Origin of the sequence: Cesiribacter sp. SM1 (genome assembly GCF_020178975.1) — a bacterium.
GTDB lineage: Bacteria > Bacteroidota > Bacteroidia > Cytophagales > Cyclobacteriaceae > Cesiribacter.
In genome coordinates, this window is the sequence record NZ_JAHXBU010000005.1 from 1 (window position 1) to 57,671 (window position 57,671).

Annotated in this window: 44 protein-coding genes (1 of these 44 running past the window's edge); 23 read left to right on the forward strand and 21 right to left on the reverse strand. The window is 48.3% G+C overall.

Annotated features, from left to right (window positions below; translation table 11 throughout):
* Positions 1-1,546 (reverse strand): tetratricopeptide repeat-containing sensor histidine kinase (locus tag KWJ01_RS01050; protein WP_224994415.1); only part of this gene is annotated, 1,546 nt, incomplete at its 3' end.
* 497 nt (positions 1,547-2,043) lie between these two features.
* Here KWJ01_RS01050 and KWJ01_RS01055 point away from each other — a divergent pair.
* The 8 genes from KWJ01_RS01055 (at position 2,044) to KWJ01_RS01090 (ending at position 10,984) form a co-directional block, all read left to right on the forward strand.
* Positions 2,044-2,622, forward strand: a complete 579-nt coding sequence (locus tag KWJ01_RS01055) for a hypothetical protein (RefSeq protein ID WP_224994416.1) — start codon at positions 2,044-2,046, stop codon at positions 2,620-2,622.
* 142 nt (positions 2,623-2,764) lie between these two features.
* Complete coding sequence (locus KWJ01_RS01060) at positions 2,765-5,722, forward strand: cadherin domain-containing protein (RefSeq protein ID WP_224994417.1); 2,958 nt, start codon at positions 2,765-2,767, stop codon at positions 5,720-5,722.
* An 11-nt stretch (positions 5,723-5,733) separates the two neighbouring features.
* Entirely contained in the window at positions 5,734-6,717 is a 984-nt protein-coding gene (locus tag KWJ01_RS01065; RefSeq protein WP_224994418.1) for a PorP/SprF family type IX secretion system membrane protein, read from the forward strand.
* A 34-nt stretch (positions 6,718-6,751) separates the two neighbouring features.
* Positions 6,752-7,201: a hypothetical protein gene (locus KWJ01_RS01070; RefSeq protein WP_224994419.1), complete on the forward strand. Its 450-nt coding sequence runs from the start codon at positions 6,752-6,754 to the stop codon at positions 7,199-7,201.
* A 356-nt stretch (positions 7,202-7,557) separates the two neighbouring features.
* Entirely contained in the window at positions 7,558-8,382 is an 825-nt protein-coding gene (locus tag KWJ01_RS01075) for an OmpA family protein (protein ID WP_224994420.1), read from the forward strand.
* Positions 8,383-8,436: 54 nt separating this feature from the next.
* A complete protein-coding gene (locus KWJ01_RS01080) occupies positions 8,437-9,090 on the forward strand; it encodes a hypothetical protein (RefSeq protein ID WP_224994421.1) in 654 nt (217 codons plus the stop codon).
* 112 nt (positions 9,091-9,202) lie between these two features.
* Positions 9,203-9,781: a hypothetical protein gene (locus tag KWJ01_RS01085; protein ID WP_224994422.1), complete on the forward strand. Its 579-nt coding sequence runs from the start codon at positions 9,203-9,205 to the stop codon at positions 9,779-9,781.
* A gap of 294 nt (positions 9,782-10,075) precedes the next feature.
* The gene (locus tag KWJ01_RS01090; RefSeq protein ID WP_224994423.1) at positions 10,076-10,984 is read left to right on the forward strand and encodes a bestrophin family protein; all 909 of its coding nucleotides are present in this window, start codon (positions 10,076-10,078) and stop codon (positions 10,982-10,984) included.
* A gap of 174 nt (positions 10,985-11,158) precedes the next feature.
* Here KWJ01_RS01090 and KWJ01_RS01095 read toward each other — a convergent pair whose 3' ends face one another.
* Together KWJ01_RS01095 and KWJ01_RS01100 are read right to left on the reverse strand one after the other, a co-directional pair.
* A complete protein-coding gene (locus tag KWJ01_RS01095) occupies positions 11,159-16,444 on the reverse strand; it encodes an Ig-like domain-containing protein (RefSeq protein ID WP_224994424.1) in 5,286 nt (1,761 codons plus the stop codon).
* Between the two features lie 353 nt (positions 16,445-16,797).
* Positions 16,798-17,136, reverse strand: a complete 339-nt coding sequence (locus KWJ01_RS01100) for a hypothetical protein (RefSeq protein ID WP_224994425.1) — start codon at positions 17,134-17,136, stop codon at positions 16,798-16,800.
* 260 nt (positions 17,137-17,396) lie between these two features.
* Between KWJ01_RS01100 and KWJ01_RS01105 the strand changes: the two genes are divergently transcribed.
* From KWJ01_RS01105 to KWJ01_RS01115, 3 genes are all read left to right on the forward strand, one after another.
* A complete protein-coding gene (locus KWJ01_RS01105) occupies positions 17,397-18,662 on the forward strand; it encodes a metallophosphoesterase (protein WP_224994426.1) in 1,266 nt (421 codons plus the stop codon).
* A 324-nt stretch (positions 18,663-18,986) separates the two neighbouring features.
* Positions 18,987-19,865 carry a proline iminopeptidase-family hydrolase gene (locus KWJ01_RS01110; RefSeq protein WP_224994427.1) on the forward strand — a complete coding sequence of 293 codons (879 nt, stop codon included), beginning with the start codon at positions 18,987-18,989 and terminating at the stop codon, positions 19,863-19,865.
* A gap of 227 nt (positions 19,866-20,092) precedes the next feature.
* Positions 20,093-20,494 (forward strand): hypothetical protein, encoded by a 402-nt coding sequence (locus tag KWJ01_RS01115; RefSeq protein WP_224994428.1) that lies wholly within the window; start codon positions 20,093-20,095, stop codon positions 20,492-20,494.
* Positions 20,495-20,863: 369 nt separating this feature from the next.
* Here the strand turns inward: KWJ01_RS01115 and KWJ01_RS01120 are convergent, their stop codons facing one another.
* A complete protein-coding gene (locus KWJ01_RS01120; protein WP_224994429.1) occupies positions 20,864-21,580 on the reverse strand; it encodes a helix-turn-helix transcriptional regulator in 717 nt (238 codons plus the stop codon).
* Positions 21,581-21,966: 386 nt separating this feature from the next.
* On the opposite strand from KWJ01_RS01120, the gene KWJ01_RS01125 reads away from it, so the two are divergent.
* Both KWJ01_RS01125 and KWJ01_RS01130 read left to right on the forward strand, forming a co-directional pair.
* Positions 21,967-23,283 (forward strand): metallophosphoesterase family protein, encoded by a 1,317-nt coding sequence (locus tag KWJ01_RS01125; protein WP_224994430.1) that lies wholly within the window; start codon positions 21,967-21,969, stop codon positions 23,281-23,283.
* Between the two features lie 225 nt (positions 23,284-23,508).
* Complete coding sequence (locus KWJ01_RS01130; protein WP_224994431.1) at positions 23,509-24,804, forward strand: metallophosphoesterase family protein; 1,296 nt, start codon at positions 23,509-23,511, stop codon at positions 24,802-24,804.
* 25 nt (positions 24,805-24,829) lie between these two features.
* On the opposite strand, the gene KWJ01_RS01135 is transcribed toward KWJ01_RS01130, so the two are convergent.
* The 10 genes from KWJ01_RS01135 to KWJ01_RS01180 form a co-directional block, all read right to left on the reverse strand.
* A complete protein-coding gene (locus tag KWJ01_RS01135) occupies positions 24,830-25,585 on the reverse strand; it encodes a LytTR family DNA-binding domain-containing protein (protein WP_224994432.1) in 756 nt (251 codons plus the stop codon).
* Positions 25,582-26,508 carry a sensor histidine kinase gene (locus KWJ01_RS01140; RefSeq protein ID WP_224994433.1) on the reverse strand — a complete coding sequence of 309 codons (927 nt, stop codon included), beginning with the start codon at positions 26,506-26,508 and terminating at the stop codon, positions 25,582-25,584. The genes KWJ01_RS01135 and KWJ01_RS01140 overlap by 4 nt, the downstream gene beginning before the upstream one ends.
* Before the next feature lie 290 nt (positions 26,509-26,798).
* Positions 26,799-27,272, reverse strand: coding sequence for a small multi-drug export protein (locus tag KWJ01_RS01145; protein WP_224994434.1), 474 nt, complete (start codon positions 27,270-27,272; stop codon positions 26,799-26,801).
* A gap of 314 nt (positions 27,273-27,586) precedes the next feature.
* Entirely contained in the window at positions 27,587-28,066 is a 480-nt protein-coding gene (locus tag KWJ01_RS01150; RefSeq protein ID WP_224994435.1) for a GbsR/MarR family transcriptional regulator, read from the reverse strand.
* A gap of 110 nt (positions 28,067-28,176) precedes the next feature.
* Complete coding sequence (locus tag KWJ01_RS01155; protein WP_224994436.1) at positions 28,177-28,419, reverse strand: phosphopantetheine-binding protein; 243 nt, start codon at positions 28,417-28,419, stop codon at positions 28,177-28,179.
* 116 nt (positions 28,420-28,535) lie between these two features.
* Positions 28,536-31,730: an efflux RND transporter permease subunit gene (locus KWJ01_RS01160; protein WP_224994437.1), complete on the reverse strand. Its 3,195-nt coding sequence runs from the start codon at positions 31,728-31,730 to the stop codon at positions 28,536-28,538.
* Positions 31,731-31,757: 27 nt separating this feature from the next.
* Positions 31,758-32,813 carry an efflux RND transporter periplasmic adaptor subunit gene (locus tag KWJ01_RS01165; RefSeq protein WP_224994438.1) on the reverse strand — a complete coding sequence of 352 codons (1,056 nt, stop codon included), beginning with the start codon at positions 32,811-32,813 and terminating at the stop codon, positions 31,758-31,760.
* 13 nt (positions 32,814-32,826) lie between these two features.
* A complete protein-coding gene (locus KWJ01_RS01170; protein ID WP_224994439.1) occupies positions 32,827-34,254 on the reverse strand; it encodes a TolC family protein in 1,428 nt (475 codons plus the stop codon).
* A gap of 41 nt (positions 34,255-34,295) precedes the next feature.
* A complete protein-coding gene (locus tag KWJ01_RS01175; protein WP_224994440.1) occupies positions 34,296-34,784 on the reverse strand; it encodes a GbsR/MarR family transcriptional regulator in 489 nt (162 codons plus the stop codon).
* 200 nt (positions 34,785-34,984) lie between these two features.
* A complete protein-coding gene (locus tag KWJ01_RS01180; RefSeq protein ID WP_224994441.1) occupies positions 34,985-35,548 on the reverse strand; it encodes a TetR/AcrR family transcriptional regulator in 564 nt (187 codons plus the stop codon).
* Positions 35,549-36,075: 527 nt separating this feature from the next.
* Here KWJ01_RS01180 and KWJ01_RS01185 point away from each other — a divergent pair.
* A complete protein-coding gene (locus KWJ01_RS01185) occupies positions 36,076-36,330 on the forward strand; it encodes a hypothetical protein (RefSeq protein WP_224994442.1) in 255 nt (84 codons plus the stop codon).
* A gap of 140 nt (positions 36,331-36,470) precedes the next feature.
* On the opposite strand, the gene KWJ01_RS01190 is transcribed toward KWJ01_RS01185, so the two are convergent.
* Both KWJ01_RS01190 and KWJ01_RS01195 read right to left on the reverse strand, forming a co-directional pair.
* Positions 36,471-37,208 (reverse strand): FKBP-type peptidyl-prolyl cis-trans isomerase, encoded by a 738-nt coding sequence (locus KWJ01_RS01190; protein ID WP_304502754.1) that lies wholly within the window; start codon positions 37,206-37,208, stop codon positions 36,471-36,473.
* A 261-nt stretch (positions 37,209-37,469) separates the two neighbouring features.
* Positions 37,470-39,671 (reverse strand): M3 family metallopeptidase, encoded by a 2,202-nt coding sequence (locus KWJ01_RS01195; RefSeq protein ID WP_224994443.1) that lies wholly within the window; start codon positions 39,669-39,671, stop codon positions 37,470-37,472.
* Between the two features lie 51 nt (positions 39,672-39,722).
* On the opposite strand from KWJ01_RS01195, the gene KWJ01_RS27875 reads away from it, so the two are divergent.
* The 4 genes from KWJ01_RS27875 (at position 39,723) to KWJ01_RS01210 (ending at position 42,349) form a co-directional block, all read left to right on the forward strand.
* Positions 39,723-39,857 (forward strand): hypothetical protein, encoded by a 135-nt coding sequence (locus tag KWJ01_RS27875; protein ID WP_255650987.1) that lies wholly within the window; start codon positions 39,723-39,725, stop codon positions 39,855-39,857.
* A 198-nt stretch (positions 39,858-40,055) separates the two neighbouring features.
* Positions 40,056-40,523 carry a peptide-methionine (R)-S-oxide reductase MsrB gene (msrB, locus tag KWJ01_RS01200; protein ID WP_224994444.1) on the forward strand — a complete coding sequence of 156 codons (468 nt, stop codon included), beginning with the start codon at positions 40,056-40,058 and terminating at the stop codon, positions 40,521-40,523.
* 79 nt (positions 40,524-40,602) lie between these two features.
* Positions 40,603-42,048 (forward strand): NAD(P)/FAD-dependent oxidoreductase, encoded by a 1,446-nt coding sequence (locus KWJ01_RS01205; RefSeq protein ID WP_224994445.1) that lies wholly within the window; start codon positions 40,603-40,605, stop codon positions 42,046-42,048.
* A 79-nt stretch (positions 42,049-42,127) separates the two neighbouring features.
* Positions 42,128-42,349, forward strand: a complete 222-nt coding sequence (locus KWJ01_RS01210; protein WP_224994446.1) for a hypothetical protein — start codon at positions 42,128-42,130, stop codon at positions 42,347-42,349.
* A gap of 478 nt (positions 42,350-42,827) precedes the next feature.
* Here KWJ01_RS01210 and KWJ01_RS01215 read toward each other — a convergent pair whose 3' ends face one another.
* Positions 42,828-43,235, reverse strand: a complete 408-nt coding sequence (locus tag KWJ01_RS01215) for a hypothetical protein (RefSeq protein ID WP_224994447.1) — start codon at positions 43,233-43,235, stop codon at positions 42,828-42,830.
* A 584-nt stretch (positions 43,236-43,819) separates the two neighbouring features.
* On the opposite strand from KWJ01_RS01215, the gene KWJ01_RS01220 reads away from it, so the two are divergent.
* The 3 genes from KWJ01_RS01220 to KWJ01_RS01230 all read left to right on the forward strand — a co-directional run bounded on the left by KWJ01_RS01220 (position 43,820) and on the right by KWJ01_RS01230 (position 51,435).
* Positions 43,820-45,346, forward strand: coding sequence for a Do family serine endopeptidase (locus KWJ01_RS01220; protein WP_224994448.1), 1,527 nt, complete (start codon positions 43,820-43,822; stop codon positions 45,344-45,346).
* A 676-nt stretch (positions 45,347-46,022) separates the two neighbouring features.
* The gene (locus tag KWJ01_RS01225) at positions 46,023-49,013 is read left to right on the forward strand and encodes a proprotein convertase P-domain-containing protein (protein ID WP_224994449.1); all 2,991 of its coding nucleotides are present in this window, start codon (positions 46,023-46,025) and stop codon (positions 49,011-49,013) included.
* 259 nt (positions 49,014-49,272) lie between these two features.
* The gene (locus KWJ01_RS01230; protein ID WP_370634624.1) at positions 49,273-51,435 is read left to right on the forward strand and encodes a DNA topoisomerase 3; all 2,163 of its coding nucleotides are present in this window, start codon (positions 49,273-49,275) and stop codon (positions 51,433-51,435) included.
* Positions 51,436-51,532: 97 nt separating this feature from the next.
* On the opposite strand, the gene KWJ01_RS01235 is transcribed toward KWJ01_RS01230, so the two are convergent.
* Entirely contained in the window at positions 51,533-52,630 is a 1,098-nt protein-coding gene (locus KWJ01_RS01235; RefSeq protein WP_224994451.1) for an acyl-CoA desaturase, read from the reverse strand.
* Positions 52,631-53,149: 519 nt separating this feature from the next.
* Between KWJ01_RS01235 and KWJ01_RS01240 the strand changes: the two genes are divergently transcribed.
* A complete protein-coding gene (locus tag KWJ01_RS01240; RefSeq protein WP_224994452.1) occupies positions 53,150-53,917 on the forward strand; it encodes an FkbM family methyltransferase in 768 nt (255 codons plus the stop codon).
* A 214-nt stretch (positions 53,918-54,131) separates the two neighbouring features.
* On the opposite strand, the gene KWJ01_RS01245 is transcribed toward KWJ01_RS01240, so the two are convergent.
* The 3 genes from KWJ01_RS01245 to KWJ01_RS01255 all read right to left on the reverse strand — a co-directional run bounded on the left by KWJ01_RS01245 (position 54,132) and on the right by KWJ01_RS01255 (position 56,397).
* Positions 54,132-54,731 carry a short chain dehydrogenase gene (locus tag KWJ01_RS01245; protein WP_224994453.1) on the reverse strand — a complete coding sequence of 200 codons (600 nt, stop codon included), beginning with the start codon at positions 54,729-54,731 and terminating at the stop codon, positions 54,132-54,134.
* Between the two features lie 92 nt (positions 54,732-54,823).
* Positions 54,824-56,137 carry a multicopper oxidase family protein gene (locus KWJ01_RS01250; protein ID WP_224994454.1) on the reverse strand — a complete coding sequence of 438 codons (1,314 nt, stop codon included), beginning with the start codon at positions 56,135-56,137 and terminating at the stop codon, positions 54,824-54,826.
* 47 nt (positions 56,138-56,184) lie between these two features.
* On the reverse strand, positions 56,185-56,397 hold the full coding sequence (locus KWJ01_RS01255; protein ID WP_224994455.1) for a heavy-metal-associated domain-containing protein: 213 nt from the start codon (positions 56,395-56,397) through the stop codon (positions 56,185-56,187).
* A gap of 361 nt (positions 56,398-56,758) precedes the next feature.
* Here KWJ01_RS01255 and KWJ01_RS01260 point away from each other — a divergent pair, with 361 nt between their 5' ends.
* Positions 56,759-57,671: the 5' portion of a hypothetical protein gene (locus KWJ01_RS01260; protein ID WP_224994456.1), read on the forward strand. The gene runs 383 nt beyond the window's last position; only the first 913 of its 1,296 coding nucleotides appear in the window; the start codon lies at positions 56,759-56,761; the stop codon falls past the right edge of the window.

Genomic DNA, 57,671 nt, shown 5'->3' on the forward strand with positions numbered 1-57,671 from the left:
GGTTATGGGCAATGGTTCTGATCTCATGGGTGGCACTATCCAGCATGGAAACCGTATGGTCGAATTTCTGGAAGCGTTCAGGTACAGCTTCTTCGCTTTTTAAGATACTAAGGTGCATTTTAGTGGCCGAAAGAATACCACCCACGCCATCGTGCAGCTCACGGGCCAGCCTGCTACGTTCTTTTTCTTCGCCCTCCATGAGCGCCATCAGCACTTTCATCTCACCTTCCCTTTTAAGGGCGGCCAGCTTTTCGGCATTGGCCTTTTGCTTGTTTCTGAAAAGAATATAAATGATCAGGAGTGCAGAGAACAGGGTAACTACTGCAGCAAGTGTGAGGTATATAACATTATTCTTTTTCTGAATCTCCAGGCTGTTGTTGGCAATAATGAGGTTCTGCTGTGCTATCTCCTTTTCCTTTTGAGTAGTTTTATACTCAACTTCCAGCCTCTGAATGTTTTGCTGGGTTTCGGCATTCAGAATTGAATCGTTTAGTGCCTCGTACTGTTTTCTGTAATCCAGTGCTACCTGAGGCTTATCTATTTTTTCATGGAGTTCGGAGCCCAGCAGGTAGAGTTGCCGAAGCTCGTTCAGGGCCTCTATAGATTTACCGATTGCAATTCCTTTCTGGAGGTACTGGTAAGAATCTGTATAGTTTTCCAGGTAGTACAGGTTTTGTGCCAGGCCCCAGTAAATGTACAGTTCATAGTCGGGTGCTTGGTAGGATTTTAGAGCATCTAGCGCTTTATAGTAGTAGGGCAACGCTTCTTTAAAATTAGCCTGCTGCACTTGTATATCGGCAAGATTAATATAAGCATCCAATGCGTAGCTGGGGTCTTTTAATACCTTGCCCAATTTTAATACCTCTGCAAAATGGGTTGATGCAAGATCGTAATTTTTATGAAGTGTTTGACTGTTGGCAAGGTTTACCAGACTACTGGCCATTCTGGAGGTGTCCTGTAATTCCTGAGCAAGCTTATAGCTCTTGGTAGCGTATTCCATGCCTTTTTCCTTGTTGCGCATATTCAGGTAAAGGGAGGCCAGGTTATTGCTCTGCTTACACTGAAATGATTTGTTCCCGAGGGCTTCTGATATTTCAAGTGCCTTCAGGTAGTTAGCTGCGGCAGCCTCATAGTTGGCTAAAAAATTATATTCAAGACCTATATTATTATAGGCTACAGATACATCTGCCTGCCCCAGTTGCCTGCTTAGCTCAAGAGCTTCTTCTGCTAAGGTAAGAGCTTCTTTGTACTGCCCTTTTCTGTTCAGTACCAGAATATAGTCACGCATGTACTGAACAATGCCCCTGGTATACCCAATCTTTCTGGCAAGCTTTTCTGCCTGTTTATAATAAAGGGTGGCAGAATCTAACTGGTCTTTGTCAAAATGCGCATCTCCCAGGGCTGCCAGTTCAAGCACGCGGCTGCTATCCTGCAGCTGCGTTTGGGCAGACACGGCAGGGCTATACGCCATAACAAAGAAAATAGATAGTAAGCTTAGCCTTAGACCGAAGTTCTTAATGCCAGAACGGTAAATTAAGTAATTCATATAATTACAGCTGAGGTTAGTAGCTGAAGGGCCCACACGTTTCCAGGCTTTCCTCTGTCCTGAAGTTCGCTTGGATTTAAAAACGATCGGCCTGTTTCTATAAATTCGAGCTGTAAAATTATAATAGTTAATTGTAAAATTCTAATAGTGTAATGATTTAGTTATATCGATTCAGATGAATTTTATTCATCTGATCCTGTTAATCGCTGTAGTACTAATTCGCTAATATTCAGTGTTGGATAAGGAATGAATCCATTTTTTCGATAGAAGCATTTTAGGAGCAATGCCAGTTCTGGAGAAAGTTTTTCTGCTGCAGTAAGCCCATCACAGAGCGCTTCTGAACAGCTAAGCTGCCCCGGGGTCTACGGACTAACCATCCTCTACGTACTAGTACGTATTTCTACAGTTCATATTTTCTGCGCATAAGGCACTGCCAGGGGCCCTGTAATTTTGTGCTCATCATCAGACAAATTATTAACCTCTCAAAAATCAGAAAAATGAAAAAGCACATGTTCACCCTGGCTGTTTTACTTTTTTGCGCTGTTTCCGGCGCTTTTGCTCAGCAGTACACAAAAGGCGATATCACCGCCAATGCCGGTATATCCATCGGTACTATTGGTTACAACTGGGGCTGGTATGGAAACTCCAGCGGCTTTCTGCCCCTTACCCTCAATGCAGAGTACAGCCTTAACGACAAGTTTGCGGTTGGCCCTTACCTGGGCTACTACGGAAGGTCTTTCAAATATGGCGATGGCTACAAGGATAAGTTCACTGCTCTTTCTTTTGGCGCCCGGGGCACCTTTCATGCTAGTGCGTTCCTGAATGAGGCTTTGAACTGGAACATCAATGAAGAAAAGCTGGACCTGTATGGTTCAGTGATGATTGGCCTGGAGACCAACACCTGGAAATTTGATGACAGGTACAATGGCATCAATACCTATTCCAATGGAACCAGTGTGTTGTTTGGTCCGGTGCTGGGTGCCCGTTATAACTTCAATCCTGCTTTTGGTGCATTTGCCGAACTTGGCAGGGGAGCATTCGGGTACATTACCCTGGGTGCTTCAGCAAGGTTCTGATGAGAGGTGAGAAGTATGGCACTGTCGGAACTGGTACAGTGCCATACATACCTCTTCTGCTGTATCTGCTTCTTACTTAATAGGCAGCCCACTCACAACACTAATCAGTAAAACGCTCTCTTCTACATCTCTCTCTTGATCAATGTATATTTTACCCTTTTCTACCAGAAGGCTGGGGCAGTTTTTGGCTGCTCTATGTTTATGTTATCTGGGCTTATGTGGCAGGGTGGAGGCCCAGGCCAACAAAGCTCCTGTTTTTAAAGGCTTCACTGCAGGGGCAGGAGCTAAGCTTACCGTAACAGACTATATTTCAACAATAGCGGGCACAGGAGGCTCTGCCGGCTTCGGTGGTGACGGAGGTCCGGCTGCCGCCGCTAAATTATACCAGCCTTTTTCTGTTGTATCCGATGTATCCGGTAATCTGTATATAGCAGATGAATACAACCACCGCATCCGGAAAGTTGATGCAGCAACAGGCCGCATCAGTACCATAGCAGGTACAGGTACTCCACAATACGGAGGCGATGGTGGTCCCGCAACGGCAGCCTCGTTTTATATGCCAAACGGACTTGCCATAGACAAAAGCGGCAACCTCTACGTTTGCGACCGCTATAACAACCGCGTTAGAAGGATAGATGCTGTTACCGGCATTATCACTACTTATGCCGGCGTAGGACCAACGGGTGTATCTAATGCCGGCTACGGCGGCGATGGTGGTCCGGCTGCCAGTGCCAGGCTATTTTCCCCGGTAGCCCTGGCTTTCGATCAGGACGATAACCTCTACATAGCCGACCAGTACAATAACCGGGTAAGAAAGGTGAGCAAAGCTACCGGTACCATAACAACCGTAGCGGGTATTGGAACAGGTGGCTTTTCCGGTGATGGAGGCCAGGCTACAGCTGCTAAGCTTCGCACACCCTCTGGCATTGCACTCGACCAGGCAGGAAACCTTTACATTGCCGACAGAACAAACCATGTGATCCGCAGAGTAGACATTGCCATCGGCATAATTACCACCATAGCAGGGGTGGGAGAGGTGTCTGGTGCAGATGCTGACGGTAAACCTGCCACGGAAACCAAAATTTATGCACCCCAGGGTGTTGGGGTTGATGCAAACGGCACTGTGCTTTTTACAGACATCAATCATAAGCTAAGGTATATCGATAAGGGAGGCATAATGCAAAGCCTCGCAGGCAGCAGCGGTGGCTTTTCCGGCGACGGAGGCAGGCCACTTGACGCTAAAATGAACAGGCCACACAGCATAATTACGCTCCCTACAGGAGAGCTGCTGCTGGCCGATTATAACAACCACGCCATCAGGAAAATCAGCAGTAACTATACAGTTGCCATCAACGAAAAACTGGCTGCTGGCACCAGGGTGGTGAGCATGAGCGCCTACGAGCCAGATGCGCAAAACATCAGCTATAGCATTACTGCAGGTAATACCCACGGTGCTTTTGCAATAAATGCCAGTACGGGAGTACTAACGGTAGCCAATAGCAGCGCACTTGATTTTGAAACCACTCCTGTTTTTAACCTTTCGCTGGGTATCAGCGATGGTGCACTAACCACTACTGTTCCCTTAACCATTACGCTGAATGACCTGGCAAAACCTGTGGTAAGCACCACAGCGGCTACAGCCATAAAGGGCAGCAGCGCAAGCATGGGCGGAAACATTAGCAATGAAGGTGGCGGAGCAGTTACAGCCCGTGGCATTGAATGGGGAACTGCTGCAGGAACATACCCCCACAAGGTTAACATGGGCAGTGGCAAAGGCAGTTTTGCACAGGCAGTTACAGGCTTACAGGCAGGCACTACCTATTATTACAGGGCTTATGCAACTAATGATGAGGGTACTGCTTATGGTGCTGAAATGAATTTTACCACACCAAATGGCGCACCCCGCATCACCGCACAAAGCTTCAGTTTGGATGAGCATGCACCAAACGGCACATTGGTAGGAAAGATGCTTGCATCAGATCCTGATGGACAGGCGCTTACCTACAGGATTGACGCTGGCAATGATGAAAGTGCCTTTGCAATAGATCCCTTAACGGGTGCCATTACAGTTGCCAATTCCAGTGCACTTGACTTTGAAATATGGCAGGACTTCCTGCTGCTGATTAAGGTAAGTGATGGCAAGGCAGAAGCAGGTGCCCATGCCCACATCAGCCTCAATAATTTGAATGATGTGGCGCCGGTAGCAGCTGTGGCTATCGGTAACCAGGTAGTAGCGGAAGATTTACCTTTCAGCTTTAGCTTCGGAACAGATGCTTTTACCGACCCGGAGGGGGAGGAGCTTCGCTACACTGCCAGCCTGGCAAACGGAGAAGCGCTGCCTGAATGGCTAAGTTTTTCTGGCACCAGCAGAGGTTTTTCAGGAACAGCCCTGCAGCTACATGTAGGGGTGTACAACATCAAAGTCACGGCTGCTGATCCTGATAATAATACTGCCTCCCAGCTTTTTACCCTAAGCGTTCAGGATGTAAACGATGCCCCGCTATCGCTAAGCCTGAGTAATAATAAAATAAATGCCGGAGCTGCCAGCGGAACCCAAATCGGAACCTTTGCTACCGAAGATGAGGATATGGCAGACATCCATACCTACAGCCTGGTACCTGGAGAAGGAGCCACTGATAATGCGCTCTTCAGCATAGAAACAAACCGCCTGCTGACTAACACAGTACTGCCGGTGAATGGAAAAACCAGCTACCGCGTGCGGGTGAAAGTGAGCGATGGGCAGGGGGCTAGCCTTGAAAAAGACTTTACCATTCAGCTGGAGCAGTCAGAGAACGAACCTCGTGCCTCTGCCTTTCTACCGAACCTGTTTTCTCCAAATGGCGATGGTAACAACGACCGGTTTATTCTGCGTGCAGCCAATGTAGAAAATGCACGGCTGCGCATTTTTAACCGAATGGGACAGCTGGTGTATGAAAACAGCAATGTGCAGCAGCTCCTTAGCCAGGGCTGGGATGGCACACAGGGAGGGGAGCCACAACCCGAAGGGGCCTACATCTGGCAGCTGGAAGGCACTCTCACCGATAACACGCCACTGCGCATCGAGGGTAAAAGCCTCGGAACAATTGTCCTGATCCGCTAAGCAATACCACCATGACGAGTATACGCACATTAATTATTCTTTTTGCACTCCTGCTTTCAGGAGAGCTTATAGCCCAGGTGCCGGCCTTCTCCCAATATTGGCTAAGCCAGCAACAGACTACGGCCACAGCCATGGCCCATACAACCTATACACAGGTAACAGCGCATTACCGCAAGCAATTGCTGGCACCAGCGCTGGGGTACAAAACTTTTGGTTTAAGTGGTAGTATGCCACTATACTACAAAAGCAGCCACAAACTTTTTGGAACAGCGGGCATTAGCCTGCTGCACGACGAAAGCGGAGCCCCTGGCCTGCTGCGCACACAGGGTGTTGTTGGGGGCTATACCAGCCACATCCATATAAGCAGCAGACATCAGTTGCTGGGTGGTGTACAGCTGGGCTACTGGCACCGCAGCATTAACTGGAGCAAGGTAAGTACGGACAGCCAGTACCAGGATGGGGCGCCTGTAGCGGGCGCTGATACAGGAGAGCAGTGGTCGGGCCAGGGCAGCTCGGTGCTGCAGGTAAACCTGGGGCTTGGCTGGCACTATACCAATGAGCAGGGAGAGCAGGTAGCCCGCATAAGCCTGGGGGCTGCCAATGTAAACAGGCCCAAGTATAAAAGCCTGGATAACAGCAAGCCAGAAGGAACACCACTGCATTTAACTGTGACAGGTGCTGTACTGGCACTAAATACTCCTGCCATTGCCATAGAGCCTGGCTTCATATTGCAACAGGAACAGAAGCATACCCAAGTTGCCGTTGGCGCGCTTTTCAGCAAAGCCCTTGCTGCAGGTGGCAGCATAGCAGAAAGTTTAGTGGGGCTGTCGGCCTATTACAGCCACCAGCAGGCCTTTAGGCTGTCGCTGCAGCTGCTGCAGCCAAAGTTCCTGGTCGGCATCGGCTACGACATACCTGCAGGCACTGCGGCAGATAGCAGGATCACAAGTGCCCTGGAGGTACACATTGGCTGGCGTATGCAAAAGGGCCAGTAACAGAAAACACCTTTACCATTTAAACCAAAGCGGCATGAAAACTATGTATGCTATGTATGGTACCATCTTTTTAATGCTGATGCTCGGACTTCCTCTTAGCGTCTGGTCGCAAAGCCTGCCAGCAATGGAAGCAAAAAAGGATCAGCTGCTGGAAAAGCGTTATGCTACCTGCCTGCTGGCGCTACGGGAAAAAGACGATGCCAAAACCCTGACCATGCTGCAGGCCATGGCAGAGGAGTACATTGCTGAAATGGAAAAGTTTAAACCGGCTTACGAAAAGTGGTACAGGTCGCTTAGCCTGGAGGAAAGCACTGAGCTCCTGGAGCAGATCAATAATAAAAAGTGGATCCTGTTGATGCAGGAGCTTCAGTTCGATGAAGAGATCTTTAAGCGTTTCATTAAAAATCCGGAGCTGAAGCAGGAATATGAAAACATACAGTTCCAGTGCGACCTTGCCTCCAGAATGGATCTGCTGATCGAGTAAGCATCGGGCGGCGGGATAACGCTATAGGTTGCTTCGTACTTTTCTGCTTGATCCGAACAAAGCCCTGGCACCAAAGCTGGGGCTTTGCTTTTATGCACATCAGCCCAGATCATAATCGGAAGCTGCTATCTGGCAGGCGGTGTGTTTGCATCTGTGGCGAAGGCTGCCCGATACATCATTAATTCTGCTAATGGCTTGGTAAGCTGCAGTAGCTTAAGGGTTTATGTTGTGTGTGGCTACGTACTAATACGTATTTGTGCATATCAAATTTTCTACGCACAAAGCCCGGCCATGACTGCTGTAATTTTGCTCCTGTAAAAACAGCTAATCAAAATTAACTCAACTCTTTATCAGTCATGAAACAAATTTTTGCCCATGTAGGCCTGCTGTTGCTGTGCCTGTTCTGGAATGGCCTTCCAGGCTTTGCCCAGGATTGCGAAGGTTGTAAAGACCATACGCTCTTCAGCCGGATGCCTAATTTTTACATCGTGAACTACAGCAGTAACTACGATGGCTTTGAGATGAGACTACCTGAAAACGAGTCAAAAAATGTAGAAGGGCAGCGCACCCACATCGAATACAGCTTTGATTATGAGAGTGGACTGCAACACCCAAGCATGCTACAGGTAAAGCGCAACTACCAGAATGCCATGAAGAAAATAGGCGGAAAAGTAGTGTTGGATGGAGCTTACTACTCCACCATGCTAGTAAACAAGAACGGCAAGGAGATATGGGTAAACCTGGAATTAAGCAACGAGGGAGGCTTCATTTACCTGGATGTGGTGGAGGTAGAGGCCATGCAGCAGGAAATATCAGCAAACGATATGCTGGAGGCGCTGAATACCAACGGTTTTGTAGCCCTCTACATCAACTTTGATACCAGCAAGGCCAGCATTACTGCAGATTCACAAGCCATCATTGATCAGGTGGCGGAGCTGCTGAATAACAACCCGGAGCTTAAGCTAAGCATTGAAGGTCATACGGATAACAGGGGAGATGCAGCCAGTAACAAAGCGTTATCAGAGCAGCGCTCAAAAGCAGTTAGCAGTGCTCTGGTTGCCAAAGGTGTTGCAGCAAACCGCCTAAGCAGCCTTGGCTGGGGCATGGAGCACCCTATTGCCGATAACCGCACAGAAGATGGCAGAGCCCTAAACCGGAGGGTTGAGCTTGTAAAGAAGTAATCCGGGCAAACCTTTCTTGGTAAAATATTCTGCTAAAATTAATCACCTAACATCATGCATATCACAAAAATAATGAGCCGGGCAGCCTGTGTGCTACTGCTTGTAAGCCTGTTCTCCTTTGCTCCTGCAGCTGTGTTCAGCAGTGTGTTTGAGCAGCTGGGCCTAAGCAGAGAAGAGGCGCAGGAAGATATCGTATCCAGCTTTATGGGCGGCAGTTTGTATAACAGGAATATGTCTGCAGCCAGGAGTATTCCTGTATCTGCACGGGCAGCCGTAGTGCAGCAGATTGCGCTGTTTGCCAAAGAAGTGGTAAACACCCCGGCCTTTATAGAAGCATATCAGCAGGAGCGTGAAAACAATAAACCCCTGGAGTCTGATTTTTTCCCCGAAAATGGAGAGCTGTATCCTGCCGAGGAGCAGGCAGAGATGCGAAAGTATTTCAAAATGGCAGTCCAGGAGTGGGAGCAGCAGTATCCGCAGGACCACCGCCTTTTTTTGAAGCAGCGCCTCCGGGAGTTTCTGGCTGTTACCGCCGATGTGGATTTTGCCGCCGCCCTGGAAAAGCACCCCTATATGAATAAGATGGTTTTTGTAAACCAGGAGTACGAAAGCAAGCCTGAAGAATGGAAAAAAGCCTTTAGAGCTGGAAACGAAGCTACCGCTGCCGCCAGGCAGTTTGCCGGGCAGTGGCTCAAAGAACTTCCCTGATCAGACACACATACAGCACAGGAACAACAGTTAGCACAAAAAACAGGAACAGACTAAAACACTATCAAAAAACACTTTCACAAACATTCTCATCTCTAAAAATCAAACAACCATGAAAAAATTACTCTCATTAGCCCTTATTTTCTGCCTGTTGGCATCAGTATCAGTATCCTGCAAAGAAGAGGAGGAAGATACACCGGCGCCCGCAGAAACCTCCAACGGCTCTGGAACTGTTGTATATAACGGCAAAACCTTCCAGGCCAAAACCGGGGTCTATGAAGATAAAGGCGCCACCTCGCTAGGCGATGGAGATCATTCGCACTACAACTATGCTTTTAATATTACGGATGCCAGTCCGTCCACGCTTACCCGAATGACATTCAATCTATACCTGGAAATGTTTTCGGCAGGTACTTCCGGATTCAGAACAGGTACTTTTGAATGGTTTCATCCTTTTGAGTTTGAACAGGAAGAAGTACAAAACACCAACAGTTTCTGGGGTGACCTGTATGTTGACGGCAACAATGATGGCGTGCTGGGCATGGGTGATGATATGCATGAGATCTGGGGTGGGCAGGTAACAGTATCGGGCTCCGGAACTGATTACACCATCAGCTATAACTTAACCCTGGAAGATGGCAAAACCATCACCGGGAGCTTTACAGGCAAATTCATCAAAGCAGAAGACTAGCTGTTAACTGTTGATGTACGCCCAGTATTGCATAGTATTGAAAGCAGCCAGAAGCCCCGCCACAGGGCTTCTGTTTTTATATATCAAAGGCCAGAGTTGGTTAGTTTTGTTTGTGCTCCTCTGATTTATTGCATTACAGCAGGCAGTATTCAAAAACAGAAGCCCTGGCATTGACTGCTTCAGGCTTGCAGGGAGGCCTAAAAACATTCTTTTAGCAGCCGGAGTTAATCCTGGTAGTAGCAATTAGTGTCATTTGTAGCCTGTTAGTTTCTGCCAGGCTGTACTTATTAAAGAATGTTAGTAGATAAGAGAATCCCCTTCCGGTATATTTTCAGTAAAGTAAAGCTCGATCTGTTCAGGGTACTGTTATTCTCTGTCTTATTCCATATTCTCAAATATTCCGTTGCCGAGCATCTGCCGGAGGTGCCATTTCAGCTCCCCACCATCCTGGGTACCTCTATCTCGCTTCTGCTGGCTTTTAATGTTAACCAGTCGTACGACCGCTGGTGGGAGGCCAGGAAAGTATGGGGCGCCATTGTAAATGATTCGCGAACCCTGGTGGTACAGCTAAAGCAATTTGTGGATAGCAGCACCTATCCCGATGGCTCTTCGGTTGTTAAAAAGATGGCTCATCGGCAAATAGCCTGGTGCTACTGCCTGGGGCAGTCACTCAGAAAGTTAACCCCTCTTTTGCCTGAGCAGGAGCCACTGCTAAGCAGCCAGGATCTGGATTTCGTGAACAGGAACAACAATAAGCCTTATGCCCTGATGATGCTGCACGGACAGGACTTGAAGAATCTCTATCAGGCAAAGGCCATCAATTCTTTTCAGCAGGTGCAGCTCGACAGCACCATTATGCGCCTGGTAGATTCCATGGGAAAGGCCGAACGTATCAACAGCACCGTGTTTCCGGTTACTTACCGTATTTTCATCCATTTCTTTATTTACCTGTTCCTGGTGATTTTATCACTTGCCTTGGTAGAAACCATTGGCATTTACGAGATACCGGTGCTGATCCTGATTGCCTCTACTTTTTTCCTGATAGAGAAAACAGCCAGGCATATGCAGGACCCCTTCAGGAATAAACCCACCGATACGGCAGTAACTGCCATTGCCAGAACCATTGAAATAAACATCAAGCAGGTACTGCAGGAGCAGGATGTACCCGCACCACAGCCGCAGGAGAAATTCTACCTGATGTAGCTAAAAAAGACCTGTCTGGTTTTTGAAAACCTGACAGGTCTTAGCTTACTGCTATGGTGTATGCTTACAGATACAGCCTAGCTAAAAGAAGAAGCCCTGGTACTTCTGCCAGGGCTTCTTGATGGACCGCCGGGGAGCCGGAGAATCCGGTTTTAATCATGAGCTAAGGCCGGCTTAGTGTTGTATTACCAAACGAACCGTGGTAACCTCCGTCTCTGTTGCCAGCCTGATGATGTAGACTCCTTTTGCTAAACCGGCAGCAGAGAAGGCATAGGTGTGCTCACCCTCCTGCAATGCTGTTCCGCTGGCAATGGTTTTTACCAGCACACCACGTACATCATGAATGGCAAGCCTGTACTCTGCTCCCTGTGCCAGCTGCAGTTTAATATGCGCTTCTCCACCGGCAGGATTTGGATACACCGCCAGGGCAGTTTCTGCAAGGCCTGTTACCCGAGCATTAGCGGATCCTGCATCGCTGCAGCTACCAAGAGCATCGCCATGGGCCAGGTGGTCCTGCACAGATTTTTTATCGATTGGCACTGTTTGCCCTTTGTGACACAGCATGATGAGCTGGCCTTTATTACCGCTTCTTACATCTACCACCCTGATGGTTTCTGAAGCACTGGCGGTGCAGTCGTCTGCATTTTTAGCTGTTACAGTAAAGGTATAAGTGCCGGCAGCAGCAGGTTTGAACACCATGCTTCTTTTAGTGCTTAAGGTTTCGCCTGCCAGTGTCCAGGTATAGGTAGCTGCAGTAGTGTTGCTTGCAGCCAGGGTAACACTGTTTGGTCCATAGCCCAGGTAAATGGTGTTGGCATCACCGCCAGTGTATACAGCTGATGAAGGGCTTACTGTAACAAGTGGCGCCTCCATTGGCTGGCGTAGGCTGCCATCACAGTTCCGATCAATACCATCGCACAGGTCTGCTGCATCCGGATTGACAGAAGCATCGGTATCGTTGCAGTCGCCGGCTCTGCTCACATAATCCGCGGGCGCTTCGCAGGCTGTTACCGTTAGGGAGGCATCGCCCCATCCGTCTCCATCGGCATCAGCATAGAAGATGCTGGCACAAACCACGCTGATTTCTACGGCTTCGGAAGTAGTCGTGAGCCCTTCGTTATCGTAGGCGATGGCAGTTAAGCTGTAAGTGCCGTCATCAACATTGCTCCAGCTAAAGCTGTAGGGGCTGCTTTCTACTGTTTCAAGCAGCTCACCACCCTTGTAGAACTCAACCTTGCTGATGCTGCCATCGCTGTCTTCAGCACTTGCTTCTACCAGTATAGTGGCTGGTGCATCGAAACTAGCGTTGGCAAGGGGCGAGGTGATGCTTACAGCTGGTGCAGCATTTTCCGATTCTCCGCAGACAGTACCTGCCACATACGTACCAGGGGTATCCCTGCTATTTCGTTCAGGTCCGTTTTCACTGATCCGGTAGGTGAAGTAGAGGCTTAGTTCTGTGCCATCTGCCGGCGCAGGGATGGAGTATACAAAGTCAGTACCGGATGCATTCATCACGTAGCCCGGGTAATCTCCAGCCTGCGAAGAGGGCTTAACATAAAGCAGAACAAAGTTACTGCCGGCAATAGGGGCAAGCGGGTGGAAGGTGATGTTTACCATACCATTGGCTGTGTTTGCAGAGAAAGCAAAATCGCCATTGGCTGCGGTGCCGCAGATTCCGCCAGGCCCGCTGCTGCTGTCCTCTACTGTTACAGAAACTTCTGTGGAGCTGGTGCTTAACCCTTCTGCATCATAAGCCTTTGCAGTAAATGTATAAGCATCTGCCGCTACATTTTCCCATACAAAGCTGTAAGGGCTGCTGGTAACAGTGGCCAGTAAGGTACTGCCCTCGTAGAACTCTACCCTGCTGATAGCTCCTTCTGCATCGGCCGCTTCTGCCGTTAGGGTAATGGCGGCAGGTGCTGTGTATACGGCTCCAGCTGCAGGCGCAGTAAGGCTTACGGTTGGTGCCGTATTGCCTCCGCCTCCATCTCCGCAGGAGGTACCTACAGTATAGCTGTGGGGGTGAGCAAAGCTGTTTCTTTCGCCACCTCCTTCGCCTACCTGGTAGGTAAAGTAAATACTAAGCTCGGTACCGGCAGGAAAAGGCCTGCTAAGGGTAAAATCACCCTCGCTGTTTTTCGTCATCAGCATACCATCGTAGCCACCAATTGCTCCCTGGCGGGTGTGGAGGATCACCAGACTGCCCCCTGCCACTTCGCCCAGGGGGTGGAAGGTAAAGTTAACGTTCTCGCCATCTGTTACTATGCTGTAGCTGTAGTCGCCATTCTGGGCGGTGCCGCAGTAGGCATCTGGCTCACTGCCGTACACCTCCAGCTCAAAGATGGAGTAGCCGTAAGGGATGGCACGCTGAGTGCCATAGATGCGCACATGGCGCCCTGTAGCTGCCAGCTGGCGGTGGTCATTCTCCAGCTCCGTATTTCCACTGATGGTTTTTACCGTTGTCCAGCTGTTGCCATCTTCAGAAACCTGTAGCTCGTAATGGGTGGCATAGGCTGGCTCCCAGCTTATCTTCACCTGGCTAATGTTATAGGTAGCCCCTAAATCTACGGCCAGCCACTGCGGGTCGCTAAATTCACTTGACCAGCGGGTGCCCAGGTCACCATCTACCGCAGCACTGCCGGGTGTGCCCGGATTTTCTACTGACGATACAGTTACAGGTTTGTTCAGGGCCAGGTTAGGACCAGTGGCAGTTGGCTCCTCTACAGTAATGCTTACCGGTGCCGCAGTAGCCTCCAGGCCTCCGGCATCAGTTGCTTTGGCTGTAAGTGTATAGGTGCCTGCGGCCACATCATTCCAGCTAAAGCTGAAGGGGGCCTCTGTGTCGGTGCCCAGCAATTCATTATCCTTATAAAAATCAACCTTGCTTACAACGCCTTCCACATCTGTAGCATTTGCGGCAATAGTAATGCTGGCAGGTGCAGTAAAGCCTGCATTATTTGCCGGAGCACTGATGCTAACAGTAGGAGGTGTGTTACCGGCAGCTTCGCTGCTTAAGTAAATGTTATCCAGGTAAAAGTCTGTAGCCGCAGCAGGTGCATCGCCGGAGAACATAAACACCTGGCTGGTGCTGCTGAGGTCTTTATTGGTAAAGGCAGCCAATGGTATGGTAACTTCATGCCATTGGCCGTCGCGTACCAGCCCCCACTGGTTTTGTCCGGGTACAAAGTTTACCCAGCTTTCGCCGGCAGCCGTAACCATGCCTACCTTAAAGTTGGTGGTGGCGGTGGTTTTTATATGGAATTTAAGGGTGCCACTGGCAAAGTGCTGCAGGTTGCGGGTATCATGGGCAATGCCCATGCCCCACCAGGCTGCGCCTACGGTAAAGGCCAGTACATTACTGCCTTCGTAGGGAGAGGCACCTGCAACAGGGGCCATGTTGTTCCAGATGTAAAGATTGGCATCGCCACCAAGCGTAAGCTTTTGTGTAACCTCTGGCCTGTCGGTAAAAATACCATAAGCATCTGCAACAATGCTGTTGTCAAGCACTGTAATGGCAACCGCTTCGGAGGTTGAGGATAGATTGCCGTTATCGTACACTTTGGCAGTAATAGTATACTCTCCAGGTGTTGATACGGCCCAGTTATAGCTGTAGGGGCTGGTGTAGTCGGTGCTTAGCAAAGTGGTGCCGTTGTAGAATTCCACCTTATACACCGAGCCGTCTGCATCGGCAGCATCGGCGGTAATGGCAATGGTGGCCGGTTTTATGTAAGAGGCCCCTTCTTCAGGAGCGCTGATGCTTACCGTGGGTGCCTGGTTGTTAGCTGCTGCCACAAACACCCGTACCTGGCTGGAGGTGCCTACACCACCTTCGTTGTCTGTAGCCTTGGCCAGGAGTGTATGTACGCCCGCAGGAGCATTGCTCCATGTAAAGCTATAGGGGCTTGCATCTGCAGTTCCCAGCAGTACATTGCCATTGTAGAAATCAACTTTACTTACGGTGCCATTTGGATCACTGGCCGTGGCATTGATCATTATGTTATCGCCTGTGTTAAAAGCGGCATCGTTTGCAGGCGAATCTATGCTGACAACAGGGGCAGGGTTGGCAGCCACGCCTCCGCTATAGTAAATATTGTCGAAGTAGAAATCTGTTGTAGCAGCAGGGGCATCGCCTGCGAACATAAACAGCTGGTTCATAGAGCCCAGGTCTATGTGCATGCCCATGCCGGGGTTGTTGAATGCGCTTAGCGGAATACTCACCTGGTGCCACTGCCCATCGCGCTGCAGCCCGTAGGCTTCCACACCTGCAGGAAAATCTACCCAGCTTTCGCCGTGTCCGCTGGCTACGCCTACTTTAAACTGACCGGTGTAGGTGGTTTTGAACTGGAAATTCAGATGGCCATCGGCAAAATTCTGCAGGTTCTTGATCTGGTTGCTCACACCCAGCCCAAACCAGTTACCGCCATTTGCCCGCAGGGCCAGCACTTCGTTACCTTCAAAAGGCTCGGCCCCGGCAATGGCATTCAGGTTGTTCCAGATGTAAAGTTCAGCATCCTCACCATAAGTGAGCTGATCATTGAGCACCGGACTTTCGCTGTAAATACCATAGTTGCCGGCCAGGGCATTTTCTTTACCTAAATATAGCTCATCGCCAGGGTTCTGGTACAGCTTTATGTAATCTACATACATTTTGGCCGGCATTGGGGCTGTTATGCCTGCTGCATCCATAATGCCGGTGTAGGTACCACCCACAGCCAGGTTCAGCAAAATGTAGTGCTGCTGGTGGAACTCCTCCAGATCGGCAGCAGAGGCTCCCCTGATGTCGATGGCATAAAATTCATGATCATCTACAAACACCCTGATATACTCACTGTCCCAGGTCATTTTGTAGAGATGGTAGCCATCATTCATATCTGCCGGGTTATCGTAGTGGGTTCCGTAGGAGGCATGGCTGCCGTTGTTCTCCCAGTGTGTGGCAGCACCTACGCGCCGGTTGGTTACATTATTGGCAATAGCGGCAGCATTGCCCATTTCCATGATATCTATTTCGCCGCTGGCAGGCCAGGCGCCGGTGGTGCCCAGCATCCAGAAGGCAGGCCAGAGGCCGTTTTCCAGGTCGGGTACCTTAATTCTGGCCTCCAGGGTGCCGTATTTAAAGTGTACCCTGCCAACGGTTTTCAGGCGGGCAGAGGTAAAAGGTTTCCCCTGAAAGTTTTCCCGCAGGGCCTCAATCACCAGGCTGCCCCCTTCAATCCTGGCATTTTCGGGGCGGCTGGTGTAGTACTGCAGCTCCTGGTTACCCCAGCCGCAGATGCCCCGCTCACATCCGTCGCCAAAATCGAAGGTCCAGGTTTCGGGGCTGATGGTGCTGCCATCAAAATTTTCCTCCCAGACCAGGGTTTGGGCACTTAGCGGAACAGCAGCATAAAAAGCCAGCAGCAGTAGCAATGCCAGCCTTTTACTCCATGCATGATAAGATGTACACTGATAAAAGTTGATCATACCTTATTGTATAAGTTAAAAATTGGTGTTTCTGCTCAGTAGCTCACCCATCAGAAAAGCAATACTGCATTTTCACTTGCCTGCATCAGCAGTAAGGAGCATTGTAAAAAATGGCGGCGGGGGTATGAGTGCTTTTAGCTAATTTAGCTACCTCTTTCTTCAGGAGTAGAAATAAAAATCCCCTTTGCCAGCCTGTTCAAACGTTAGCATCAAATAGCTGCGGATTTATGGCTAATCCAATTAAAGGGGTACATCAATACTACATCAGGCAAAGGATTGCACTACAACAATACTACTACAGAAGGCTAAAAATGAAGATTTCAGGCCAGACAGGTTTGCAGCAAGGCTACTGCCTAAGATTTACGGCTAATTCTGATAAAGCCCTTGTCGTACACTCTTTTGCCGGTGCGGGGATCGGTCTGGTACCAGAGGTCCATGCTATAGGAAGGGGTGGTGTAGGAGGTAGCAAATTCTTCGGCGCCGTCTATGGTTTTATAGTCGGTGAGCATTTCGTAGCCCCGGGAGCGGGCCTCGCGCTGAGCTGCCTCATCGTCATCGTAGCGTTGGAGGCATTCGCTGTACACCTGGTGGTACTCATCAGTAATGGCCTCATACAGGCGCTGCAGCTGCGAAGAACCAAAGTCCATGTAGCCCTCTTCCGGGTCTTTTGTCCACTTGCCTTGTAATTCCATAAATATCGCTGTTTCTGCTGCTACTGATAAAGCTTTAAGAAAAGCTGCAAGATGGTACAAAGCAAATTTTTATCAAAGCCGCCATGCAGAAGACTCCGCATCCCGGCTGCTGTTTTGGGCACCCGCCAGCCGAAGAACACGCTGTACAAAAATTTTTATATCCAATTTCCGATTGCTCCGTTAGCTACTTATGTTGTAACGGCAAATCTGTGCTGAAAAGGGTAGGTTTGTTATAATACAGTCCATGACTTTAATTTAAAATGCTGCGCTTTATCTCTATACTTGGGGTAGTATTCCTCTTGCTGAACTGGTACGTGTTTCAGGGTATCAAAAAGCTTACAGCAGGCTGGCGGTCACAGCAGCTGCGAAAAGCTGTTCTCTGGGCTTACTGGATATTTATTGTACTGTTCATTGCAGGTTTTGCCTGGTCTGTCTACGTGCGTTTTTCAGAAGATACGGCAACCAGTCTGGTGCAGTGGTTTATCAATGCTTTCCTTACCCTCTTTGTAACCCAGCTGGTGTTTGCGCTGGTGCTGCTGGCAGAAGATATTTACCGCCTGCTAACAGCGGCTTTTCGCTTTTTCAGGCGCTCATCAGCCAGTAAAGAGGCGCATCAGGAGCCGCTGATGCCCGGGCGCAGAAAATTTGTAAGCCAGCTGGCGCTGGTACTGGCAGGCATACCCTTTGCCTCTTTTCTGTATGGCACTACCCGTGGCAAATACAACTATACCCTGCACCGTCAGGTCGTATATTTTGATGATCTGCCCCCGGCTTTCGATGGTTTTACCATTACCCAGCTTTCCGATGTGCACTCCGGAAGTTTTGATGATCCGGAAGCTGTTCAGCGTGGTATTGCGCTGGCGAAGGCACAAAATTCTGATCTCTTTGTGTTTACCGGCGACCTGGTAAATGACGAGGCGCCGGAGATTGTACCCTACAAAGAACATTTTAGCCAGATAAAGGCGCCTTTTGGACAATACTCTATCCTTGGCAATCATGATTACGGCATGTACCACGAATGGCCCAGCGAGGCTGCCCAAGAAGCTAACCTGGAGCGGCTCAAGCAGCATCATGCCGAGATGGGCTATCGCCTGTTACTCGACGAGCACGTGATGATTGAAAAGGGAGGAGAGAAGCTGGCATTGCTGGGCGTGGAGAACTGGGGCAGGGGCTTTATCGAAAAGGGCGACCTGGACAAAGCACTTGCAGGTGTAGACCCCAATGCTTTTAAAATTCTGCTTTCGCACGATCCCTCTCACTGGACTGAAGTAGTAAAAGACCACCCCACCCACGTACACCTTACCCTCTCCGGCCACACCCATGGTATGCAGTTTGGGGTGGAGACGCCCCTGGTAAAGTGGAGCCCGGTGCAGTACCGCTACAAATACTGGGCAGGCCTGGCAGAGGCTGGTAAACAATTTTTGTATGTAAATCGCGGCTTTGGCTTTATCGGCTTCTCGGGCAGGGTGGGCATCTGGCCCGAAGTAACCGTGCTGGAGTTAAGGAGGGGCAGAGGAAATGCTTGATGGTTACCTCCATTGGTGACTGAACGGCCAGTGGTTTATTTAGCCCGACCTGCCACTTGTATATAAAAATACATACCAATACATACCTGGAATAAGCCAGTGCTATTATAGCTGACGATGAATAAGCTTTCAATCACAACGAATTAGTAAGTAGGCTTTCCATTCTCATCATCTTTTGTTAGTTTATAGAGCCAGCTACAGGGCTCTTATTTTTAAGCTTTTGTACCGCCTTATGCCCAAAGAGGCTTCAGTTTTTTATTATTCCTGAATCTTTAGCACAGGCCCGCCTGGGCTAGTTTAAGGAATCCTAATCAGCATTCATCTATGCAGGAACAAAACATACAGCTTCAGAATGGCCATCAGGTTTATACCAAAACAACTGGCACAGCAGGAACAAAACTTTTAACGCTGCATGGTGGCCCCGGGCTTACCCACGAATGTTTTGCTAACCTGCCCGCTCTTCTGAATCCCAGGGGTGTGCAAGTAATTTATTATGATCAACTGGGCTCTTATTATTCAGATATGCCCGAAGATACCAGCCTTTTCAGTCTTGATAAGTTTGCAGATCAGTTGTATGAGGTGGTGGAGGCGTTAAGGCCTGATTTTATCCTGGCACATTCTGCGGGGGTGATGGTGCTTGTTGAATACCTGCTGAGTTATCAGCATGAAAACCTGAAGGGTATTATGCTGATGGGGATGCCCGGTTCCTATGCAAAATTCCAGCAGAACGTGCTCCGGCTGCGCGGGCAACTCCCAGCCCCTGTGCTGCAGCGAATGGACCAGCTGGAAGAGGCGGGTAAAGTAATGGAGCCGGAATATCAGCAGTTGCTGATGCAGGAATGGTTTGGCAGGTATTACTGCACCCTGTTGCCCTGGCCGCAGCCCCTGCAGGATTGCTGGAGCCACTTTTCTTTTCCGGTGCTGTTGAACACCCTGGGTGCAGGCCCTTTTGTATTTAAGGGGCCATGGACAAGCTGGGATAGAAGAGGGGATATAAGCAAAATTGCTGTTCCGGTACAGCTGATTGGCTTTCCGGGAGGCCTTGCTTTTGAGGAAGACCTGATCCAGTGGCATAAGGAACTGCAGGATAGCCGATACCACATCTGCAGTAAAGGAGAACATTTTGGCTGGTGGCAGTCCTCGGAGGAGTTTGTAAGCCAGCTTTTAGACTTTATGGAGTATGCGGCTGAAGTGAATGCTTAGTATGCCGGAGCTGGTACCTTGAATAACATCAGAGGGATTGCGTAAGGCGGCTATACCGGATCTCTGGACATTACGCATTTAAAACTGCCCCTGGAGGGAGCTTCATGTATTCAATGTGCTGAAATTCAGTTAAAAACTAGGCTAATATACCTATTTCTAGGTATTGCCTCGCCCTGCTGATAGCTCTAACTTTCTTTTATTCTTTTCACCCCTAACATTTTTTGCCTATGAGCCTTTTTACTCATCAGCGGGATTACGCTGCAAAGCCTGTTCAGGAACGTTATCAAATGGATGAGCTTCAGCAAAAAGAGCCTGATACGCAAAAAAGCAGCCGGTCAGCATCACCTGCTGCGGCTGCATCTGCATACAGTCTGCCAAATACGGTTGTGTTACCAACATCTTTTCCGGGTGGGGTATGGCTGGAGTTTATTAACTGCGGGCCTATGCAACTGTTCCAGATAAGCATTTCCAGTGCTGATAACAAACAAAAGCTGGCGCAAAAGAGATTTGCCTTACCTAAGGGCAAAAGCAGCTTTTTCTGGAGCCTGGATACCTCCCGCTGGCCTGGTGATAAGTGTGTGCTGAGCATCAGGGGCGAAAAGCACCTGCTCCAGTGGACGCTATGTTAGCGCCTGGATAACCATGGTTTTAGCTGCTTAGCCCGCAACTAGATTTGTGGGACTTCTTTTCCCGGGCACCTTATGTAGTGGCACTCATGATCTGCTGTTCATCACAAAGCGATGCAGGTACTACGGGCAATCATACTTTTTATTGAAGCTGAAGCCTTTGGCTGTGAAACCGGTCTATTTTCCCCGGCTGCTGTGTATAGCTGTTGCAGGTAGTTGATGGCTGCCGGTGAGGAATGTATTATCAGCAGTATCTTATGGTTAATGTAAAGCGAAGCCGGAAGACTTTGCGAAAGCATCCACCCGTCAGGCGGCGGGATATCTTGAAAGGATGCACCCCAATTTTCTGTTGGATCCTGGGGCTTGCGTAAATTAGAGCAGGTCGAAATGCTCCGAAAATTTGATCAGTTCTGCATAGCTTTTGATTCCCAGCTTATGCCAAATGTTCTTTCGGTGTGTGTTAACCGTATGAGTAGAGATACAGAGATGCTCTGCAATCTGGTCACTGGTTTTGCCTCTTGAGATCTGCTGCATAATTTCCCTTTCACGGCGGGTAAGGGTATCGAGCTTTTTAAAGTTCTGCTTCAGGAATATATTTTCCTCTAGCACCTTTTCCAGCTGATGATACAACTTTCCCAGCTCATCCAGGGGTTGTGTGATGGAAATGGTCAGGTTATCAGTAAACTTCTTTTTGCTGGAAAAGCACCATTTGTAGGTATGCCTGTTTTGTTCTATCACTGCTATAGGATCGTGGGACAGGTGCTGGAAGGTAGACAGAATAAACGAGGGCTCAGAGAAATCGGCAGTTTTGTTTATCTGCTTTACGTATTGCAGACAGGATGGATCTAATATCTTTTTGATTACCCGCAGGCCATCCTTTTCCACTTTTTCTTTTTCAATCTCCAGTATTTCCCGGGAGTTTTTATCCAGGTACACCATTTCAATAGAATTGATGCGGTTTAGGGAGCAGGAACCGGGAATAAGGTCACAGAAATCATCTATGTCAATTTTCTTCTCACGAAGAAACTGCTGGAGGCGAAAAAACTGGTTTCGTTGCCTTTCAAGTAGCTCTTTTTCTGTATAGTACATCAGGCTTGTTTGATACCGTACCAAAAAGAGGAGAGATATCAATATAAAAAGCATAACGGCAAAAGGCAATTTGCTAACACATATATTCAAAATTATTGCAACCAATAAGTTTAAAACAGAGTATAGTAAGCTTCGTAATATAGCTGCAGAACCAGCTTATGCTAAAAGGAACACACAGCTGATATGGGAAAAATCAACATCCAGGGGCATTGCCCGGCTATGCCAGGGGCGAATCTCAGGTTAATAGAACTGTATATTATCAAAAGGTTTTCTGCTACTCCTTAATAGAAAGTAAAGTCTCTTTCATACCTGTTTTTTGAACACTAATAGAAACTTCAGGTTACTTCTAATTCCGCATCGTAGTTTTAGTTATAAATCGTTGAGCTATGTTTACACAAAGAAACCTTGTTTTTTTATTGAGTTTTATTGTTACAGTTGGTGTTTTTGGTTTTGTAGAACAAAGCGAAAAGATTGACCAGTTAGAAGCTTCGTTAGCTGCACCGGTTCTGCTTAGGCAGCCTTATCTTCAAACGGCCCTGGCAGATAGTATCAGTATTTTGTGGAGAACTAATAAGGGTAAGAATTGCGAAGTATCTTATAAGCCTGCAGGTGCAAAAGAATGGCAGAAGGCTTCGGGCGTTATTACAAAAAAACGCGTAGGTGGTGTGGAAAACCTGGTTACCATCAAGGGTCTGAAGGCAGGAACTGTTTACCAGTACAATATTTTTACAGACGGGGTGGAAATGGTGCCGGAAACAGAATTGCTCTTCAGGGCGCCTAAGAAAGCAACAGAATCATTTACCTTCTTTTCTGTAGGAGATATAGGTGAGCCGGTAGATAATGAAGGCAAGCCCGATAAGCTGGCAGAACAAATATCCTTACTTAACACTGTTCCTGATTTTGGATTGCTGCTTGGCGATATTGTTTATCCCAAAGGAGAGAGCGAAGGCTACGATCAGCATTTTTTTAATTACTTTGGGCAGGTTTTTTCCCGTGTACCCACCTTTGCCATTCCGGGAAACCACGAATGGATGGTAGACCCGGAGCAAAATTTTATTCAGGAGTGGAAGCTTCCGGGTAATGAGCATTATTACAGCTTTGACTGGGGTAATACCCACTTTATAGCCCTTGATTCTAAAGAGGGCGATTTTTATGAGTATGAAAAGCAAAAGGCCTGGCTGGTCCGGGACCTTAAAAAAGCCAAAGCCAAAGGTTACCAGTGGCAGGTGGTAATGGTGCATCATAATGGTAAGTCCTGTACCTATAAAAAAGATACAAAACGTTTAATAGAGCTTTACCCGATTTTTGACAAGTATGGCATTGACCTGGTGCTGAACGGCCACGCCCACACCTACGAACGCCTTAACCCCATGAATGGCAGGGGAGAGGCTTTGCCACAGTGGATAGGCAAAACCGGTTTGTATGAAAATGTAAAAGGCTTTATTTCCATTACTGTAGGGAGTGGTGGTAAACTACGCGGGGTAGGTCTCGATAAAAAGCCATTTCAGCCAGACCCGGAGAATTGCCGGCACCAGAACCTGGTTGCTACTGCAAACCACGAATGGGCTTTTCTGCGGATAAAGATAGATGATAATAAACTGGAGGCAGAAGCAATCGGTACCCTCGATGGAGAAGTGCTGGACCGCTTTGTTATGACCAAAAAACAGATAGCAACCACAGATGAAGTGGTCAACAAGGGCTAGCCAGCAAAGGCTGCATCAAGGCTTTTTCCTTTAAGCATTTACTAGTATTCGCCCGCTGCCTGGCTAAAAGCGTATAGCATCACCGTGAGTGGCTTTACCGGTGGTATAAACTCCATTCATAGAGCCAGGAGTTGCTTTTGTAGTGGTTTTTTTACTCTTTGTTGAATCAGATGCAATTACTTGGGGCAGATTGCTAGTTTTAGGGCAGAATACAGGCCGATCATTATGATCACACATCATTGTTTAGCGTTATTGATAGGTTTACTGCTGTCTTTGGCTGGTGTTAGTCAGGAGCAAATGCCCGCTGCCCAACAAAAAGAAGCTTCTGTAGCAGCCCCGCAATTGCTGCGTAAACCCTACTTGCAAACTGCTCTTGCCGATAGCATTAGTGTGCTATGGAGAACCAGCAGCGCAAGCCGCTGTGCACTGCTGTATAAACCTGAAAATGGAAGAAAATGGAAGGAGATCAGCGGACTGGTTAATCAAAAACGAGTGGGCGGTGTTGAGAACCTGGTAACGATCAGAGGCCTGAAGGCAGGCACTAAATACCAGTACAGGATTTTTACAGACGGGCAGGAACTGCAGCCAGATGAAACATTCGGCTTCAGGGCCCCCAAAAAAGCTTCGGCCCCTTTTTCTTTTTATGCTGCAGGCGATATAGGCGAGCCGGTAGAAAATGAAGGCAAGCCTGATAAACTGGCCGTGCAGATCAGCAACCTGGCAGATACCCCTGATTTTGGGCTGCTGCTGGGTGACATTATCTATCCAGATGGCGAAAGTGAAGGCTACGACCTGCACCTGTTCAACTACTTTGCAGATGTTTTCTCCAGCATCCCTACCTTTGCCCTGCTGGGCAACCACGAGTGGAATGTAAACCCGGAGCAGAACTTTATACAGGAGTGGAAGCTGCCGGGCAATGAGCACTACTACAGCTTTGACCAGGGCAACACCCATTTTATTGCGCTGGATAGCCGCAAAGGGCAATTCTATGAGTTTGAGGAGCAGAAAGCCTGGCTGATCAGGGACCTGGAGCAGGCCCGCAAAAAAGGCTACCAGTGGCTGGTAGTGCTGCTGCACTACAACGGCAAGTCCTGTACCTATAAGCAGGATACAGAGCGGGTTATTGAGCTCTACCCCCTGTTTTCCAAGTATGGTGTAGACCTGGTGCTGAACGGCCACGCCCACACCTACGAGCGGCTGAACCCTATGGGCGGGGCAGGCGAAGTGCTGCCGGAATGGGTTGGCAACACAACAGCATACAAAAATGTAGATGGCTTTATTTCTATTACCGTTGGCAGTGGTGGCAAACTGCGGGGCATAGGCTCCGACCCCACACCTTTCAAGCCAGATCCGCAGCGGTGCAGGCACAAAAACCTGGTGGCAGTTAGCATGCACGACTGGGCTTTTCTTAGGGTGGCCATAGATGGCAACCAATTACAGGCCGAAGCCATCAGCTCCCTGGATGGTAAGGTGCTGGACCGCTTCAGCATTACAAAAACAGGTGCAGATAATGAACTGTAGCACCCGGGGGTACAGCCCTGCAGCCTTAAAAAATGCCGTGGCTGCTTAAATAGCTGGAGAAATCTTCCCAGTAGTTTTTGCCTATTTTCAGCTCTTTTCCTCCTATAGAAACTATTTTCTGCTGTACATACTCCAGCCGGTTAATGTTGATGATGTAAGAGCGGTGTACCCTGAAAAACTGTTCCGTAGGCAGCACCTCCACAATCTTTTTTAACGACTGCAGTGTAATGATGGGTTTGCCCTTCACCAGGTGTATGCGCACATATTCCTGAAAGCCTTCGATAAAGATAATGTCATCGAAGCATACCTTCATGATCTTATAATCTGCTTTGATGAAAAGAAAATCGTTCTTTGGCCGATCCGGCTGTGCTTGTGCTACTGTTTCGGTAAGCTTGGTTTCTGTTCCGCGGCCCTTCTTTAGCATAATGAGCTGCGCGGCTTTTTCCATTGCTTTTGAAAATCTGTCGAAAGCAATTGGTTTTAGCAGGTAGTCTACAATATTATGCTCATAGCCCTGCAGGGCATGTTCGGAATAGGCAGTGGTAAAGATTACCTCTGCTTTATAACGGGCAAGCGTGCGTGCAAACTGCAGGCCCGATATGGTAGGCAGGTTAATATCCAGCAATATCAGGTCTACCTGGTCCAGGTCGTGGGCCTCAAAGCAGCTAATGCAGTTGTCGTAGCTGGCAATCAGCTCAAAACCCTGCAGGCGGCTTATGTAATGTGCCAGGATGTTTCTGGCATGTACTTCATCATCTATTATAATTGTTTTTAGATTCATGGTGTTGCTTCTTTCGTGGTGTGTTGCACAGGACATTCCTTTAACCACAGGCTAAGTTGTACCCTGTACTGATTTTGCTTTTTGCTGATGCTGAGCTGGTGCCGGCCGGGGTACAGAAGCTCAAGCCTTTTCCTGGTATTTTTGATACCAAGTCCTCCGGGGTGCCCCAGCTCCTGCTGCAGACTCTTGCTGTACGTATTGCTGCAGCTGAATTCCAGTTTCTGTTGTTCAACAGTAATTTTTATGCTGATAAAGCCATTGGGGTTAATGCTAAGGTCGCTGTGCTTGAAGCTGTTCTCCAGAAAATTGATCAGCAGTAAAGGTGCGATGGTTTGCTGGCCCACATAGCCGCTTACAATAAACTCAATCATGTTGTTGTCATGATTTTTTTCCTGCTGCATGTATACATATTCCTGCAGAAAGCTTAGCTCCCTGGCCAGTTGTACCCGCTCGCCCTGGCACTCATACAGCATGTAGCGCAGCATTTTTGAGAGGTTCATGACCATTACACCCGCACTTTGCGGCTCCAAAATGCACAGGGAGTAAATGTTGTTGAGGCTGTTAAAGAGGAAGTGGGGGCTTATCTGGCTTTTGAGCAGGTTTAGCTCCGATTCATACTGCCTGATCTTGATTTCCTTTTTCCGCTGGTGCCACTGTATACTGCTGCGGCAAACAGAAATGAGCATGATCAGTACAAAGGCCAGTATTGTCCAGGAGAACAGGGCCGATTCCCGGAACTGCGGTTCCTGGCTGAACAGAATATCTGCCTGGTATGGTGCCTGAACAACAATATTGCTGTAAGCAGCGGCGCTTGCTGCAGGGCTGTTCATCCCCGGTTCTGTTTGTGGAATTCCGGAGAAAGGAGCCTGTAGTACGGCTAAGGCAAGGAGCAATAAGCAAAAAATGGCAAGGGTGGTACGCATATTCCCTGGCTGTAGTCTTAAACTACAAAGATACTGCAGGGCTATATCCTGACCTTTACCTTAGTATTATCAAACCTTGATGTATTTGTGGTGCTGGCCGCACAGCACTCCGAAGCTATTTGCTGTAAATGAAAGCGGCCTTTGGTAATCACCAAAGGCCACTATTGATAGAAGTTACTGCTCTTTCGTTGGGGACGAATTATGTTAGTAACAGAATGTTTTTAAATCAATAATTGCATGCAAAGCAAATACAGCTTAACGCCAGCTGCTGTTTGCGTGGACTTTGTACGCTATAAAAGTTCAAGCCCTATATTGCCCAGGTAAGAGCCAACGGCCATAAGAACGCTGGAAACAATTACCCCGATGCTGATGGCAAGAAATGCCTTTTTACGCTCAATTTTGAGCACATGTGCAGCAATGGTGCCAATGTATGCTCCGGTGCCGGGCAGTGGAACCATCACAAATACCATCAAACCCCAGAAGCCATATTTCTGATTATGAACACCCACGCTTTTTTTAGCCCTTTTCGAGAGGCTGATCACCCCTTTTCTGTAGGTGCGGTTGTGCCAGAACCTTTTGCTGAAGGTATCGATAAGCCAGGTAAGAACCGGGAATACCAGCAAATTTGCAGTAAGGCCTACTATAAATGCCAGCAGAATGTGCACATCATTTAAAACCGCATAAGGTATGCCTGCACGGGCTTCACCAAAAGGTGAAATGCTTAATAAAAAGGTAAAGATGAGTTCGTCTAAAAGCGCAAACATAGGTAGGTTTAAACCTTAAGTTTTAAAATGTAAAGATATCAAAGGGAACAGCTTCTTCTAACGAATAAATTCCAAAAACGGCTAAGAAATGGGCGGATTCTGAATAAATTTTATGAAAGGTAATTAAGCCTGATAAAAAGCATTAGCCCGGCAGATACAGCTGCTTTTTTTAGGATGACCAGCATGCAATATTAAAAAGCCGGAGGCTGCACGCTGTATAATGCTAGGGCCGGTATGCCATTGCCTGTATGCACGAAGTGCTGTTTCCATATGGAAACAGCACTTCGTACTTTTGTTAAGCGGTGGTGTTCAGCTTATTCAGGTTTCTTCTTGGTATCATGCCACCGCTGTACTACCAGCGGAAGTTCTTTTTCCAGGTATTCCATGAATTCTATCACCTCCTGAAGCTTGTTATTGAAGCTTTCAGTTTCAGGAGTTCTCTGATTGAGTACTTTCTTTAGCAGCAGGTTGCCTTTCAGCATGCTTTCCAGGTGGCGGTGAACTTCTTTCTCCCAGGTTACCAGCCTGGTGCGGAAATAGCGTTTGCGGTCGCCTGGCAGGGTAATATAATCTATTCTGTTGATGGAGAGCAGAAAGTTAAGGCCATAGCTCGTAGCGCTTTTGCTTAAGTTCAGGGCCTCCCGTATTTCATCAAAAGTAAGTTCGGTTTTGTCAGCTATCAGAAGCAGAGAGATGATTCTGGCAGCAGCGGGCTGCAAGCCGTTCTGCTCATGGAAAACCCCCAGCTCTTCTATTAATGCTTTTTGTTCTTCAGATAGCTTAAGCTCTGTCATGTACAATTCTGTTGTTAAACATTACTATTACGGCCAAAGGTATGTAAAATACTTTAACCTGTATTTTGTTTATGAGGTAGAGGTACAAAAAAGCCCGGCCAGCCGCCTTATCAGGCAGCTGCGTGGGTGTAAACGAAGCGGGCAATATCGGTTACGGTTTCCACTGGCACCTCGTCCGGAATGGTAATATGATACTTTTTCTCCACTTCTAAAATAAGATCAACCACATCGAGCTGGTCTAAGCCAAGCTCTCTAAGATTATCCTTTACCAGTATGGCTGATTTACGAACACCTTTGTTCTTGCTGATCATACGTGTCACTGTGGCAACTATGGTTGGGTAAGTGTATTCCATGGCTTTTATTATTTAACTGATGGTAAATTTAAAATATACAAGCAAGTTTAGTGCCTTTTCTGGCCCGGGCAGAAAAGGCACCAACTGCTTTTTACTTTTTAACAGTTTCTAAAACCCTATGCAGGTACATGTGCATGGGCTTGGTTAAGTTTTGCTTCTTCCAGTATGGCTGTTTCGTGCTCCAGCTCTTCGTGGGTTTTATCAACCAGCTCAATCTTTCTTTTCTTGTCGAGGCCAAACTTGGCCAGCAGACGGTCAAACAGGTAGTAGATCACCGGTACCACAATCAGGGTAAGGAACATGGAGCTGGTAAGGCCGCCAATAAGTGCCCAGGCCAGGCCATTTTTCCATTCGGCACCTGCACCGCTTGCCAGGGCAATGGGCAGCATACCAATCACCATCGCCAGGGTGGTCATCAGAATTGGGCGGAAGCGGATACGCACGGCTTCGTCCAGCGCCTTCTTCACTTCTATGCCTTCTTCCTTCAGGTTGTTTGTAAAGTCTACCACCAGAATGGCGTTTTTGGCAACCAGGCCAATCAGCATGATGATACCCAGGATAGAGAAGATGCTAAGCGTGGAGGCCGACAGCGCCAGCGCCAGCAGCGCACCAATGATCGCCAGCGGAATAGAGAACAGTACTACCAGTGGGTACACATAGCTGTCGTACAGGCCTACCATGATCAGGTATACAAAGATCAGGGCCGCGAGCAGGGCAGTGCCCAGGGAGCCAAAACCTTCTGACTGGTTCTTCAGGTCTCCACCATAACTTACGGTTACCTCATCGGGCAGTTGCATTTTACCAATACGCTCCTGGATTTCGGCACCAACCGAACCGGAAGGGCGGCCTACCACCTGCGAGTTAATGGTTACAGAAGCTACCCGGTCCTGGCGCTCCAGTTTGGAAGGGCCGGAGGTTTGCTGAATATCGGCAAACTGGTTTAACCTGATGATCTCGCCACGGCTGTTTATAAACGACAGGTTACCGATGTCATTCACATCCTTGCGGTCGAACTGATCAAGCCTGATGTTGATGTCGTAGTCGTTGTCTGTGCCGCGGAACTGGGCATCGGTATTACCATTAAAGGCAGTTTGCATACCGGCACCTACTACCTCCAGCGAAAGGCCCAGCTGCGACATTTTATCGCGGTCTACCGAAACGGCAATCTCGGGGTTACCTTCTTCTACTGATTTCTTCACCTCGGCGGTACCCTGTACCTGCTCTACCTCGGCCAGTACCTGGTCGGCAACGGGCATTAGTTTATCGAGGTTTGCACCCGACAGGATCACCTGGATAGGGGCCTGGTTGGCATTGCCCACCATGCTCACCGGCAGTGCGGAGAACTTAACACCGGGAATGGTTTCTTCCAGGCCAATCTTCACCTGACGGGAGAAGGTACTGGTGGTGAAATCTCTTTCTTTGCCATCTACAAGCGTAACGTTTACTTCTGCCAGGTAGGCAGTATTCTGGCCGGCCTGTGCCGAACCTGTGGTACCTACGGTGGTAAACACTTTGGTTACCTCAGGAAACTGCTGCAGGTACTCTTCTGTCTGGCGGGCAGCAAAGTTGGTTTGCTCTACCGTTGCATTTTTAGGCAGCTCCAGCTGTACAATAAACTCACCCCTGTCGCCGGCACTTACGAACTCACTGCCGATAAAGCCTGTAGGAATAAGGGCAACGGAAGCTACAAAGAGCACAAAGGTGGTAAGCAACACAACTATTTTGTGGTTGAACGACCAGCTAAGGGCTGCTGAGAATCCTTCGATCACGCGGTCCAGGAAGCGCTCGAATGCCAGGATAAATCTGCCGAAGAAGTTCTTATCCGACAGGTGCTCCAGTTTAGAGAAGCGGCTGGCCAGCAGCGGAATCAGGGTAAAGGCCACAAACAAGCTAAGCATGGTTGAGATGGCTACTACTACCGAGAACTGGCGCAGAATATCAGATACCAGACCGGTTGACATGGCAATCGGCACAAACACCACCACAATTACCAGGGTAATGGAGGTAACGGTGGCCATAATCTCGCGGATACCATCGTAGGCAGCCTGTGCAGGCTTTTTGCCCATCTCCATGTGGCGGTAAATGTTCTCAATTACCACAATGGCGTCGTCTACCAGGATACCCACCACCAGTGAGAGGCCCAGCAGGGTCATCAGGTTCAGGGAGTAGCCCAGCAGGTTAATGGCAATAAAGGTGGCAATTAACGAAGCCGGGATAGAGATCATTACGATTAGGGCATTGCGCAGCGAGTGCAGGAACAGCAGCATTACTACGGCAACCAGTATAACCGCCAGCACAAGGTCGTGAATAACGGCATCGGCGGCCTCCAGGGTAAACACAGAGCTGTCTTTGGCAATCACAAAAGATAGGCCTTCGGCAGCATATACCTGCTCCAGCTTTGCGAGTGCCTGGCGGCTAAGCTCACTTACTTCCACGGCATTGGCATCAGACTGTTTTTGAATAGACAAACCGATGGAGTTCTGCAGGTTTACCCGCGTAATTACTTCGGTGTCTTTTTCAGCATCCTGTACTTCGGCCACATCGGCCAGGCGCACTACGCTGCCATTAGGGTCCTGCTTCAGCACCAGGTTACGCAGCTGGTCTACAGAGTCGTACTTACCTGCCAGACGAATCAGGGTCTGACCCTCTTCGTTCTTGATCTTACCGGTAGGAAAGTCGAGGTTGGAGTAGCGGATTTTCTGTTGTACCTGAGAGATGGAAAGACCATAGGCCTCCAGCTTGTCGGCATTTATGTTTACCTTGATTTCCCGCTCCTGGCCACCCAGAATTTTAACCTGGGCAACACCTTGTATGCGTGAAAGCTCCGGCTTGATCTTGTTTTCTACCAGGTCGTAAAACTCGGTAGACGACATATTAGCCGTGGCACCCAGCTGCAGGATGGGCATATCATCAAAGTCGAACTTACCCAGAGCAGGGGCATCTGCATCGTCGGGAAGGTTGCTAAGAATGGCGTTTACTTTACGCTGGGCATCCTGCAGGCTTAGGTCTACATCGGTGCCCTGGTTCAGCTGAATAACAATTACAGAGAAGCTCTCCTGCGAGGTGCTTTTAATCTCCTTAATGTTCTCCAGTGAAGAAAGTGCATCTTCCAGCTCCTTGGTTACCGAGTTCTCCACCTCAGCAGGCGATGCACCCGGATAGATGGTGGTTACGGTAAGTACCGGGGGAGAAAATTTTGGCAATAGTTCGTAGTTCAACGAGAAGTAGCTTACCAGGCCCAGCAGCGTGAGCACCGTAAACACTACCACCACAATGGTTGAACGTTGTATGGATAGTTTGGTAATATTCATTTAGTCTGTTTCTTAAAGAGAAGAACCTTATTTCATCACGCTCACGGCAGTACCTTCTCTGAGGTTGATCTGTCCGTTAAGCACTACCTGTTCGCCTTCTGTCAGGCCTCCGGTAATTTCAACCAGGTTGCCGGCTACGGTGCCAATGGTTACATCCTTCAGGTGTGCTTTACCCGCCTGCACTACATATACCTTAGGGTTCTGCAGGCTGGTGGCAATAGCATCGCGCTCAATCAGCAGCGCCGGGCGGGTATCGGCTATTTCAAAATAAGCGTTACCATACATACCGGCTCTTAAGGCAGTTTCAGCAGAGTTATTCACCTGAATTTCGATGTCGTATTTCAGCGACTTATCTGCATTGGCGCCAATGGCGGTAACGGTGCCTTCAAATGCTTTATCCGGCATTACGTTGGCACTAACTTTTGCTTTGGCCCCCTTCTGGATCAGCATTACCTCCTGCTCCGATACTTTTGTATTCAGCTTCAGCTTATCTACATTCACAATGTCGAACAGCTTTGAGCCTGGGTTCAGGAAAGAACCAATCTCAATATAGCTCTCGTTGATCACGCCGCTGATAGGCGCTACAATGCGCGATTTCTCCAGGCGCTGGCGTGCAGTGATCAGGTTAGCCTGAGCATTCTCGAAGCCCAGCTTTACATCTTCCAGCTGACGCTGGGTAATGGCATCGCCTGCGGCAAGCTTCTCAAAGCGTTCCAGGTCTTTTTTGAATTTCTCAAAGTTGGCCTGTGCGGTAATTACATTGGCGCGGAGCACCTCGTTCTCTACCTGTGCCAGCACCTCGCCAGCTTTCACGGCATCGCCTTTGCGCTTGTTCAGCTTTATAACCTGGCCCTGTGTTTCCGACATCAGGCTAAGGCTCTGGATAGGTGTAAAGGTGCCATTAATGGTAAAAGACTTATCGATGGTGCCCGTTTTTGGCGTAGTAAGCACCACAGGAATGGCTTTGCTGGTTTGTGAAGCAACCGCTGCTGCGGTTGCCATTTCCTTTTTGTTGTTGGCCAGGGTTACTGCAATACCACCAATGGCAACAAGTACCAGTACTATATAAATTACTTTTTTCATGTTCGTTGAAAGTCTATTTAGTGAGTGAAGCGATTTCGCCTGTTGCTTTCAGATAGTTAAGCTGGGCAATCTGGTTTTTAAGTTTTTCGTTGTTCAGGTTGGTTTGTGCTTCGCGTAGTGATACCTCGGCCTCCAGCAGATCGGTTAGTGGCGAAATGCCTTCTTTATAGAGCTGGTTGCTGGTATCGTATACCTCCTGTGCCAGGGCTACGTTTTCTTCCTGTGCTGCAATGGCCATGCGGCTGTTTTCCAGCTGGCTGATTGCATTTTCCACCTCTACCTGGGTATTCTTGTTCAGCTTCTTGATGTCTTCATCCACCTTTTTAACCTCGAGCGCTGCCTGACGTACTTTTGAGCGCTTCTGGAAACCATCGAAAATGGGAACGTTAAGCTGCAGGCCCACCACCGTGGTGTTAAACCAGGGCGACTCGCTGCTGCTGGCAAAAAGCTCATTACGCTGCGTTAAATAGCTGTAGTTACCATAGGCAGCCAGCGTAGGGTAGTAGCCAGCCTGTATGTTCTTTATCTGGTAATCGGTAAGCTCCTTTTGCTTGTTCAGCAAGCGGTACTCTATTTTCTGATCGGGGTTGATGCCGGCGCCGCTGGCCAGGGGTATGATGTTTTTGCCCAGACCGCCTTCGCTGTTCAGGGCAATGGTTTGCTCAAGCGGCATGCCCATGAAAAACTTCAGGTAATTAAGCTGCTGCTCCAGGCCTGTGGTTAAGCTTTGCTTCTGGTTCTGCAGGTTTACCCTGTTTACTTTTACCCGGTTCAGGTCTACCTTTTTTACCAGGTCGTTCTCGTACTGCAGCTGCAGAATTTTCTCCAGCTGGGCCAGGCGCTCCAGGTTCGCATTGATAATATTAAACTGCTCCTGGGTCTGCAGAATCATCAGGTATGAGCTGCTGATGTTGTAAACCACCTCTTCTTCAGTCATTTCCTTGCGCAGCTGGTAAAGATCCTGGGCGCTTTTGGCAGCCTGCAGACCTATAAAGAACGATTTGCTGAACAGCAGCTGGCTTACCTGCAGTCCTCCCTGCACATTATAATCCTTACCGAACTGCACCGGCAAGTCGTTTTCCATGCCAAACATGGCGCCAGGCAGAATCTGGGTAGGGAGTGATGGGTAGTACTCCAGTTTACCGGAACCACTGATCTGTGGCAGGCCAGATCCTTTAACTTCTTTTACCTGGTTCTCAGAGATCTGCTGATCGTAAACAGCCTTTGCAATGTCTTCGTTGTTCTTCAGGGCATAGGCAATACATTCCTGCAACGTCATGGCTTTAGTTTGCGGTAGCACCTGCTCCTGCGGCAGGCGATCCTGCGGCAGGCGATCCTGCGGCAGGCGGTCCTGCGGCAGGCTTTGTGCTCCTACCGGTCCCACCAGCATTAGCAGCATGAGCGCCAGAGCAGCATTTTTGTTCATCTTTCCTAACTTCATATCTTAGAGAGTGTAATTCATTTGGTTCTTAATAAAAAGAACTAAGCTGCTAAATTTTTTTCTTTATTTTTCCAGTCCTGCATAAGCTGGGGCAAACGGCCCGATACATAATCCAGGAAGCTGCTTAGTTCTTTGATCTTGGTATTATATTCTGGTGTGCTGCTGGTGCGGGTTTCCAGTACCTGTTGCAGCAGTTCATTAAAGCCTGTAATGTTTTGCATTTGCTTTACGAACTCATCCTGCCAGTTGGCCATTTTAAGGCGGAAATAACGCTTTCTGTCTCCACAGTGCGTAATATATTCCAGCATATCGTTCTGTAACAGAAAGCTAAGTGCATTGCTGGTAGCGCTTTTGCTCAGGAGCAGGGCCTCACAAACCTCATCAAAAGTAAGCTCGGGCGTATCGGCTACATAAAGCAGTCCAATAATACGAGCCGCTGCCGGCCGCTGGCCTTTTTGCTCCAGGGCAACGCCAATCTTCTCAATTAAAGTTTTATGTTTTTCTGTTAATTCCATTCTTCGTCGCTCCATGCTTTAGTTGAAGAACGTAGCAAAGATATGAATAGTTTTGTTGGTTCAATAAATTATGAACTAAAAATATTTTAAACTTGCTGATAGGTCACTACCTGTAGATTTGCCATGGTATTCGCTCTATAAATGCCTCCACAGCTGCTTTAGTACAGTTTTTTGGCTGGGTCAGAGCCTGTTGTTTTTATTTGCAGCCCTGCCTGCTATAGATATATAAAGGTACTGCGGAAAAAGGTAGTGGAGATGTGCTGCCGCCAGTGGTCGGCAGGATGCATGAGTATAAGCTGGCGGTAGTTGGTGTGCAGGTACTGTAATTGCGCAAACAGCAGCTTTGCCTGGGTGCTTACCTCCAGATCGGGATAAACTTCTCCGGCTGACTGCCCGGCAGCCAAAAGCCTCTCCAGTTCGGCAGATACTTCCTCCAGGTACTGAAGCAGCATCCGGTGGTTTATTTTGTGTTTTTTCTTCAGGTATTCTAATTCACCAATGGGTATTATTTCACTGAGAGAGAGCAGGTGATCAATGATGAACTGCAGTTTATTGCGCAGTGGGCCAGGCTGCTGTATGCCGGCCAGAAATTCTTCTTTTTCCTGCTTCAGAAAAGTAGATCCCAGGCACTCTATCAGTAATTCTTTACTGCCAAAAAGCTCGTAAATAGTTTTTTTGGAAGTGCCACACCTACTGGCTACCTCATCGATCAGCAAGCGCTGGAGGCCATAACGGTATATAATATCACGGCAGGCGGCCAAAATAAAGTCTCTGGTCATGAATTAGGCCAATAGCAAAACCTGATGCTTGATTTTTATACTGCAAATGAAATATATGTAGTTCTAAACAAAAAGAACCAAGGGAAAAATTTAATTTAGTCAGGGTTTGAGGTGTATGCAGCAATGTCTGGTTGCCGGCGAACAGGCCTAATGCTTTTACAGGCAGCTAAAGGGCAGGCCGGACGGTTATGGCTAAATCTTTCTTTAAAAATGAGACATGGCTTGAAAAAAGCCGTAAGAAAGACCAAGCATACTGTATTATATATGGGTGATGAAAACAGTACGCTTGTGCCTGGTAATAGCATTGATTTCCTATTGCTTAACAGGCAGTTTTTTGATATAAAAGGCTGATTATAAAACCTATCACCTCAAAAGCCGTAAGTATAGGTAGTAACAAATACTTTTATTAGTATTTATTTTTTAACTTAAATTTTTTAGTTATGGCAGAGATTAGAGTAGACGATAATAATAAGAATAATAATAGATCAATATGGCCATGGATTCTTGGCGCACTTTTACTGATAGGTTTGATTTGGGGTGTTTCAGCACTTACCGATGATAACGAGATGCAGGAAGCGGAACGGGTAGAAACCGTTGATGACAGAGAAGTAAGGCCTATTGAGCAGGAGCGAGTACGTAACGATCAGTACGAGAATGATCGTATGATGGAAAACGAAACCATGCGTAATGATAATACTATGGAGAACGATGGTTTGATCGAAGATGAAACTATGCGTAACGACAGGGTAAGAGATGATGCTTTGATTGAAGATAATCAGTAATCATCCCCACGCTAATAAATAAAAAAGACCTGAGGCTTGATTGCTTCAGGTCTTTTTTTGTCTGTACCCTGCAGGGGCAGAGGGCAGTTTACTTGCCTTGACAGTATTCTTGAACAGATATAAGCTATATCAGCAATTTCTTACTGAACTTTTAATAATTCCACATCAAACACCAGGGTTGAAAAAGGAGGAATATCACGCCCTGCGCCACGCTCACCATAAGCCAGCTCATAAGGGATGTATAAGGTCCATTTAGCTCCTTCTTTCATCAACTGCAAAGCTTCGGTCCAGCCGGGAATTACCTGGTTTACACCAAAAGTAACGGGCTCACCACGCTCTACAGAACTGTCAAAGACTGTTCCGTCTGTAAGCATACCGGTGTAGTGCACCGTTACCTTATCCTTTGGTCCGGGCGACTTGCCAGTGCCTTCTTTGATTACCTTGTACTGCAAACCGCTTGCAGTCTGCTGTACACCTTCGTTTGCCTTGTTTTTTTCAAGGTAGGCAGTGGCTTCTTCGATTGCTTTTGATTTTTTTGCTTCCATTATTTCCTGCATATATTGTTGAATGGTGCTTTCTGCTTCTTCTGCCCCCAGTTTAAGTTCTCCGCCTTTCAAAACATCCTCAAATGCTACCATCAATGCTTCTGTGTCTAGAGAGTCCATTTCCTGGCTTTTAACATTATTGGCAATCATAACGCCAATGGCATAGCTGGCTTTTGTGTGTTTGTTGCTTAAGTCAACCTCTTTAGGCTTTTTAAGTTCTTCAATTTCAGTATTTAATCGCTGAACTTCAGCCCTAAGCTCCTTTTTTGACTGCGCAAAGAGGGGTGCTGTAGCAAACAAGGCCATGCAAAGGGTAAGTGTTGATAATTTCATTTTTAAATCTTATAAGGGTTTAGCCACAATAGAATTGAGCTTCTCAAATATGGAGCCAATTTCAATCCTTTTTTGCATATCCTGCTTAGTTTTTTGCTGCAGGCACCCTGGGCTGTACCTGTAAGCAGCGTACTTCATAGCTGGTTTTCAGTAGCGCTGGTACAAAAGCAAATACCTGCAGCAGGCTTAGCCCCTTTGCTTGGTACAAATAAAAAAGCCGCATATTCCAGGGAACATGCGGCTTAGGTTCAGTATGTGATTTTACTGATTGGTTTTCTGGTCTGGAACAGGAAAACCTCTGTCCCGCATCAGTGCATCAATTTTTGCATCACGGCCACGGAATTTTCTGTAGGCTTCGGCCGGATCCATGGAGTTGCGGGGGGCAAAGAGGTACTCGCGCAGCCTGGCTGCTACTTCCTTATCATAGAAGCCACCAGGAGCTTCTTCAAAGGCTTCGGCGGCATCAGAGGTTAGTACATCGGCCCACATATAGCCATAATAACCAGTTGCATAGCCCTCACCTGAAAATACGTGCCCGAAGTGAGGAGAGCGGTGGCGCATTACAATTTCCTTCGGCATGTTCAGGGCAGCAAGGGTTTCCCTTTCAAACTTGTCTACATCCATGTTTGCAGGATCGGCCGTATGGAATTTCATGTCCATAAGCGCCGATGCCAGGTATTCTGTAGTGCTGAAGCCCTGGTTGAAAGTTGAAGCTTTCTTGATTTTAGCCACCAGCTCGGCAGGTATTGGTTTGCCTGTTTCGTGGTGCACCAGGAACTGGTTAATTACCCTGTCGGTAGACAGCCAGCGCTCCAGCAGCTGCGAATGGAACTCGGTATAGTCGCGTACGCCGCTGTTCAGGGTTGGGTACTTAACATTTGAAGACAGGAAGTGCAGCGCGTGGCCAAACTCATGGAAGAAGGTTGTGGCATCATCCCAGGATACCAGCACGGGCTCTCCCGGAGCAGGTTTAATAAAGTTTGAGTTGTTGGAGGCCAGTACGGTTTTCTTGCCTTTGTAGGTAGTATGGCTGCGGTAAGGCGATGCCCATGCACCGGAACGTTTTCCCTGGCGGGCAAACGGATCGAGGTACCAAAGTCCTACAAGCTCTCCGGAGGTTTTATCGGTTACTTCCCAAACCTTTACATCTTCGTGGAAAACAGGCACGGTACCGGCAGTCACAGGCTCAAACTGGTAGTTGAATAACTCACCGGCGGTGAAAAACAGGGCCTGGGTGAGCTTGTCCAGTTGCAGGTACTGTTTTACTTCGTCAGAGTCCAGGTCGTACTTTTGCTGGCGTACTTTCTCGGCATAATAGCGGTAGTCCCAGGGTGCAATGTTGATTTTTTCACCACTGGCATCGGCAATTGCCTGCATGTCTTTTACTTCTTCCTTAACACGGGCCAGGGCTGCGGGCCAAACGGCATTCATCAGCTCCATGGCACGTTCCGGCGTCTGGGCCATGCGGTCCTGCAGGCGCCATTCGGCATAGTTATCAAAGCCCAGCAGTTTTACCCTTTCGTTGCGCAGCTCCAGGATTCTGGCAATTACTTTGTTGTTGTCGTTGGCATCGGCATTATCACCACGGGAGTAGTAGTTGTTCCACACCTTTTCCCGTAAAGCCCTTTCGTCAGAATAGGTCAGGAACTGATCCATAGACGAGCGGGTGTTGGTAACAGCATATTTGCCTTCCTCTCCGCGATCTGTCGCCGCTTTGGCGGCTGCTTTTACAAAGGATTCGGGCAGGCCGCTAAGCTGTTCTTTTGTAAGATATACAACATAGCCTTCTTCATCTGCCAGCACGTTGTTGGAAAACTTGGTGTAGAGCGAAGACAGCTCTTTATTGATGGCCGCATAGCGTTCCTTGGCCTGGGCATCCAGACCTGCGCCATCCATTTCAAAATCTTCGTAAATAAGCTCTGCCACACGCTGCTGGTCTGCAGGGAGTGGATTTTTCTGTGAGGCTTCGTAAACAGCCTTGATGCGCTGGTAGAGCGCTTCGTTTTGGGTGATCTTAGAACGGTATTCCGATATTTTAGGAGCAAGTTCTGCCTGAACTTTCCTGAATTCCGGGGAGGAGACGTTGCTGCTCCAGATGCTGTAATAGGTAAACGCCCTGCCCAGTGGTTCGCCGGCCTCTTCAAAGGCTACAATGGTATTTTCAAAAGTAGGCGGATTAGGGTTTTGGGCAATGGCCTCAATTTCTGCCAGGTGCAGGGCCATTCCTTTTTCCATGGCTGGCTTCAGGTAGGCCAGGTCCATTTTATCAAAAGCAGGAACACCACCATAAGGGCCGGTCCATTCCTTCAATAAAACATTTTCTTCTGCCTGTGCCTGATTTTGTTCCATGGGTGCTTGTGCCTGTGGCGATTGATCCTGTGGTTGGGTAGCGGTGCAGCCTGCTATGGCAAGCATCACCAGAAAGCCCCACTTTCCACCGGCTGGTATAGATTGTGTATGCATAGATGGTTTAATAAATTAGATAAGAATCCCGAGAGATTCTGCTGAAACTTAATGAGCCAGCAAGATATCAAAAAAAGCGAAAGCGGTTTAGTTCCCGTTCCTGAAGATCCATGGTTAAACATCTTTGGTGTTTGCCCTATCCCTGCCCTTTCTCCTGAAGGAGAAGGAGATGTGGCAGACAGATAAACTTATAATGTATGCCATGGATGTACTAGCTGTTGCCTGGGGGCGGTATGTGTAGCTTTGAAAGCCATTAGTACTACGTATTATTGTATTAAAGACCATTACCGGGAGCCCTTTCAAGACAGGGCGTAGCGGGAAAGAACCTATTACGGCTTCTGCCAGTTTTTAGAATAAGCCCATCAGAAACCACAAATCATCTATATGTTAGGCTGGATCGACGTTTTATATTATGCCAGATACAGCAACCCGGAGCCGCCCCGTCGTGTGGATAGGGGGGAGGAGGAATGGAGGCAGGTGTTAACTGCTGCCCAATACCATGTAATGCGCGAGAAGGGTACTGAGAAAGCCTTCAGAAACGCCTACTGCCGCTCCTACGATCCGGGTGTTTATGCCTGCAGGGGTTGTGGCAGTAAATTGTTCAGCTCTTCCACCAGGTACAGGAGCCTCTCCGGCTGGCCCAGCTTTTCACAACCCTTTACCAAAGCTGCTGTTAAATATGCTTTTGACGATAGCCATCATATGCAGCGGATAGAGGCCATGTGCAATGTGTGCGACTGTCACCTTGGGCATGTATTTGCTCATGGCCCGGAGCCTGCCGGGTTGCGTTACTGCATTAATTCCGAAAGCATTGTGCTGCTACCAGAAACAGCCGATCAAAACGAAGAATAACTGTATATTGGGCAGCATAAATGGGCTGGCATTTTTTGTGTTGCTGTAAGCCTTTAATATACTACTTAAGCTATTTGCTGTGCTGAAAAAAGATTATGATGCCGTTGTTGTTGGCTCTGGCCCTAACGGACTGGCTGCTGCCATTACGCTGCAAAGAGCAGGGCTATCGGTACTCCTGCTGGAGGCAAAGAGCACAATTGGGGGTGGCATGCGCTCTGCGGAGCTTACCCTGCCAGGCTTTGTGCACGATATATGCTCGGCTATTCATCCTTTAGCAGCAGAATCGCCTTTTTTCAAAACCCTTCCGCTCCGGCAGTGGGGGCTGGAGTTTATTCAGCCCCAGCTCCATGCTGCACACCCTTTCGATGGCGGAGGGGCTGCCGTGCTAAGCTCTTCCCTGGAAGAAACCGCCCGGTTGCTGGGCAAGGACGGGCCAAGGTACAAGCAGCTGATAGGACCGCTGGCAGCAGAGTGGCAGTCTCTGGCGCCGGCCTTACTGGGGCCCCTGCGCATGCCGGAACACCCGCTGTCTATGGCTCGCTTTGGCCTTAAGGCGGTGCAGTCTGCACAACACCTTGCCAAAAGTTTTCAGACACCCCAGGCACGCGGATTATGGGCTGGTATGGCAGCCCATGCCATACAGCCCCTCACGAATGCTACTACCTCGGCCATTGCCATGGTGCTGCTGGCACTCGGGCATGTTGGCGGCTGGCCAATTCCCAGGGGGGGCGCACAGCAGATAGCCAATGCCCTGGCGGCTTATTTTGTGTCCCTGGGAGGTAAAATAGAAACCGGCTTCCATGTAAAATCCCTGGGCCAGCTGCCCTCTGCGCATGCCCTGCTGTTTGATATAACACCCCGGCAGCTGTTACAGATTGCGGGGCATAGGTTTTCTTCCCTGTACCGCTGGCAGCTTAACCGCTATCGCTACGGTATGGGCGTTTTTAAAATCGACTGGGCACTGGATGGTCCTGTACCTTTTACTGCGCCCGAATGCCGTATGGCGGGTACTGTGCACCTGGGGAACAGCCTGGAGGAAATTGCATGGGGTGAGGAGCAGATCTGGAAAGGAAAGCACCCTGCGCAGCCCTATGTGCTGCTTGCCCAGCAGAGCCTCTTCGATGGGGGCAGAGCTCCGGAAGGAAAGCATACGGTCTGGGCTTACTGCCATGTGCTCAATGGTTCAGCCGTAGATATGACAAATGCTATTGAGCAGCAGGTGGAACGCTTTGCACCTGGTTTCCGCGACAGGATCCTGGCCAGGCACACCATGGGAGCCCTGCAGATGGAAGAGTACAATGCCAATTACATAGGAGGTGATATCAATGGTGGTGCCATGGATATTACTCAGTTGTTTACCAGGCCTGCTTTAAGGCTATCGCCCTATAAAACCTCTGCAAAGGGTATGTACATCTGCTCATCTGCCACACCGCCTGGTGGGGGTGTGCATGGCATGTGCGGCTACCATGCAGCGCAAAAGGCACTGAAGGAGGTTTTTAAAATCAATAAGAGCAGTTTAGGCTGAAACAAAACCTTTACAGCTCCAAAGCACTTGTTTTATTATTCAAGACTTTATTTTTTATTCCACTATCATCTTTAACACTATGTTTTTTGAATTGATCAATACTGATGGAGAAGTTGTGCTGATAAATGTGGCAAAAGCAATTGCTATATATCCGGCAGAGTCCAGAACTTTTGATGATGGTTATGAAAGACCTGGTGCAACCTTTATGTTTGAAGAAGGTAATTACCTGGAAGCATGGGGAAAGACCGTGGGTGAAATCCTGGTTAAGCTGGGAGATAAGGCCATCAGGCAGGAGGACTAAAAGCCTGAAGGGATATTACTTCTCTGTTGCGCGCCTGGTCGCTGAATAAAATATACTTACCAGGAACGGAAGCCAAACCTTGAATAACTTATCGTCGGTCCGGCCTGCTCCCTGGGGCCTAAGCCTTCATTCAACATAGGTGAAGTAGTGTAGCTGCCTGTAGGAGGAATGTAACAGCTTTGAGTTGATGTCGATACCAGCGGCCAAATAGCCAGGCAGGGAAAAAGGGTTAAGGTTAATAAAAATGCTTATTTATATGCCTTCTGAAAACAACAATAAAACATATAAATACATTGGGCTGGCAGTTGCTGTTACCTTAGTACTTGGCTTGCTCTACAAGCTGCTGATTTGGTTAGCTGTTATTTAGTTTAAAATGTGCTGTTCCTTTCACCTGATTTTTCAGCAGGGGGCAAAAAAGAACTGCAGTGCGTTTCATATCTTAAGGGGGTGGGTGGATTTATTTAATGCGGTTCCTGGCCTATAAATCCGAGCCATCATCCACTCTCATCTGGTGGATGGCATCCCAGTCGATCATTTTTACAAAGCCCTCCATGGAAATGAATTTTCCTGAATCGGGATCGTAGTCGCCTTTTTCCCCATCTACAGGATTATAGCCGGCAAGCAGGGAAAAGTATACCAGGCGGGAGATCCACTCTCCCTCATCACTTACATCCAGCCACCCGCTCACGGAGTCAATCTCGAACAGCCCCTGAATGCCCCAATAGTCAAACAGGAACTGCCATCCATCAGCATTGATATAGGCTTCTGATGTTTTACTTCCACTAAAAAGCGCTATTACAGCTTCTTTTCTGCTTAAGTCACCAGGAGCGTAGATGGTTCCCTTGGGCTCCGGCTGCTTACGCCAGGCTACTATTTCCTTTTCCATACTTTCTCTTACGACTAAAAGCAGTTTTTGATATTCTTTTTACGGCTGGTAAAGGTAATCCGGGTATTTGTATTGTCAGCTCTTGTACCCACAGTTTATTGAAATTTAACCCAATGAGCTTTCTATGTGCTGCCACCAGCATGGGCAGTACTTTGTGTTATGACAAAATGACATTTGCCTGATGGATTTCTTGTACAGGAACAGTGTTTGCTTTAGCCGATTTTGGTATAGGTACCTGATAATTGTGCAGCAACTGGTTTATAAGCTGCTGCCATAAGGGCACGTTTAACGATTAGGCATGTAATACAAACCTGCAGCAGAAAACATCAATAGTTTCTAACAGAAAGGAGGTGTATATGGAAAAACTGGCATTAGGAGTTTCCTTGATCTGCCTGCTCTATATATTCATTTTTTTTGTGCTGTACCACTGGCTTGGCCAACCGGATGAGACGAAGCAGCATTTCGGCTGGTTAAGGGCAGTGCGCATAGGCAGGTCTTTTCTTAGAAAAATGCTTGGTATTCATCTGAAGAAGGAATCATAAAATTCTGTGAATTGAATGGTTGAACCCAAAATTAGATGGAATATGAAAAAATATAAAAGCTACATCATATCCGGAGTAATTGCATTATGTGTATCCCTGGGTGTCGTGATTCTGGCGCCGGAGATAATCCCGGGGCTTAAAACACTCAAAATTGAGCATATAAGCGGCGCACCTGTGCCGGGGGCAGTGTTTACCTTAAATAAAGAAAATGAACTGGTGCCGCTCGATTTTACAGCTGTTGCCGGCCAGGTGATGGATGCGGTAGTGCACATTAAATCTACCCAGACGAACGCTTTGGCCGGCCCGGGAGGGCAGCCTGCACCAGGCCCACACCGGGAGCTGCCCGATCCCTTCAGAGACTTTTTTGGCGACTTTTTCGGTCCTCGCTTCTATTACGAGGCGCCTCATCCGGGGGTGCCTCAGCCCAGTGTTGGCTCCGGATCAGGAGTAATCATTAACAGCGAGGGTTATATTGTAACAAACAACCATGTAATTGCCGGTGCAAGCGACATAGAGGTAACCCTGCACGACAACCGTACCTATAAAGCTACTGTGATTGGTACAGATCCCAGCACCGATCTGGCCCTGATTCAGATCAAGGAAAAAGGATTGCCTACCCTGCCCTTTGTTAATTCTGATGATGTGCGGGTAGGGGAGTGGGTATTAGCGGTAGGAAATCCCCTTAACCTTAATTCAACAGTTACCGCTGGCATCGTAAGTGCCAAATCCCGTAACATCAACATCCTTCAGGATCAGTATGCCATCGAGTCTTTCATACAAACCGATGCTGCAATAAACCCCGGCAACAGCGGTGGTGCACTTGTAAACCTGCAGGGTGGGCTTATTGGTATCAACACTGCAATTGCCAGTCCAACAGGAGCCTATGCAGGCTATGGTTTTGCAGTACCCTCTAACCTGGTGAGTAAGGTGGTAGAAGACCTGCTGAAGTATGGAGTAGTACAGCGCGGCTACCTGGGCGTTACCATCCGGGGTGTGGATGGCAGTCTTGCCAGGGAAAAAGATTTGGAGGTAAACACGGGTGTGTACGTTGACAGCGTAATGGACGAAAGTGCAGCTTCTGATGCCGGTATAAAACCAGGAGATGTAATACAGGAAATCAATGGCTATAAAGTTGCCACAGCCCCACAGTTGCTGGAGCTGGTTGGCCGTTACAGCCCCGGCGACGAACTAAAGCTGAAAGTAAACCGGAAGGGTAAAGAAAGAGAACTAAAGGTAGAGCTGCGCAACCGAAATGGAGAGGCCAGGTATGTAGCAAATAATAAGCGGGAGATACTTAATGTGCTGGGGGCAGAGTTTGAGGAGATTAGCCCGTCGCTGGCGAAAAAGCTTAATATCGAAGGCGGTGTAAAGATAAGCAGGCTTTATACCGGAAAGCTCATGAAGCACACCGAGCTGAAGGAAGGATTTATCATTACAAAAGTAGATGGCCGTCCGGTGCAATCAGTGGAACAACTGGCAAATTATATGCAGAACAAAGAAGGAGGCGTATTGCTTGAGGGAGTGTATGAGGATGTGCCGGGGGTCCATTATTATGCATTTGGCATGTAGAAGCACATTAAGACTGATCGGGCTGAAAGCAGCCCGATTTTTTTATGCCACTGTGCTTTGAACAGCTATCGTTGAGGGTGAAGGATGGCGTGTGCAGCAAGATAAATTTTGCAGTAAGGAACAGGCACGATGCCTAAGGATTGTCTTTTTCGCTGCACATTTCAGTTTTTTTGAATACCTATCTTGCTAAATGTAAGCTAATTGTTGTCGTGTGATAATTGTTACAGATAGGTTGGTGGCTGCGTTGGAATGGCAGGAGGGGTGATATTGATTATTGTTTAACCACAGAGTGAGGTATTCTGTGAAATCTTCAGAATTCCCGGAGAAAAAGTCATAAGTCAATTAAACAAAAGCCATCGCTAAATTAGCAAACTCGTGCTTTAGCGGTGTATTTGCTTAAAATGATTCAATTCTTACAGGAAAATTATTCCATATAGCCGCTAATAATACATCAGGGATTAGCTGGAGATATTTGCTCCAAATTGTACTGTTTATAGCTCTACTTTTGGCCTAACCCATGAGTGAATTGGACGGAGCCAATATATCAGCATGCTGCCTGCCTTCCGGATCAGGAATATAAGCCCGCTGCAGGGCAGGTGCTAAGCTGATAATCAGGTAACTGAAGGTGTACACATGGGTATAGCGTTTTTTTCTCCTCTTGATTTAAATATTAGGTATGCGCAAAACTTTTACCCTGATCCTTTTTGCCTGGCTCTTAGGTCTGGGCGCTGCTGTTGCACAGGATATCAGCAGCTATCAGCTTAGTGGTTACACCGACACTCTAACTACCATGAGAGGCCAGATGACTGAGCTGATAGGCGGCGGCAAATCTGCTGTAGCTTCTGAAGTTCAAAGCATTGGTTTTGATTTTATATTCATGGGCACAGTATACAACAGCTATTCTGTGAATGCCAATGGTGTGCTGCGTTTAGGCGATGAGCCGGTACTGCCGGAGGCTAATACCTATGGTATTACGGGTAACGACAGGATTGTGCCCTTTGCAGGACTTGCCGGGGGTACATGGCCGTTCCAGTTCAATCACGAACTTGCCACCACAGCAGGCGGCCGGATAAGATCTAAAGTTACCGGAAAAGTGCCTAACAGGGTGCTGACTGTGGAGTGGTATAAAATGTATGCTCCCGCAGGTGACCTTACCGATTTTACCTTTCAGCTGCGTTTGTACGAATCGGAGTTGCAATCTGCAAACAGTGGCAGAATAGAATTTTTATATGATCCATTAAGCCTGAGGAGAGGCGGGGGCACCCAGACGCAACGCTACAGGGCAGGTTTTGGTGTAGGTCCGGAGCAGGGAAACTTTGTAGCTCTCGATATACCCGGCAAGGCAATAAGTGAAGAGCTGAACTACACTTCAGAGGTAAACGAAAACAACAACTACTTTAACAGTAAAAATATATCTTCAAGGCTGCTGTACCGCTTTCAGTCGGATAGGGTGCCAGCAGGTTCATTCAGTAATTTTGCACTTGTTTGCCCCGCTCCAAATGCAGTTACCATCAGGTTCGACGAAAACTCTGCCAATGAAGCAGGTATAGTTGTGTACCGCAAGCGGGCAAACCAGCCCGATAACCAGTTTAAACTGATAAAATCACTGCCGCCCGATGCCCGCTCTTTCAGTGATGGGGGGGCAGGTCCAGGCCAGGGATACACCTACCGCTTTTACCTGCTGGGAGAGGGCCGCTATGCTGCTTCTTATACTGATTTTACCACAACCCCACAGGCAGTAATTGGCAGAATGGCTTTTCAGGCTATAAACTCCGGCAGGTGGACAAATGCAGCCATCTGGGGAGGCACCATGCCTGGAGCCACAGATGATGTTGAGCTGGGCTGTGCCGGCTCTGTATTTGTAACAGCCAACAGTGATACCCAGATACGGGATCTTACTATTCAGAAGGGAAGCTTTCTTACCATTGAAGATGGCGTTACCCTCTCTATCTCGGGCAATTTTGTGAATAATGGGGTATTTAACCCGGTAGGAAGCGGCAGGCTGGTGCTGAATGGCACCGAGCCGCAGCAGATCACCAACAAGGGACGGGGTATTACCAACGATGCCAGCTTTACTGCAGCTGCAAACTGGGTAAGCTGGGCCGATAACCAAACCGGCAGGGTTGCCCAGAAAACAGTAACCGTAAACGGAACCGATTTTGTAGCCATTAAGAGTATCAGGGTAAACCTGGAACATACTTACCTGCGCGATCTTACCCTAAGGCTTAAAGCACCAAACGGACAGGTTTTCCTGCTGGCGCAAAGCCGCGGACAGCGGGGCAGGAATTATGACAATGTAGTTTTTACAGATACTGGCAAGCCACTGCCGCCTACGGTAAAGAACGAAAACCTAAGTGGCGAATACAGGCCTGAAGAGTCTTTCTCTGCCTATGGGGGCTCCCTGGCAGGTACCTGGACGCTGGAAGTCTATGATGCTTTTACAGGCGTGGGCGGCCGCATCAACGGCTTTGAAATAACCCTAAGCAAAGGTGGCACCAACGACCTGGTGATGAGCAGGCTTACCATTGATAACAGCAGCAGCGGAGGCGTTACCTTAAATTCCGGCCTGGTTATTCAGCAGCAAATGCAGTTCATCAAGGGGGTAGTGCATGCCAGCGAAACGGCAGCTGTGTTGTTTGAGGCCGGGGCAGGCACCAACGGAGGCAGTGCCACCAGTTATATCGACGGGCCAGCCTATAAGAAAGGAAGCACGGCCTTTACTTTTCCCCTGGGCAATAAGGGACATTGGGCGCCTTTAGGAATAGAAAACCTGCAGCGGGCAAATGCTAATACAGTTTTCAGGGCACAGTATTTTAAAGAGGGCGCACCCGCCCCTGAAGCTCTATCGCCTGCCCTGGATAGGGTGAGCAAGCTCGAGTACTGGGATCTTACGCCAACAGCGGGGAACCCAACTGTAGATGTGGTGCTGCACTGGAAAGATGCTGCAGTTAGTGACATAGTGAATATTACGGCAGGAGACCTGGTGGTAGCACACTACACACAAAACCAGTGGCAGATAGAGGGTGGAGAAATATTGCCGGGGAGCAGCCTGGGTGCTGGCGGAAGCGGTGCCATCAAAGCAATTGGTATCAATACTTTCAGTCCTTTCTCTTTTGGCTCTCTTACCGGTATGAACCCCCTGCCCGTACAACTGTTATCCTTTACGGGATCTCCGGACCAGGCGGGGGTACTGCTCCAGTGGCAGACTGCATCAGAAAAGAACAACAGCCATTTTGAGATACAGCGCAGTGCCGATACAAAAACCTGGCAGTCCATTGGCAGGGTAGAAGGAAATGGCACGACCAGTACGCAGAAAAATTATCGCTACTTCGACAGGGAGGCAGATAAGATCAATTACTACCGCCTGATGCAGGTTGATTTTGACGGGAAAACGGAATACAGTCCGCTAGTGATGGTACAGCTCCAGGAGATTCAGCCCTGGTTAATGCTTTATCCTAACCCAACTGCAGACGGGGTAACGGTGAAAAGCAGCAGGTATCCAGCAGACCTGGTCATCTGGAGTGGGGCTGGCGTGGCCGTTGTACGTACAAAAGTTAATACGGCCGAAACTGTAATTCCGCTGCAGCATTTACCTGCAGGTGTATACCTCCTGCAGCTGGTCAGCAGCCAGGGAAGCCAGCAGGAGCGGCTTATCATTACTCGCTAGGCTTGTCAGCTTAGCCCTTGCAGAATAAGCTGATGTATGTCGCCCCTTTGAGGCTGGGAAAGATTTATAAACCCGGCCCCAAAGGGGCGACATGTTTATTGTATGGTTAAGGTTGTGGAGCCAGTACAGCATTACAGGGAAAGCAAACCCAGGCTATGCCGGTAACATGCAGGATAGCGGCTTGAAAGCATCCAAAAGTCCTTAAAAAATACGATCTTTGGAGTTCTGCGTTTACACAAAAGCAGGCATTATACAAAAGATGATCGTTTGCATAGCGGAAAAACCCAGCGTGGCCAAAGATATTGCAGAGGTGCTGGGCGCAAAGGAGCGTAAGCAGGGCTATTATGAGGGTGGGGGCTACCAGGTTACCTGGACCTTCGGGCACTTTTGTACCCTAAAGGAGCCCCACGACTATAACCCTGCCTGGAAAAGGTGGCACCTGGGCGATTTGCCCATGATCCCGGCCAGCTTTGGCATTAAGCTTATCCAGAACGATGGCGTTGCAAAGCAGTTCAAGGTCATTGAGCAGCTTGTGCAGAAGTGCCAGGAGGTGGTGAACTGTGGTGATGCCGGGCAGGAAGGGGAACTCATTCAGCGCTGGGTGCTGCTCAAAGCCAAATGTAATGTGCCGGTAAAGCGGCTCTGGATCTCCTCCCTTACAGAACAGGCCATCCGCGAAGGCTTTGCCAGGCTGAAAGAAAGTGATCAGTACAATAACCTCTATGCTGCAGGCTCTGCCAGGGCCATTGGAGACTGGCTGCTGGGCATGAACGCCACCCGCCTGTTTACCAAAAAGTTCGGGCAGGGAAAAGTAGTGCTCTCCATCGGCAGGGTGCAAACGCCTACGCTGGCCATGATCGTGCAGCGCCAAAAGGAAATCAATGCCTTTGTGTCGGCCGATTACTGGGAGCTGAAGACCATTTACCGCGACACAGAATTTACGGCGACCATCGACCGGATGTATGACCAGGAACGGGCCAAAAAAGGCCTGGCCTACCTGGAGCAGCATCCCCTGTTCGAGATCACCTCTTTTGAACGTAAGGAGGGGAAGGAGGGCAATCCGCGCCTCTTCGACCTTACCGGCCTGCAGGTAGAGGCAAATAAAAAATTTGGCTATGCTGCCGAAGATACCCTCAAATGGGTGCAGAGCCTCTACGAGAAAAAATTCGTTACCTATCCCCGCGTAGATACCACCTACCTCTCCGAAGACCTGCACCCCAAAGTAGCAGGTATCCTGGAGAGCATGCAGTACTACAAAGATTTAACTGCCCCGGTCTTAGCCAAGCCCATCCCCAAATCTAAAGCAGTTTTCGACGATAAAAAGGTAACCGACCACCATGCCATCATCCCCACGGAGGTGCTGCCGGTGGGGCTTAGGCCTGAAGAAAAGCGGGTGTACGACCTGATTGCCAGGCGCTTTATTGCCGTATTTTATCCTGAATGTAAAATCTCCAATACCACCGTGCTGGGCAAGGTGGACAAGCTGGAGTTTAAAGCCACCGGCAAGCAAATACTGGAGCCCGGCTGGCGGGAGGTTTATGCCAGAGACAGCAAGGCAAAGGAGGAAGACGAGGAGAAAAAGGGGGATGAGGAAAAGACCATGCCTGAATTTGTGGTAGGGGAGAGCGGCCCACACACTCCCAGAATTCACCAGGGCAAGACTAGTCCGCCGAAGCCCTTTACAGAAGCTACCCTGCTGCGCGCTATGGAAACAGCAGGCAAGCAGGTAGAGGATGATGAGATGCGTGAGCTGTTGAAAGATAATGGCATTGGCCGCCCCTCTACACGCGCCAATATCATCGAAACCCTGATCAAGCGTCAGTACATCGAAAAGAAAAAGAAAAACCTCTTTGCCACCCAAACGGGCATGGACCTGATTGATACCATCCAGAACGACCTTCTGAAAAGCGCCGAGCTCACCGGGCAATGGGAGCGTAAGCTGCGGCTCATTGAAAAGGGAGAATACCAGCTGGAGACTTTCAAGCAGGAGCTGATCCAGATGGTGGTGGAACTCACGCAGGAGGTAAAAACCAACACCTACCGCCCCATTACCATTGTTGCAGAACCAGGCCCGGAAGAAAAGACGGAGAAAAAGGAAAAAGCAGCCAAGCCTAAGCCAAAAAAAGCAAAGGCCTCCAAACCTAAAGAAGAGACTAAAATAGAGGAGCTTAGCTGCCCCAAATGCAAGGAGCATAAGCTCATAAAAGGCAAAGGGGCCTGGGGTTGTGGCAACTTCAGGGTCTGCGGCTTTAAGATACCCTTCGAGATCCTGGGAAAAACACTGACCGATAAAAATATCTACGATCTCTTAAGCAAAGGCAAAACCACCAAGCTAAAAGGGTTGCAGATACCCGGTGCTGCCGAAAAGGTAGATGGCAGGCTGCAGATGGACGGCAGCTTTAATATCAGTCTGGAGGGCTAATGGAAGCTAAGGGGGATAATAGATAGATAACAAAAAAGCGCACAGCCTGTAAAGGCTATGCGCTTCATATAGATTGCTGTTCTGTGTTCTTCTTAAATTACGACGACTGCAGTTCAGGCTCCCTGCCCAGTGCTTTAAGCACACGGAAATGCGATTGTAAGGCATGACCAAAGGTTGGCTTCAGGTTGTATGGCAGCTGAAATTCTGCGGCAGTCTGCTCTACAATCTTTGATAACCTGCGGTAGTGTACGTGGCAGATGTTTGGGAAAAGGTGATGTTCGATCTGAAAGTTCAGGCCACCCACATACCAGTTAAGCAAGCGGTTTTCTCTAGAGAAATTAGCCGTGGTAAGCAGCTGATGTACGGCCCAGGCATTCTGGATGGTACCTTCGCTGTCGGGTATGGGCTGCTCGGCACCTTCTACAATATGCGCCATCTGGAACACAATGCTAAGGATGTAGCCGGCGGTTAAATGGATGATCAGGAAGCCAATCAATACCTGCCACCACACCAGGCTGGTCACCAGTAAAGGAATTGCCAGCATCATAAACAGGTAAAAGGCTTTGTATACACCCATTTTTGCATATTCGTGGCTTATGCGTACTTTTTGCTTTTCCAGTATACCTTTTTTATGGTATTTGAAAAGTTTAATGAAATCGCTGGCCAGCATCAGCAGGGTCATTAAGCCATAGGCAATAAACACATAGAAATGCTGATAGCGGTAAAAGTGCTTGATGGGGGCGTGCTTGCACAGTCGAACGATTACCTTGGTTTCAATATCATCGTCCATACCATGAATGTTGGTATAGGTATGGTGCAGTACATTGTGCTGGATATTCCAGATAAATGAGCTGCCACCCAGGAAATTGAGTGTTCTGCCCATGTACTTATTAACGGTTGTGTTTTTTGAAAATGAGCCATGCATGGCATCGTGCATAACCGACATGCCTATGCCTGCCATTGCCACACCCATTATAATAGTTAGGGGCAGAAAAAACCAGGCGCTGATGTTAAAGATCAGGATGGCTGCATAAGAGCCAAGGTAGGCGCCCAGCAGAATAATGGATTTGCCAATTATTTCTTTGTTGCCAAAGCGTGTAATATTATTTTCTTTAAAATGCTGGTTTACTCTTTTGCGCAGCGTGTTGAAGAAATCGGCCTGGGCCTGATTGTTGAATTTTACAGTGGATTTCATTCGAGTTAATATGCTATGTTATTAGCCTCAGGTAAATAAATACTGGCTGTGTATTTAGCTACAGGCTGGATTCTGTGCCGAAGTGAAAGCTGTATCTTACCTGAATTAACTCCTGAAAGGGCTATTGTGGCGGGATAAAACGGTGTTTCCGGAACTTAAAGATATTCAAAGAAACCTGAATCACTACAAATTGTTGCTGATCTGATAGAATTTGGCTGTAACATCATGCCGGTAATGCAACAAGCAAGCACAAGTTTCTGTGTTTATACTTTGAATACCAAACATGGAGCGTTGCAGAATAATTCATTTTGCCACTGCCCCCTGCACTTTGCAATATTATTCTTTACGCTATAGCGCAAAAAGCTTTTAAGCTTTGGTCTCCAATAAATGGATTTTCCTCAATCCTGGCCGATAAATAAAATGTCTGTGCACCGGGCTACTGTTGCTGTACCCCCAGCTTATCCTGATTATTTTTTTCTTAACTTTAGCATATTTACTTTCCGGAATTGAAATCAACACATGGGCCTTTTACATAAACTGCTGAATTCAAAAAAAGCTGAACGTTTTCGCCGTACGCTTGCAATTAAGTCGGGCCTTTATTTTCGCTTAAAACGAATGGGGCCTTCGGCCAGCGGTGATCTGAGGGTAGCAAAACTACTGCAACACCACCAGATAAAATGGGTAATAGATGTTGGGGCCAACACAGGTCAGTTTGCTGAATCGCTCTATGACTTTGGCTACCAGGGCCGTGTAGTTTCATTTGAGCCTGTAAGCGGAGCTTATCAGCTGCTGCTGGAGCGGAGCGGCCAATATCCGGCATGGAGTGTGGCAAAACGCTCGGCCATTGGCAATTTCGAGGGTGAGATACAAATACATGTTGCAGCAGATAGTGTATTCAGCTCCATTCTGCCCATTACCCGGGAACATGTACAAACTAAGCCACAGTCCCGGACCATAGCTACAGAAACAGTACCTATTGCCCGGCTGGATAGGGCTGTGAAGGACTATCTTCCGGCAGATGCCAAAGATATCCTGCTGAAAATAGATACCCAGGGCTATGAAAAGGAAGTGCTGGAAGGAGCCCCTGAGCTGCTGAGCAGGGTAAAGGGTCTAAAGCTGGAGATACCGCTGCATACGATCTATGATAACACAAAACTTACCTTTTACGATACCCTGGAAATGCTCCGCAAGCAGGGGTTTAGTCCCTACAGCATTGGCGTGGAAGGGGTGGACCCTGCTACAGGCCGGGTTAATACCATTGATGGCCTGTTCTTTAGAGAAAGCTGATTGTTTGACCCTAGCAAACAGAATTCAACCAGGATTTGAGCATCTAAGAATCCTAATAGAAACGGCCTCTGCAGAGCTGCAGAGGCCGTTCTTGTTTTGATAAACACCCTAATAAAGTTCGGGATGAAGCAAGTTTATGCGTTAGGAATTTTCTGGTACAAAAGGCGAAGACTAAGTGATGTTCTTTAGCAGTTGCAGGCAGCCATGGTTTTGGTCAGTACACCTGTATTACACGTCCGTTTTCTATTCCTTCCAGGCTTTTTATGTAAGCATTTACAACCCTTTGCATAGATACCGGGTTGTGGCCGGGAAAGTACTGTCCTATTGCATCAGCAGAATCCTCTACAATTCCGGGGCTGACTACATTTAGCCTTAAGCCCCGCTGAAGTTCTGCAGATGCAGCCATAGCAAATGAATTAAGGCCACCATTTACCACACTAAGTACTGTTCCGCCAGCAATTGGTTCTTCAGAAAGTATGCCAGAGGTTAAAGTAAAAGAACCGCCGTCCCGGATGTATTTCTGCCCTGTCAGCACCAGGTTAATCTGCCCCATTAGTTTGCTCCTGATGCCATCGTTGAAATCTTCGTCTGTTAGCGCTGATATTGCTCCAAATGGCCCGCTGCCAGTAGCAGAAATAAGCGCATCAAAGCTGCCAACAGTGGTGAACATAGCTTGGATGGATTGGGGCTTGGTAATATCTACCTTTACCTGGCCTTTGTTAAGGCTTGCTGTAATTATTTCATGCCGGGGCGATAAAGCTTCATGTATTTGTTTGCCAATGGTTCCACTGGCACCTACTAGTATTATTTTCATTGTGTTTCTTTTTTAGATATTCTTGAATGCTGGCAGCTAGGTAGTAACTGCGCCCTGCTGATATTCACGGCGAAGACTGGAGCGGCTGCAGGCTACTGAACAAGCAGGTTTCCCATCATGCCTTTATCCTCATGCTCCAGAATGTGGCAGTGGTACATAACACTGCCAGTGTAGCCGCTAAAAGGTATGGCAATTTTAACCCTTTCATTGGCTTTGATATTAACAACATCACGCCAGGCTCTGAACGGCTCCGGTACTCCGTTCCTGGAGAGTACCTGGAAAGGAAAAGTATGCAGGTGAAAGGGGTGATCCATTCCCATGGGGTTTACAATCTCCCACACTTCAGTACTGCCTGCGGTTGCTTCCAGGTCAATACGGTGGTGGTCAAAAGTTTTGCCATTGATGGTAAATTCCAGCGGCTGCATGCTTCCACCAAAAGTTAAGGTCTTTGTGGCGGTTACAGTACCCGGGTCAATAGATGGTATTTCTCTTAGCTTTTGCGGTAGGGCAACAGGAGTTACGGCCTCTCCGCTTATATCAAAACGAGCCAGGAGGGCACCTTCTTCAGGTGTATCGGCACTGGGGCCCATGGGAGTGCGGCTGTAGGGTAGGTTCAGCAGCTTTAACACGCCGGCACCGGTGGCCTCAATGAGCACATCGGCGCGCTCACCGGGCACCAGCAAGAGCTTGTCAAGGGCTACAGGCCTTTCCAGGTAGCTACCATCCAGACCAATGAGCTGCAGCAGCTTGCCTGGTATCTGCAGCTGGTAATACCTGGCAGTAGAGGCATTCAGCAGCCGGAGCCGCAGGAGACCGGCGGGTACATCAAAAGAGGGCTGCTGTTCACCATTCACAAGCACCAGGTTTCCTTCTTTTCCCCTGCCCCAGTCCATGCCTTCATGCGGGGCCACCACACCATGCTGCAACTGAATATCATGCAGCACCAGTATCTTCTCTGTTGCACTTGTGAGGGGTTCGCTAAAGTCCTGGCTTCCGCGCACTATAATTGGGCCGGCCAGGCCTTTAAACAGCTGCCTGGTTACCCGCCCGTGGGCATGGGGGTGGTACCAGTACATGCCTGCACTGCCTGCCTGTGCCTCAAACTGGTAGCTTAAGGTTTCACCGGGGGCAGCTACCACATGAGGCTTGTCCTCCCCGGGCGACATAAACAGGCCGTGCAGGTGCAGGTTGGAGGGCTCCTCCAGTGAATTTTTAAAGATGACTTGAACGCGGTCTCCCTCTTTCAGCTCCAGTAATGGTCCGGGAAAGCTGCCATTGTAAGAGAGTATCCTGGCTTCTGCTCCGGCAATGCTGGCAAGCGTTTGTTGTGCCGTAAGAGTAAATTGCAGGGTGCCTTCCTGATCAGTGTCCGGAATTAGCGTTGCGGGATAGTGACTGTTTTTCATATTGCATTTGGGGAAGTAAGAGAGTAGTTAAAAATGCTGCACAGACTTTATTGCAGTACCTCTGCGTTAAACCCTGCTTTAGCAACCGTCGCAATAATATCGCTGTCAGTTAGCTGTTCTGTTTTTATTATCAGCACTTTGTCTCTGCTGCTGGTGTCGACTGTCCATTCACACACCCCTTCGGCAGTTTCTAAAGCCGGACCTACTTTTGCTACACAGCTTCCGCAGTTGATGTTGGTTTTAAACTTTAGCTCCTTCATAAAAAAATGTTGTTATCTGTTTTGTATAGCACAAAGGTAGCAGCGCCTCTACGCCTGGCTGTTACACAATTTTAGAGGAGTGGTACATATTTTTCAGCTGCATATGCGTTGTCAGGAACCTGGAAATTAGCATGCATTTTTCTTCTGAACATTGATGCAACGGATTGTATACAGCCAGAGCAAGGGAGCAGGCAGGAGCATTTGCTTAGAAAGGGCGGTTTTTATTAAGCGCTGATCTGTCGGAGAAGAGGCTTTTATTTGTAAATTTTACTCGATAGCAGCAATGTGTTTAATTACATCACCCGCTGTTGCTGTAGGGCTCCTCCTGAAAATATGCAGACAGTTATTAAGCCTCTTTAAGATGAAAGCAGTACACATTTTTTCTTTACTACTGATGCTGTGCAGCAGTCCCGTAGTGATGGGCCAGCACTTGGATTACAACGATAGCCTTGCAGCGTCTTTTAGGGAAATTAAGGCTGCTACCCTGGAGCACCGGAAGCTTTGGGATAAAAACCTGTACGGCGCCCTGCTTTTCGTAGACCCTGCCAGCCGCAAACTGTGGGCGAACGAGCCTGATACGGCAGGTCTCCTGAAAAAGGAGGGGAGTGTGTATGTAGGCCGGCTGCCGGCCAATGTTAACATAGCCAATACTGCTGTTAACTGGAGCGGCAAGCGCTGGGCCATGCTGATGCTTCCACTGCCGGCTGATATGAACAGTCGTATTAATTTACTGGCACATGAGCTCTTTCACCGGGTACAGCCTGAACTGGGGTTTCAGGCACATTCACCAGCCAATGAGCATCTGGATGAAATGGAGGGGCGCCTGTACCTGCGCCTGGAGTTAGAGGCCCTGAAAGAAGCATTGCGTGCGCCGGAACCTAGTATGGGGCAGGAACATCTCAGGAATGCAATGCTGTTTCGCCGCTACCGCCATAGTTTGTATCCCGCTGCAGATTCAACAGAAAACCTGCTGGAGTTAAACGAAGGGCTTGCAGAGTATACCGGTCTGATGATAAGTGGCAGGAGCAGGAGAGAAGCAGAACAACATTTACTGCAACAGCAGCAGGCATTTTTACAAAACCCAAGCTACGTACGTTCTTTTGCTTACCACACCATTCCGCTATGGGGTTATCTGCTGGCGCAGCAAAATAAGCTGTGGAATAAGCAGCTTAATCCAGATACCCGGCTAACTCCTTTCTTTCAGAAGTCTTTGAACATACCACTCACAGCAGTTACTGCAGATATAGTAAAAGGCATTGCCGGGAAGTATGGAG

What these genes read in the sequence shown, in the direction of transcription:
- KWJ01_RS01055 (WP_224994416.1), top strand. Translation starts at nt 2,044, where the DNA reads ATGAAAAAGCACATGTTCACCCTGGCTGTTTTACTTTTTTGCGCTGTT.
- KWJ01_RS01060 (WP_224994417.1), top strand. Translation starts at nt 2,765, where the DNA reads ATGTATATTTTACCCTTTTCTACCAGAAGGCTGGGGCAGTTTTTGGCT.
- KWJ01_RS01065 (WP_224994418.1), top strand. Translation starts at nt 5,734, where the DNA reads ATGACGAGTATACGCACATTAATTATTCTTTTTGCACTCCTGCTTTCA.
- KWJ01_RS01070 (WP_224994419.1), top strand. Translation starts at nt 6,752, where the DNA reads ATGAAAACTATGTATGCTATGTATGGTACCATCTTTTTAATGCTGATG.
- KWJ01_RS01075 (WP_224994420.1), top strand. Translation starts at nt 7,558, where the DNA reads ATGAAACAAATTTTTGCCCATGTAGGCCTGCTGTTGCTGTGCCTGTTC.
- KWJ01_RS01080 (WP_224994421.1), top strand. Translation starts at nt 8,437, where the DNA reads ATGCATATCACAAAAATAATGAGCCGGGCAGCCTGTGTGCTACTGCTT.
- KWJ01_RS01085 (WP_224994422.1), top strand. Translation starts at nt 9,203, where the DNA reads ATGAAAAAATTACTCTCATTAGCCCTTATTTTCTGCCTGTTGGCATCA.
- KWJ01_RS01090 (WP_224994423.1), top strand. Translation starts at nt 10,076, where the DNA reads ATGTTAGTAGATAAGAGAATCCCCTTCCGGTATATTTTCAGTAAAGTA.
- KWJ01_RS01095 (WP_224994424.1), bottom strand. Translation starts at nt 16,444, where the DNA reads ATGATCAACTTTTATCAGTGTACATCTTATCATGCATGGAGTAAAAGG.
- KWJ01_RS01100 (WP_224994425.1), bottom strand. Translation starts at nt 17,136, where the DNA reads ATGGAATTACAAGGCAAGTGGACAAAAGACCCGGAAGAGGGCTACATG.
- KWJ01_RS01105 (WP_224994426.1), top strand. Translation starts at nt 17,397, where the DNA reads ATGCTGCGCTTTATCTCTATACTTGGGGTAGTATTCCTCTTGCTGAAC.
- KWJ01_RS01110 (WP_224994427.1), top strand. Translation starts at nt 18,987, where the DNA reads ATGCAGGAACAAAACATACAGCTTCAGAATGGCCATCAGGTTTATACC.
- KWJ01_RS01115 (WP_224994428.1), top strand. Translation starts at nt 20,093, where the DNA reads ATGAGCCTTTTTACTCATCAGCGGGATTACGCTGCAAAGCCTGTTCAG.
- KWJ01_RS01120 (WP_224994429.1), bottom strand. Translation starts at nt 21,580, where the DNA reads ATGTACTATACAGAAAAAGAGCTACTTGAAAGGCAACGAAACCAGTTT.
- KWJ01_RS01125 (WP_224994430.1), top strand. Translation starts at nt 21,967, where the DNA reads ATGTTTACACAAAGAAACCTTGTTTTTTTATTGAGTTTTATTGTTACA.
- KWJ01_RS01130 (WP_224994431.1), top strand. Translation starts at nt 23,509, where the DNA reads ATGATCACACATCATTGTTTAGCGTTATTGATAGGTTTACTGCTGTCT.
- KWJ01_RS01135 (WP_224994432.1), bottom strand. Translation starts at nt 25,585, where the DNA reads ATGAATCTAAAAACAATTATAATAGATGATGAAGTACATGCCAGAAAC.
- KWJ01_RS01140 (WP_224994433.1), bottom strand. Translation starts at nt 26,508, where the DNA reads ATGCGTACCACCCTTGCCATTTTTTGCTTATTGCTCCTTGCCTTAGCC.
- KWJ01_RS01145 (WP_224994434.1), bottom strand. Translation starts at nt 27,272, where the DNA reads ATGTTTGCGCTTTTAGACGAACTCATCTTTACCTTTTTATTAAGCATT.
- KWJ01_RS01150 (WP_224994435.1), bottom strand. Translation starts at nt 28,066, where the DNA reads ATGACAGAGCTTAAGCTATCTGAAGAACAAAAAGCATTAATAGAAGAG.
- KWJ01_RS01155 (WP_224994436.1), bottom strand. Translation starts at nt 28,419, where the DNA reads ATGGAATACACTTACCCAACCATAGTTGCCACAGTGACACGTATGATC.
- KWJ01_RS01160 (WP_224994437.1), bottom strand. Translation starts at nt 31,730, where the DNA reads ATGAATATTACCAAACTATCCATACAACGTTCAACCATTGTGGTGGTA.
- KWJ01_RS01165 (WP_224994438.1), bottom strand. Translation starts at nt 32,813, where the DNA reads ATGAAAAAAGTAATTTATATAGTACTGGTACTTGTTGCCATTGGTGGT.
- KWJ01_RS01170 (WP_224994439.1), bottom strand. Translation starts at nt 34,254, where the DNA reads ATGAAGTTAGGAAAGATGAACAAAAATGCTGCTCTGGCGCTCATGCTG.
- KWJ01_RS01175 (WP_224994440.1), bottom strand. Translation starts at nt 34,784, where the DNA reads ATGGAGCGACGAAGAATGGAATTAACAGAAAAACATAAAACTTTAATT.
- KWJ01_RS01180 (WP_224994441.1), bottom strand. Translation starts at nt 35,548, where the DNA reads ATGACCAGAGACTTTATTTTGGCCGCCTGCCGTGATATTATATACCGT.
- KWJ01_RS01190 (WP_304502754.1), bottom strand. Translation starts at nt 37,208, where the DNA reads ATGAAATTATCAACACTTACCCTTTGCATGGCCTTGTTTGCTACAGCA.
- KWJ01_RS01195 (WP_224994443.1), bottom strand. Translation starts at nt 39,671, where the DNA reads ATGCATACACAATCTATACCAGCCGGTGGAAAGTGGGGCTTTCTGGTG.
- KWJ01_RS27875 (WP_255650987.1), top strand. Translation starts at nt 39,723, where the DNA reads ATGAGCCAGCAAGATATCAAAAAAAGCGAAAGCGGTTTAGTTCCCGTT.
- msrB (WP_224994444.1), top strand. Translation starts at nt 40,056, where the DNA reads ATGTTAGGCTGGATCGACGTTTTATATTATGCCAGATACAGCAACCCG.
- KWJ01_RS01210 (WP_224994446.1), top strand. Translation starts at nt 42,128, where the DNA reads ATGTTTTTTGAATTGATCAATACTGATGGAGAAGTTGTGCTGATAAAT.
- KWJ01_RS01215 (WP_224994447.1), bottom strand. Translation starts at nt 43,235, where the DNA reads ATGGAAAAGGAAATAGTAGCCTGGCGTAAGCAGCCGGAGCCCAAGGGA.
- KWJ01_RS01220 (WP_224994448.1), top strand. Translation starts at nt 43,820, where the DNA reads ATGAAAAAATATAAAAGCTACATCATATCCGGAGTAATTGCATTATGT.
- KWJ01_RS01225 (WP_224994449.1), top strand. Translation starts at nt 46,023, where the DNA reads ATGCGCAAAACTTTTACCCTGATCCTTTTTGCCTGGCTCTTAGGTCTG.
- KWJ01_RS01230 (WP_370634624.1), top strand. Translation starts at nt 49,273, where the DNA reads ATGATCGTTTGCATAGCGGAAAAACCCAGCGTGGCCAAAGATATTGCA.
- KWJ01_RS01235 (WP_224994451.1), bottom strand. Translation starts at nt 52,630, where the DNA reads ATGAAATCCACTGTAAAATTCAACAATCAGGCCCAGGCCGATTTCTTC.
- KWJ01_RS01240 (WP_224994452.1), top strand. Translation starts at nt 53,150, where the DNA reads ATGGGCCTTTTACATAAACTGCTGAATTCAAAAAAAGCTGAACGTTTT.
- KWJ01_RS01245 (WP_224994453.1), bottom strand. Translation starts at nt 54,731, where the DNA reads ATGAAAATAATACTAGTAGGTGCCAGTGGAACCATTGGCAAACAAATA.
- KWJ01_RS01250 (WP_224994454.1), bottom strand. Translation starts at nt 56,137, where the DNA reads ATGAAAAACAGTCACTATCCCGCAACGCTAATTCCGGACACTGATCAG.
- KWJ01_RS01255 (WP_224994455.1), bottom strand. Translation starts at nt 56,397, where the DNA reads ATGAAGGAGCTAAAGTTTAAAACCAACATCAACTGCGGAAGCTGTGTA.